At 67.2% G+C, this 41514-nt stretch carries 42 protein-coding genes (1 of these 42 cut by a window edge); 36 read left to right on the top strand and 6 right to left on the bottom strand.

Annotation, left to right across the window (positions count from 1 at the left end; translation table 11 throughout):
- Nucleotide 1 precedes the first annotated feature (1 nt).
- Nucleotides 2–571 (bottom strand): DUF2889 domain-containing protein, encoded by a 570-nt coding sequence (locus KHY18_RS05965; protein ID WP_502768357.1) that lies wholly within the window; start codon nt 569–571, stop codon nt 2–4.
- A 35-nt stretch (nt 572–606) separates the two neighbouring features.
- Nucleotides 607–1836, bottom strand: coding sequence for a CaiB/BaiF CoA transferase family protein (locus tag KHY18_RS05960; protein WP_213295541.1), 1230 nt, complete (start codon nt 1834–1836; stop codon nt 607–609).
- Between the two features lie 280 nt (nt 1837–2116).
- Between KHY18_RS05960 and KHY18_RS05955 the strand changes: the two genes are divergently transcribed.
- The 23 genes from KHY18_RS05955 to KHY18_RS05845 all read left to right on the top strand — a co-directional run bounded on the left by KHY18_RS05955 (nt 2117) and on the right by KHY18_RS05845 (nt 24785).
- Complete coding sequence (locus KHY18_RS05955; protein WP_213295539.1) at nt 2117–3328, top strand: ABC transporter substrate-binding protein; 1212 nt, start codon at nt 2117–2119, stop codon at nt 3326–3328.
- Between the two features lie 11 nt (nt 3329–3339).
- A complete protein-coding gene (locus KHY18_RS05950; RefSeq protein WP_213295533.1) occupies nt 3340–4179 on the top strand; it encodes an HTD2 family dehydratase in 840 nt (279 codons plus the stop codon).
- Nucleotides 4180–4226: 47 nt separating this feature from the next.
- Nucleotides 4227–4958, top strand: coding sequence for an SDR family NAD(P)-dependent oxidoreductase (locus KHY18_RS05945; protein WP_213295531.1), 732 nt, complete (start codon nt 4227–4229; stop codon nt 4956–4958).
- A gap of 11 nt (nt 4959–4969) precedes the next feature.
- Nucleotides 4970–5881, top strand: coding sequence for an NAD(P)-dependent oxidoreductase (locus KHY18_RS05940; RefSeq protein ID WP_213295527.1), 912 nt, complete (start codon nt 4970–4972; stop codon nt 5879–5881).
- Between the two features lie 3 nt (nt 5882–5884).
- On the top strand, nt 5885–6763 hold the full coding sequence (locus tag KHY18_RS05935; protein WP_213295524.1) for a branched-chain amino acid ABC transporter permease: 879 nt from the start codon (nt 5885–5887) through the stop codon (nt 6761–6763).
- On the top strand, nt 6756–7733 hold the full coding sequence (locus tag KHY18_RS05930) for a branched-chain amino acid ABC transporter permease (RefSeq protein ID WP_349630254.1): 978 nt from the start codon (nt 6756–6758) through the stop codon (nt 7731–7733). Before KHY18_RS05935 ends, KHY18_RS05930 begins: the two co-directional genes overlap by 8 nt.
- Nucleotides 7730–8563: an ABC transporter ATP-binding protein gene (locus KHY18_RS05925; RefSeq protein ID WP_249728944.1), complete on the top strand. Its 834-nt coding sequence runs from the start codon at nt 7730–7732 to the stop codon at nt 8561–8563. Before KHY18_RS05930 ends, KHY18_RS05925 begins: the two co-directional genes overlap by 4 nt.
- A complete protein-coding gene (locus KHY18_RS05920; RefSeq protein WP_213295522.1) occupies nt 8556–9335 on the top strand; it encodes an ABC transporter ATP-binding protein in 780 nt (259 codons plus the stop codon). The genes KHY18_RS05925 and KHY18_RS05920 overlap by 8 nt, the downstream gene beginning before the upstream one ends.
- 634 nt (nt 9336–9969) lie before the next feature.
- Entirely contained in the window at nt 9970–10896 is a 927-nt protein-coding gene (locus KHY18_RS05915; RefSeq protein WP_213295518.1) for an SMP-30/gluconolactonase/LRE family protein, read from the top strand.
- A gap of 29 nt (nt 10897–10925) precedes the next feature.
- Nucleotides 10926–11906, top strand: coding sequence for a Bug family tripartite tricarboxylate transporter substrate binding protein (locus KHY18_RS05910; RefSeq protein WP_213295509.1), 981 nt, complete (start codon nt 10926–10928; stop codon nt 11904–11906).
- A gap of 303 nt (nt 11907–12209) precedes the next feature.
- Nucleotides 12210–13460: an FAS1-like dehydratase domain-containing protein gene (locus KHY18_RS05905; protein WP_213295499.1), complete on the top strand. Its 1251-nt coding sequence runs from the start codon at nt 12210–12212 to the stop codon at nt 13458–13460.
- A 76-nt stretch (nt 13461–13536) separates the two neighbouring features.
- Entirely contained in the window at nt 13537–14688 is a 1152-nt protein-coding gene (locus tag KHY18_RS05900; protein ID WP_213295497.1) for a CaiB/BaiF CoA transferase family protein, read from the top strand.
- A complete protein-coding gene (locus tag KHY18_RS05895) occupies nt 14685–15884 on the top strand; it encodes a CaiB/BaiF CoA transferase family protein (protein ID WP_213295494.1) in 1200 nt (399 codons plus the stop codon). Before KHY18_RS05900 ends, KHY18_RS05895 begins: the two co-directional genes overlap by 4 nt.
- 47 nt (nt 15885–15931) lie before the next feature.
- On the top strand, nt 15932–16513 hold the full coding sequence (locus KHY18_RS05890; RefSeq protein ID WP_213295491.1) for a cysteine hydrolase family protein: 582 nt from the start codon (nt 15932–15934) through the stop codon (nt 16511–16513).
- Nucleotides 16514–16520: 7 nt separating this feature from the next.
- Nucleotides 16521–17333 (top strand): HpcH/HpaI aldolase/citrate lyase family protein, encoded by an 813-nt coding sequence (locus KHY18_RS05885; RefSeq protein ID WP_213295481.1) that lies wholly within the window; start codon nt 16521–16523, stop codon nt 17331–17333.
- Between the two features lie 77 nt (nt 17334–17410).
- Nucleotides 17411–18043: a GntR family transcriptional regulator gene (locus KHY18_RS05880; RefSeq protein WP_213295480.1), complete on the top strand. Its 633-nt coding sequence runs from the start codon at nt 17411–17413 to the stop codon at nt 18041–18043.
- Nucleotides 18044–18894: 851 nt separating this feature from the next.
- Nucleotides 18895–19872: a tripartite tricarboxylate transporter substrate binding protein gene (locus KHY18_RS05875; protein WP_213295475.1), complete on the top strand. Its 978-nt coding sequence runs from the start codon at nt 18895–18897 to the stop codon at nt 19870–19872.
- A 240-nt stretch (nt 19873–20112) separates the two neighbouring features.
- Nucleotides 20113–20868: an SDR family NAD(P)-dependent oxidoreductase gene (locus tag KHY18_RS05870; RefSeq protein WP_213295473.1), complete on the top strand. Its 756-nt coding sequence runs from the start codon at nt 20113–20115 to the stop codon at nt 20866–20868.
- Complete coding sequence (fahA, locus tag KHY18_RS05865) at nt 20865–22202, top strand: fumarylacetoacetase (protein ID WP_213295471.1); 1338 nt, start codon at nt 20865–20867, stop codon at nt 22200–22202. The genes KHY18_RS05870 and fahA overlap by 4 nt, the downstream gene beginning before the upstream one ends.
- Nucleotides 22203–22210: 8 nt before the next feature.
- A complete protein-coding gene (locus KHY18_RS05860; protein WP_213295468.1) occupies nt 22211–22576 on the top strand; it encodes an NIPSNAP family protein in 366 nt (121 codons plus the stop codon).
- Nucleotides 22566–23123, top strand: a complete 558-nt coding sequence (locus tag KHY18_RS05855; RefSeq protein WP_213295464.1) for a VOC family protein — start codon at nt 22566–22568, stop codon at nt 23121–23123. The genes KHY18_RS05860 and KHY18_RS05855 overlap by 11 nt, the downstream gene beginning before the upstream one ends.
- A 48-nt stretch (nt 23124–23171) precedes the next feature.
- The gene (locus KHY18_RS05850) at nt 23172–24146 is read left to right on the top strand and encodes a tripartite tricarboxylate transporter substrate binding protein (protein ID WP_213295461.1); all 975 of its coding nucleotides are present in this window, start codon (nt 23172–23174) and stop codon (nt 24144–24146) included.
- Nucleotides 24147–24224: 78 nt separating this feature from the next.
- Complete coding sequence (locus KHY18_RS05845; protein ID WP_213295451.1) at nt 24225–24785, top strand: NADPH-dependent FMN reductase; 561 nt, start codon at nt 24225–24227, stop codon at nt 24783–24785.
- Nucleotides 24786–24811: 26 nt separating this feature from the next.
- Here the strand turns inward: KHY18_RS05845 and KHY18_RS05840 are convergent, their stop codons facing one another.
- Nucleotides 24812–25735 (bottom strand): hypothetical protein, encoded by a 924-nt coding sequence (locus KHY18_RS05840; RefSeq protein WP_213295448.1) that lies wholly within the window; start codon nt 25733–25735, stop codon nt 24812–24814.
- A 115-nt stretch (nt 25736–25850) separates the two neighbouring features.
- The gene (locus KHY18_RS05835) at nt 25851–26555 is read right to left on the bottom strand and encodes an SDR family NAD(P)-dependent oxidoreductase (RefSeq protein WP_213295445.1); all 705 of its coding nucleotides are present in this window, start codon (nt 26553–26555) and stop codon (nt 25851–25853) included.
- A 121-nt stretch (nt 26556–26676) separates the two neighbouring features.
- Between KHY18_RS05835 and KHY18_RS05830 the strand changes: the two genes are divergently transcribed.
- From KHY18_RS05830 to otsB, 13 genes are all read left to right on the top strand, one after another.
- The gene (locus KHY18_RS05830) at nt 26677–27567 is read left to right on the top strand and encodes a LysR substrate-binding domain-containing protein (protein ID WP_502768347.1); all 891 of its coding nucleotides are present in this window, start codon (nt 26677–26679) and stop codon (nt 27565–27567) included.
- 79 nt (nt 27568–27646) lie between these two features.
- On the top strand, nt 27647–29647 hold the full coding sequence (locus KHY18_RS05825; RefSeq protein WP_213295438.1) for an aconitase family protein: 2001 nt from the start codon (nt 27647–27649) through the stop codon (nt 29645–29647).
- A 79-nt stretch (nt 29648–29726) separates the two neighbouring features.
- The gene (locus KHY18_RS05820; protein WP_213295435.1) at nt 29727–30716 is read left to right on the top strand and encodes a tripartite tricarboxylate transporter substrate binding protein; all 990 of its coding nucleotides are present in this window, start codon (nt 29727–29729) and stop codon (nt 30714–30716) included.
- 1 nt (nt 30717) lies between these two features.
- Nucleotides 30718–31215 carry a ribonuclease E activity regulator RraA gene (gene rraA, locus KHY18_RS05815; protein WP_213295561.1) on the top strand — a complete coding sequence of 166 codons (498 nt, stop codon included), beginning with the start codon at nt 30718–30720 and terminating at the stop codon, nt 31213–31215.
- Nucleotides 31216–31294: 79 nt separating this feature from the next.
- Nucleotides 31295–31804 carry a sigma-70 family RNA polymerase sigma factor gene (locus KHY18_RS05810; protein ID WP_213295433.1) on the top strand — a complete coding sequence of 170 codons (510 nt, stop codon included), beginning with the start codon at nt 31295–31297 and terminating at the stop codon, nt 31802–31804.
- Nucleotides 31805–31836: 32 nt separating this feature from the next.
- Nucleotides 31837–32811, top strand: a complete 975-nt coding sequence (locus KHY18_RS05805; protein ID WP_349630256.1) for a FecR domain-containing protein — start codon at nt 31837–31839, stop codon at nt 32809–32811.
- Nucleotides 32812–32945: 134 nt separating this feature from the next.
- Nucleotides 32946–35363 (top strand): TonB-dependent siderophore receptor, encoded by a 2418-nt coding sequence (locus tag KHY18_RS05800; protein ID WP_213295429.1) that lies wholly within the window; start codon nt 32946–32948, stop codon nt 35361–35363.
- A 206-nt stretch (nt 35364–35569) separates the two neighbouring features.
- A complete protein-coding gene (locus KHY18_RS05795) occupies nt 35570–36976 on the top strand; it encodes an alpha,alpha-trehalose-phosphate synthase (UDP-forming) (protein ID WP_213295428.1) in 1407 nt (468 codons plus the stop codon).
- The gene (locus KHY18_RS05790) at nt 36973–37926 is read left to right on the top strand and encodes an acyl-CoA dehydrogenase family protein (protein WP_213295426.1); all 954 of its coding nucleotides are present in this window, start codon (nt 36973–36975) and stop codon (nt 37924–37926) included. The genes KHY18_RS05795 and KHY18_RS05790 overlap by 4 nt, the downstream gene beginning before the upstream one ends.
- Before the next feature lie 2 nt (nt 37927–37928).
- A complete protein-coding gene (locus tag KHY18_RS05785) occupies nt 37929–38600 on the top strand; it encodes a PIG-L deacetylase family protein (RefSeq protein WP_213295424.1) in 672 nt (223 codons plus the stop codon).
- Nucleotides 38590–39177: a class I SAM-dependent methyltransferase gene (locus KHY18_RS05780; RefSeq protein WP_213295423.1), complete on the top strand. Its 588-nt coding sequence runs from the start codon at nt 38590–38592 to the stop codon at nt 39175–39177. Before KHY18_RS05785 ends, KHY18_RS05780 begins: the two co-directional genes overlap by 11 nt.
- Nucleotides 39174–39857 carry a glycosyltransferase family 2 protein gene (locus tag KHY18_RS05775; RefSeq protein WP_213295422.1) on the top strand — a complete coding sequence of 228 codons (684 nt, stop codon included), beginning with the start codon at nt 39174–39176 and terminating at the stop codon, nt 39855–39857. Before KHY18_RS05780 ends, KHY18_RS05775 begins: the two co-directional genes overlap by 4 nt.
- Entirely contained in the window at nt 39850–40551 is a 702-nt protein-coding gene (gene otsB / locus KHY18_RS05770) for a trehalose-phosphatase (RefSeq protein WP_213295421.1), read from the top strand. Before KHY18_RS05775 ends, otsB begins: the two co-directional genes overlap by 8 nt.
- A gap of 58 nt (nt 40552–40609) precedes the next feature.
- Here otsB and KHY18_RS05765 read toward each other — a convergent pair whose 3' ends face one another.
- Both KHY18_RS05765 and KHY18_RS05760 read right to left on the bottom strand, forming a co-directional pair.
- Entirely contained in the window at nt 40610–41155 is a 546-nt protein-coding gene (locus tag KHY18_RS05765) for a ferritin-like domain-containing protein (protein WP_213295420.1), read from the bottom strand.
- Nucleotides 41156–41346: 191 nt separating this feature from the next.
- On the bottom strand, nt 41347–41514 hold the 3' portion of the coding sequence (locus KHY18_RS05760) for a hypothetical protein (RefSeq protein WP_213295419.1). The gene runs 150 nt beyond the window's last position; 168 of the gene's 318 nt are visible here — the last part of the coding sequence; the start codon falls outside the window, past its right edge — the gene reads right to left on this strand; it ends in the stop codon at nt 41347–41349.

Genomic DNA, 41514 nt, shown 5'->3' with positions numbered 1-41514 from the left:
CTTATAGCGCGCTGCCGTTGTCGGTGACCGCTATCGGCGCGGGTCTGTGCAGTTCGGGCCACAGCCGTGCGACGACCGTGCGCTCGCCTGAATACGCATAGCAGCTGTCGACCTTGGCCAGGCGCTGGGCGGCGTTTTCGGGCTGGTTGATCGCCGCCAAGCGCATGGGCGCCAGGCCCTGGTAGGCGGTGGTCGCCAGCGGGCCCAGCAGCTCGACGATATGCGTGCAGGAGCGCTCGCCCTTGAGCAGCGCGCGCACGTTCTTGTTCCAGCCGCCGGCCATCTGCAGGCCGATCAGCGGCGTGAGCGAGGCTTGTGCGCCGGGGCAGATGTCGAAAGGCGTGGCCTGCATATGCGCGCTGGCGTCGCGCACCCACATGTCCTGATCGAACACCAGGATGACCGTGATGTCGTGCAGCGTGTCGCCAGGAGGCGAGTCGACGTCCGAGAGTTGGCGGCGAAACGCCACGGTCTTGCGATCGACGAGCCGGCCCTCGACTTCATACAAGCCGTCTTCACGGTGGTAGAAACGCAGATCGATCTGGCGGTGGTGGTGTTCTTGTCGCGGCACGCGCATGGTTTTCGCTGTTTTATGGTGGGGAGCTGTCAGCTGGCTTCGCGCACCGGGGCCCAGGCAAACGACCCGGGCTCGGCAGTTCGCACTGCGCCCGAAGCCAGCAGCGCGGCGCGCGCGGACTCCGACAGGCCGGCGGCGGCCAACACCTCGATAGTATGCTCGCCCAGCTCGGCCGGCGGAAGGGTTTCGACGCTGCCCGCAGCGCCGGCCATGCGCGGAAACTCGGGCGCTTCGAACGAGAGCCCGCGGTACCGGATGTCGCGCAGCTTGCCCGGCTGGTGCGCATGTTCGGCTTCGAGCACGCGCTCCAGCGGCAGCACTTCGGTGCAGCCCACGCCCGCGGCCTTGAGCTGGCCCAGCAGCGCATCGAACGGGCGCGCGGCGATCGCGCTGCTGACCATGGCCTCGACCTCTTCACGCGCTTTCTTGCGCATGCGCAGCGTGGCAAATGCCGGCTCGGCGCCCTGGGGCAGCTGCATGGCTTCGCAGAACTTGAGCCAGTGGCCGTCGGTGAGCATCAGCAGATAGATCCAGCGTTCGTCCGAAGTGAGGTAGGCGCCATAGCCGGGCATGCTGAACTCGCCATGCGGCTCGCGTTCGGCGCGGCCCAGCAGCTGGGTCTTGAGCTGCACGCCGACCAGATCGCGCGCGGCCACGTGCAATCCGGTTTCGTAGAGCCCTATGCCCACGGGCTCGGGCGGCGCGCCGTTCTTCGCCTGCAGCATAGAGGCAAGCACGCCGATGACCGCATAGGCGCCCGCGAACTGGTCGTGGTACGAGGGCCCCAGGCGGCTGGGCCGGCCGTTGATGCGATTGCCTTCCATCACGCCCGTCGCGGCTTCGGCCACGGGATTGGACGCGAGGTCATCGGCCTGCGGGCCGGCCGCGTAGCCGCTGATATGGCAGTAGACCAGTTGCGGATTGATGCGCGCGCAGTCTTCGCGCGTGACGCCCAGCTTGCGCGCGGCCTTGGGCGCGAGGTTGTGCACCAGCGCATCCGAATGCGCGAGCAGCGCGCGCAGCGCTTCGCGGCCTTCTGCCTGCGTCAGATCAAGGCATGCGCTTTTCTTGCCATGGCTATAGGCGATGAAAGTGCCGCTGGGGCCGCCGCGCACCAGCGCGCGCGTGGGGTCGCCGGCCGGCGGCTCGATCTTGATGACTTCGGCACCCAGCTGCGAAAGGATATGCGTGGCGAAAGGCGCGGCCAGCATGGTTCCTAACTCGATGACGCGCTTGCCTTGGAGGGGAGGGGTGGACATGGGGAGGGCGCTCCTGAACGGTAGATGGACATAACTTCGATTAGATAATGCATTGTATAAATTATTGAAAAGGATGAAAGGACTTTTTGGAGACAGCGCAAAGACGGCCCAGCGAGTCTGGCGACTCGGCAAGCTATTGATAACAATGGACGAGCTGCTCGCGAAAGGCAATGGGAGCAGCGTTTTCTTAGATGAAAACCCTAGCTAACATTTCAAACGCTCGTTTATACAATGCATTATCGTGCCGCCGACCCCTGTTCCTTTTTTGGAGGTTTCCACCATGCGCAGAAGAACTTTCCTCTCCACCAGTGCGCTGAGCGCTTGCGCCGCGACGCCGTTGCTGGCGCGTGCGCAGCAGGCCTCGCCGGGCATCGACATGGCGACCAAGACCGTCACGGTGGGAGCGTTCACGCCGGTCACGGGGCCGGTGCCGTTCTATGCGATCCTCACGCACGCCGCCGAGGCCTGCTTCAAGTGGGCCAACGAGACCAATGCGCTCAATGGCTGGAAGATCAAGTTCGTCACTTATGACGACGGCTACGAGCCGGCGCGCAGCGTCGCGGTCACGCGCCGCATGGTGGAGGAAGACAAGATCTTCGCGCTGGCCGCGCCCGTGGGCACGGCGCAGTCGGTGGCGGTGCTGCCCTATGCCAAGGAAATCGGCCTGCCGGTGATTGGGCCCATAGGCGGGGCGACGGCGCTGTTCTCCGAACGCCTGGTGTTTCCGCTGTTGCCCGACTACGGCTGGTCGGCGGCGTCCAATCTCGACTACGCGCTCACCGATCTCAAGGCCAGCCGTGTCGCGCTGCTGTGGGAGAACGACGAGCTGGGCCGCTCGGGCAAGCGTGGCTTCGATCTGCACCTGAGCGGGCTCAAGAAGGAGGCGTCGGAGTCGATTCCGTTCGAAGTGCGCAATACCGACTTCACGCCCCATGTGCGCCGCCTGGCCAAGGCCAAGGCCGACGTGGTCATCGTCTTCGGCTCGAACGCCAATCTGACGGCCGCGCTCAAGGCCGCCGACCGCATAGGCTACGAAGCGAAATGGATGGCGCCGTTCTTCACGGCCGATCCGACGACGCGCAAGCTCGCGGGCGACCTGCTCAACGGTGTCTATTTCTCGTCGTGGCTGATGCCCGTCACGGCCGACGACCCGGACATCAAGGCCTACCGCGACAACGTGGGTAAGCTCTATCCGGCCGACCCGGTGGGTGTGTTCGGTCTCAACGGCTGGAGCAATGCCGCGCTGTTCGTCAAGGGCTTCAAGGCATTGCTCGACAGCGGCAAGCCGCTGACCCGCGCGAGCCTGGTCGATGTGATGGAGACGCTCAAGGACCAGAACATAGGCGGCGCGCGCAAGGTCACGTTCATGGCCAACGACCACCGCGGCGCGCGCCAGGAGGGGATCATCCAGGCCGCGCCCGATGGCAGCTTCAAGCTGGTGCGTGATTTCCGCCCCTATCCCGCGGCGGTGTTCGACGCCAAGATTTCCTGAAAGCGCTGGCAATGACTGATTCGTACGAAAGCTGGGTGGGCCGCCACGAAGTTCGCGAGGAACTGATTGCGCCGGGGCCGGTGCAGGCCATGGCGGCTGCGCTCGATTGGGAGCAGGCGCCGCAGGAAGGCCAGGCGCTGCCGCCGGGCTGGCAGTGGATGTACTTCAACCCCAAGGTGCGGCGCAGCGGCCTGGGGCCCGACGGCCATCCCGCGCGCGGCGGTTTTCTGCCGCCGATCGCCTTGCCGCGCCGGATGTGGGCCGGCAGCCGTATCCGCTATCTCGCGGATCTGCAGGTGGGCGCCCGGGCCGCGCGCACCAGCCGCATTCTCAAAGTGGAGAACAAGGTCGGCAAGCGTGGTTCGCTGTGGTTCGTCACGGTGGAGCACAGCATCGACAGCGACGGCCAGCTGTGCAGCGTCGAAGAGCAGGACATCGTCTACCGCGATGCGCCGCCGCCGGGCGCGCCCGCGGCCAGGCCCGAACCCTACGATGCGCCCGCGGCCTGGGGCCAGGACGTGCAGCCCGACACCACGCTGCTGTTTCGCTACTCGGCGCTGACGTTCAACGGCCACCGCATCCATTACGACCAGGCCTATGCGCGCAATGAAGAAGGCTATCCCGATCTCGTGGTCCACGGGCCGCTCACGGCGACGCTGCTGCAGCAGCTCGCCATCGCCCAGGGCGATGGGCGCGCGCTCGCGGGCTTTGATTTTCGCGGCGTGAGCCCGCTGTTCGTGGGCCGCACATTCCGCATCGAAGGCCGGCAGGAAAGCGACGGCACGCTCGCGCTGTGGGCGCGCGGCCCCGACGGAGAACTCGCGATGTCGGCCACGGCCACATGGCGTTGAACGATCACCAGCAACAACCAGGATTGAGGCACTTTATGGCACAGCATATGAGCGGTCCCGCGGACCTGCGGGGACAGGTGGCGCTGATAACGGGCGGCGCGGGCGGCATGGGCCGCGCGATCTCGGCGGCCTTCCACAAGGCCGGCGCAACCGTGATCGCCACCGACCGCGCCGAGCACGAGGACCTGGGCGCGGGCATCGAATACCAGCGCTACGACGTGACTTCGCGCGCCGACACCGACCGCGTGATCGAGGGCGTGCTTGCCCGCCATGGCCGCATCGACATCCTCGTGCTGTGCGCGGGCATCATCGCGCGCACGCCGCTGGGCGACAGCACCGATGAGGAGTGGGACGCGATCATGCAGGTCAATGTGCGCGGCGTGGTGAACCCCACGCGCAAGCTGTTTCCGCTGATGTGCGAACAGGGCTACGGCAAGATCCTCGCCGCGGGCTCGATCGCCGCGAAGAACGGCGGCGTGGCCTCGGGCCCGGCCTATGTGGCTTCCAAAGCCGCGGTGCACGGCATGCTGCGCTGGATCGCCAAGGCCGGCGCGCCGCACGGCGTCTATGCGAACACGCTGGCCCCGGGCCCGGTCGAGACCGCGATGTGGGCCAATGTCACGGGCGCGGCCGCGCCTTCGGCCAACAGCACCGTGCCGCTGGGCCGCTACGGCAATGCCGAGGACATCGCCCAGGCCGCGCTGTTCCTGTGTTCGCCGGCTTCGAACTGGATCACCGGCACGTCGCTCGACATCAGCGGCGGCATGTGGATGAATTGAAGGAGCAGCACATGACTGATACAAGCTCTGTGGTCATTGGCTTCGTCGGCCTGGGCGTGATGGGCGGCCCCATGTGCCGCAACATGGCGCTCAAGCATGCGGGCGAGGTGCTGGCCTTCGACACCCAGGACGCGGCTTTCGATGCCGTTGCCGAAACCAAGGCGCGGCGCGTGGCTTCGCTCGCCGAGCTGGCCGCCCAGGCCGATGTGGTATTTCTTTCGCTGCCCGCAGGGCCGGCCGTCGAGGCCGTGTGCCTGGGCGCGCAGGGACTGACTTCGGGGGCGCGCAAGCCCGCAGTCATTGTCGATCTGAGCACCACCACGGTGGCCTCGGCGCGCAGTGTCGCTCAGCGGCTCGCGGCGCTCGACGTGCAGTTCGCCGATGCGCCCGTGGCGCGCACGCGTGAAGCCGCGCAGCGCGGCGAACTGAGCATCATGGTCGGCGCCTCGGCCGGACTGTTCGCGCGCATCGCGCCCTGGCTGGGCTATATCGCGTCCGACGTGACGCTGTGCGGCGAAGTCGGCTGCGGCCAGGTGGTCAAGCTGGTGAACAACGCGCTGGTGTTCGAACACACCATGGCGCTCGCGGAAATGATGGTGCTGGGCGAGCGCGCGGGCGTCGCGCCGGCGACGCTGCTCGACGCGGTGTCCAAGGGCTCGGGCGACAGCTTCGTGCTGCGCAATCACGGGCGCAAGGCCATGCTGGCGCGCCAGTTCCCCGACAAGTCGTTCTCGCCCGAGTACGTGCTCAAGGACATCGCCTGCGTGCTCGAACTGGCCGACGAAGTGGGCGTGGCCACGCGCGTCACCGAACTCGCGCAGCGCTATTACGCGGCGACGGCGCAGGCCGGCTACTCCGGCCGCTACTTTCCCGCGGTCATCGAAGTCATCGATCGCAACCTGGCCGTTGCGGCCAAGGAGTAAACCATGGCAGATATCCTGGGCCTGGTCTGGGCCGGCGTCATCAGCGGCTGCCTGTATGCGATGGGCGCGATCGGCATCGTGCTGATCTACAAGAGCTCCATGGTCGTGAACTTCGCCCACGGCAATCTCGCCGGCCTGGCCGCGTTCCTGGTGTTCGGCTTCACGGCCGGAACGCTGGGCAACATGGCCTGGGGCGCGGCCGTGGTGCTGTCGCTGGCCATCATGGTCGCGGCGATGGCGCTGACCTATCTGGTGATTTCGCCGCTGGTGTTCAAGTCGGATCTGACCAGCACCATCTCCACGCTGGGCGTGGGCCTGGTGGTGCAAGGCCTGACGCAGATGGTCTTCGGGCCCGACGTGGTCTCGCTCGACTTGCCGCTGCCCGCGTGGCGTGTGGACCTGGGCGGGCTGCGCATCTCGGCCTATGACCTCACGGTGCTGGGCGTGACGGCGCTGGTGATCGGCGCGCTGTATCTGCTGATCGAGCGCACGCGCGTGGGCATTGCGTTTCGCGCGGTGTCGGCGAATCCGTTCGCCAGCCGGGTCTGCGGGCTGAGCCTGCGCCGCGTGCATCTGTTCTCGTGGATCGTCGCCGGCGTGCTGGGCCTGATCGCTTCGCTGCTGATCGTGCCGACGACGTTTCTGTCGTCGACCAGCGTCTCGTCGTTCATGCTGCAGGCGTTTGCCGCGGCCGTGGTCGGCGGCTTCACCAGCCTGCCGGGCGCGGTGATAGGCGGCATCTTCGTGGGCGTGCTGATGAACCTGCTGTCGTTCTATGTGGCGGCCGAGTTCACCAACACCTACATGCTGGCCATCATTTTGCTGGTGCTCAATCTCTTTCCCAAAGGCGTGCTGGCCGTTCGAGGAGGTGCCCGTGTCTAAGTCTGCAACCCTTGCCGCTCCGTTGGAGCGCCCCGCGCTGCGTCTGCCGCGCAATCTGTCCTGGCCGGCGCTGCTCATTGCGCTGGCGCTGGCCGTGCTGCCGCTGGTCGCCGGCGGCTACTGGGTGTTCACGCTGGGCGTGTGCTTCGCGAACGCGATCGCCATTCTGGGCGTGAGTTTCCTGGTGCGCTACGGCGGCGAAGTGTCCATAGGCCATGGCGTGTTCGCGGCGTCGGGCGCCTATGTGGTGGCGCTGGCCGAGAAGTATCTGGGGCTGTCGGTGCTGCTGAGCCTGCCGCTTGCGGCGCTGACCGGCGCGCTGCTGGGCATGTTGTTCGCCTATCCGTCGCGCAACATCTCGGGCATCTACCTGGCGGTGGCCACCATGGCGCTGGCGCTGGCCCTGCCCGAAGTGCTGCTGTACTTCTCCAGCGTCACGGGCGGCTATGAAGGCCTCTATGTGAAGCGCGACGCGCTGCCCGGCGTCACGCGCGAACTGCAGCGCTACTACTTGCCGCTGGCCGGGCTGATCACCGTGGTGTTGCTGCTGCGACATTTTCGCGCCTCGCGCCAGGCGATGGCGCTGCTGCTGATACGCACTTCGGCGCCGGCCGCCGAATCGTTCGGCGTGCGCCGCAGCTGGGCGCGCCTGGCCTGCATGGCGCTGAGCGCGATGATCGCGGCGACGGGCGGGGCGCTGCTGTCGTTCAGCTCGACCACGGTCTCGCCCAACAGCTTCACGCTGTGGACGTCGATCTTCCTGCTGGTGGGCTCGGTGGTGAGCCTCTATTCGCTGTCGCTGATCGGCAGCCTGGTCGGCGGGCTGTTTCTCACGCTGGTGCCGCTGCTGCTCGCGGGCGCGGGCAACTGGGTGCCGATTCTCTACGGCGGCGCGCTGCTGGCGGTGGTGCTGGGCGCGAACGCGCTGCCCGCGGCCTGGCGCAAGCGCCTCGGGGGAGGCCAATCATGAGCGCCATTCACTTGCAGGCCGCGGCCATGCCGCTGGCCGCCGCGGCGTCGGCGCCGGCCGTGCGTCCCGACGCGCTGAGCGTCGAGTCGCTGTCGCTGTCGTTCGGCGGCAACCATGTGCTGCAGGACATCAGCCTGCGTTTCGAGCCCGGGCAGATCACGGGGCTCATAGGCCCGAACGGCGCGGGCAAGACCAGTTTCTTCAACTGTCTCACGGGCCTGTACTCGCCGCAGGTGGGCCGTATCGCGCTGGGCGCGCAGCGCCTCGAAGGCGTGCCGCCCACGGGGCGCGCGGCGCTGGGGTTTTCGCGCAGCTTCCAGCATGTGGCGCTGTGCCCCGAGCTCACGGTGGTCGAGAACGTGATGATAGGCCTGGACCGGCAGTCGCGCGCGGGCTGGCTCGATGCCTTCTTGCCGTTGGCGTCGGGCCGTGCCGAACGCGCCGCCCACCGCGCGCTGGCGCTGGCCGCGCTGCGCCGCCTGGGCATAGAGTCCGTGGCCGAATCCTTGCCGGGCGAACTGCCGCCCGGCGTGCTGCGGCTGGCCGAGATCGCGCGCGCCATCACGGGCAAGCCGCGCGTGCTGCTGCTCGACGAGCCGGCTGCGGGGCTGAACTCGGTTGAAACCCATGACTTGTCGAACGCGCTGAAAAAGCTGCGCGCGCCCGACCTCGTGCTGGTCGTGGTCGAGCATGACATGGATCTGATCATGGAAGTCTGCGACGCCATCCATGTGCTCAATGTCGGCCGGCTGCTGGCTTCGGGCACGCCCGAACAGGTGCGCGCCAATCCCGACGTGGTCAAGGTCTATCTGGGAGACGACGATGAATGATGCGGGTGCGGAACTTCTGCGGGTCGAGAACCTGTCGGTGCGCTACGGCGCCGGCCCGGTGGTGCAGGGCGTGTCGTTGGCCATGGCCGCGGGCACGGTCGCCGCGCTGCTGGGCGCGAACGGCGCGGGCAAGTCGAGCACGCTCAAGGCGATCGCCGGGCTCGAGCCCGCGCAGGGGCGCGTGGTCTTCGACGGCCAGGATGTGTCGGCGCTGAGCACGGCCCAGCGCTTTCGCGCGGGCATCGTCTATGTGCCCGAAGGCCGGGCCATCGTCACCGACCTGAGCGTGGAGGAGAACCTGACGCTGGGCGCCTACTTCGTCGATGCGAAGACGCGGGCGCAACGCCAGCGCATGGTGCTCGACTTCTTTCCCGAGATCGCCAACCGGCTGAAAGCGCCCGCGGGGCTGCTGAGCGGCGGCGAGCAGCAGATGCTGGCCATAGGCCGGGGCCTGATGTCGGCGCCGCGCCTGCTGCTGCTCGACGAGCCTTCGCTGGGCCTGGCGCCGTTGCTGGTGGCGCGTGTCTACGAGCGGCTCGCGGCGATACAGCAGGAGCAAAAGCTCACGGCCTTGCTGGTGGAGCAAAGCTTTCACGCCGCGGCCAAGCTCGCGCGCCATGCCTGGGTGATGCGCCATGGGCATGTGGTCGGCGAACTCGACGCCTCGGCGCTGCGCAGCCGCGAAGGGCGGCTGCGGGCGATCGATGCTTATTTGGGGGCGCGGCAGGACGATGCTTCCGCTGTGGCGGCACCGGTTGCTGTGGCGCATTAAGGGCGTGTGCATGGCGACCTTCAACAACGGCTTTGCCTGCAGGGGCCGGGTCTCGGCCCGGCGGCCGACTTCATTTTCTTGTACGCACAAGAAAACGAAGCAAAAGAAAGCGGCCCTGCTGTCTGCGACCCTGCGCTTCGCTGCGGGCAACCTGTCGTGCTCGGTCCCGGGCTGCGCCGCGGAACTCGCTACGCGCCTGCGGCGCTGCGCTCGAACAACCGCGGCGAGTCAGATGACGAAGCCTCCGTGTCCTTCGGCACTCCGGCCCAGCCCGGGCCCTGCGCGCGCCAGGGCTGGGCGCCTCCGCGCAGCCAGAAGGGCGGGACGGCCTGCGAGTGCGGTAATGAAACGCAAGCTTGGCGAGTTTTTGACAGTCCAGGGGCCTTCACTCCGTTGGTCCTGGAGCAGCAGCGGGCCTCACCTCCCCCGTTCGTCCTGAACCTGCCTCGCCGGCCGCGTCGAAGGATGAACGGCCAGCCCTCAGAGGGGATCGCACCCTTCGACAAGCTCAGGGTGAACGGACAACGGAGCATGGTTAACCGCTCATCCTGAGCCTGCCTCGCCGGCCGCGTCGAAGGATCGAAGGATTGAAGGATGAACGGCCGGCCCGCAACAACAATGGAGACCATCGAAGATGAAACAGCTGAAACTTCAAGGCAAGGTCATAGCCACCGGCCTGGCCTTCCCCGAGGGCCCGGTGGCCATGGCCGACGGCAGCGTGCTGGTCGTGGAAATCCAGGGCGGCTGGCTGCTGCGGGTGGGGCCGGACGGCAGCAAGCAGCGCGTCGCCCAGCTCGGCGGCGGGCCCAATGGCGCGGCGCTGGGGCCTGATGGGCATTGTTATGTGTGCAACAACGGCGGCTTCAGCTGGCGCAGCGATGACGGCTTCACGCGGCCCACGGGGCCGTCGGCCGACTATGACGGCGGGGCGATACAGCGCGTGAACCTGGCGACGGGCGCGGTCGAGAATCTCTATACGCAGTGCGAGGGCGTTCCCCTGCACGGCCCCAACGACCTGGTGTTCGATGGCGATGGCGGCTTGTGGTTCACGGACTTCGGCAAGACCTACGAAGACCGCATGCTGCGCGGCGCCATCTATTACGCGCGCACAGACCGGCATGAGATACGCCGGGTCGCGCATCCGGTGCTCACGCCCAACGGCATAGGCTTGTCGCCCGACGGCAACACGCTTTACATGAGCGAGACCGAGACCAGCCGGCTGTGGTCCTACCCGGTCACGGGCCGGGGTCAGCTGGGCATCGCGCCCTGGCCTTCGCCCAATGGCGGGCAGCTGGTGCATGGGCTCGCGGGCTACCAGCGCTTTGACTCGATGGCGCTGGAAGAGGGCGGCAACATCTGCGTCGCGACGCTGGTCAACGGCGGCATCAGCGTGTTTTCGCCAGCCGGCGAACTGCTGGAGTTCCACGCCGCGCCCGAAGGCTACTGCACCAACATCTGCTTTGGCGGGCCCGGGCGCCGCACCGCTTTCATCACCCTGTCTGGCTACGGCCAGCTGTTTGCCGCCGAATGGCCGCGCCCGGGCCTGGCCCTGGTCGGCTGATGTTTCCACCGCGTTTCAAGGAGTCGCCCATGATCACCCGTCGATTTGTGCTGCATGCCGTGGCGATGGCCGCCGGCCTGACGGCCGCCGCCGCGCCCGCCCTGGCCCAGCATGCCTGGCCTGAACGGCCGATCCGCATCATCGTGCCGTATGCGGCGGGCCAGGGCGCGGACGTGCTCACGCGCCTGGTCGCCCAGGAACTGCAAAAGACGCTGGGCCAGCCCATCGTCGTCGAGAACCGCGCGGGCGCGGGCGGCAACATCGGTACCGCAGCCGTCGCCAAGGCGCCGGCCGACGGCTATACCTTTTTGCTGGGCACCAACGCGACCAACGCCGCCAACGAATTTCTCTACACGGGCCTGGGCTTCAACCCGGCGCGCGACTTTGAATCGGTGGCGATGATAGGCCTGCTGCCCATGGTGATCAGCACCACGCAGGCCGATCTCAAGACCAATGGCATCGCCGACCTGGTGGCACGCGCCAGGGCCAGGCCCGACACGCTCAACGTGGGCCTGCCCAGCACCACGGCCCAGGTGGTGTTCGCGCAGTTCGTGCAGCAGGCGCAGGCGCCGCTGTTCGCCGTCAAGTACAAGGCTTCGGGCCAGTCGATGACCGATGTGCTTGGCGGGCAGATTCCGCTGGTGATAGACACGGTCACCGCGTCGCGCGCCCACATCGCCTCGGGCAAGCTGCGCGCGCTGGGCATCACCTCGCTCAAGGCCAGCGACATGCTGCCGGGCGTGCTGCCGGTCTCGGAGCAGGGCGTTGCCGGCTTCGACGTCGTCGCCTGGGACGCGTTCTTCGCGCCCAAGGGCACGCCCGCGGACATCGTGAAGAAGTTCAGCGACCACCTGCAACAGGCCCTGGCCCAGGCCGACACGCGCCGCCGCATGATGGACATAGGCGTGGAGCCCCTGTTCATGGGCCCGCGCGAACTCGACGCCTTCGTCAAGCAGGAGCGCACCAAATGGGGCGCAATCATCCAGTCCGCAGGCATACGCACGGAGTAAGCAAGGGGTTTCCCTATACCCGTGCCACAAACGACAATGCAGAATGCATTATCTGGTTGTCGAAAGTGGAGTCGGAAACGGCACAACCCCAAAGGCATGCGAAAGAAAATCGAATGCACCGAGCAAGTTGCAAGCACCCGCACACGGAAGAAAACAGACGCATGAGTTTCGAGACAGAGCAGCAGTGTGGAACGGACAGCCATTGATTGGGAATTTTTGACTTGAAGCAGTAAGCATTTTTCACTGCTATTTTTTAACCGCCAGAGAATGCATTCTGCATTTTATTGTACCTAGGAGCGCCAGATGAGCACAGTGATCGCCAACCCTTCCGCCACTTCCGCCGCACCCGCCGGCGCGGCGCAGCCATCCGATGTCGGCAACAAGCCCGCCGAAGGCGTGATCACCGACGCAGCGATTGCCGCGGCGCGCGACATGATCGGTCTGCATCTGCGCCCCGAAGGCCCTTATCTGCAGGACGCGACCACCGATACCCTGCGCAACTGGTGCAACGGCATAGGCGACCTCAACCCGCTGTACCGCGACATCGGCTACGGCCCGGGCACGCGCTACGGCACCATGGTCGCCCACCCCATGTTCCCGATGGCTTTCGGCTGGCTGGGCCGTACGCGCTGGGGTCTGCCGGGCGTGCATGGCTTCTACGCGGGCAACGACTGGGAGCTGTTTCGCCATGTGCGTCCCGGCGACCGCATCAGCGCCATCGAACGCGTGGTCGGCGTCGATGTGAAAGAAAGCCAGTTCTCGGGCCGCCTGGTGCTGCAGTATGTCGAAGCCTGCTACTACAACCAGCGCAGCGAGCTCGTGGCGCGCGCGCTGGGCACCTGCACGCGCCACGAGCGCAAGGCCGCGCGCGACACCGGCAAGTACAAGGAAATCGAGCAGTACCAGTACAGCAATGAAGAGCACGACCGCATAGACCAGATCGTGCTCGACGAGCCCAAGGCGATTCGCGGTGCGAATGTGCGCTACTGGGAAGAAGTGCAGGAAGGCGAGGAGCTGCCGACGATTGCGCGCGGCCCGCTGTCCCTCATGGACACCATGGGCTTTCTCGTCGGCTGCGGCCGTGGCCATACGCATGGCGTGGTGCTGCAGGCGGCGGTCAAGCACCCCGGCCATTTCTTCCGCAACCCCGAAGCCGGCGGCGGCGTCGAGTACACGGGCATAGGCCACCACCGCGAATCCGTGGCCAAGGAGGTGGGCGTGCCCGGCACCTACGACTACGGCCCGCAGCGTTCGTCGTGGATGTGCTCCATGGTCACCAACTGGATGGGCGACGCGGGCGTGCTCAAGCGCGTGCGCACCGAGATGCGGCGCTTCAACATCGTCGGCGACACCACGTTCTGCAAGGGCAAGGTGGTGCGCAAGTATGTGAAGGACAACATCGGCCTGGTCGACATCGAGATCGCGGCGGTGAACCAGCGCGGTGAAGTCACGACCCCGGGCATTGCCACGGTGGCCTTGCCGTCACGCGATGTGAAGCGCCCGGCATTCATCGACGGCGCGAGCGTGGACCTCGAGCTGCCGGTGGTGCGCTGAGCGGCGCGCCATTCTTCGGCAGGCGCGCTGCGCCTGCCGTCACCCTGTCAACCGGCTCTGGAGAAAAGGGGACCCCATGCCCTCAGTAGACAACCAACCTCTTGCGGGCTGCCGGGTGATCGAGCGCTCGCGCTCGGTGGCCGCGGCCTATGCGGGCAAGCTGCTGGCCGCGATGGGCGCGCGTGTGGTGATGCTCGAACCCGAAGAGGGTTCGGCGCTGCGGCGTGCGCCGCCCTGGCTCGAAGGCGCGCAGGAAAGCGCGCTGTTCGCCTATCTCAGCGTGGGCAAGCGCAGCAGCGTGTGCGATCTGCGTAGTCCTGAAGGCCAGGCCGACTTTCTGCAGGAGTTGGGCGAAGCCGATATCTTCATCGACGACACGCCGCTGGACGAGCGCGAAGCTTGCGGGCTTGACGCCGAGGCGCTGGCGCGGCGCTTTCCCGAACTGGTGCATGTGAGCGTGCTGCCGTTTGGCGCCAGCGGCCCCAAGGCGCACTGGAATGCCGAGGAAGTGAACCTGCTGCATGCGGGCGGCGAAGGCTATCTGCTGCCCAACGGGCTGTCGAACGAGCTGTTTCCCGATCGGCCGCCGCTGAAGATCTACGGCCATTTTTCTGAATACCAGGGCGGCAGCTCGGCCGCGATGTGCGCGCTGGCCGCGTGGTGGGCCGTGCCCATCGAAGGAGGGCAATACGTCGATGTGTCGGTGCAGGACGCGGTGCTGGCCGTGGGCGCGTTCGCGCTGCAGCGCCTGGGCGACGGCTCGCTGGAGCACCGCACTACGCGCAGCTTTCGCTATGGCGGCGTGTTCCGCACGCTGGACGGCTATCTCGAACTGCTGACGCTCGAGGACCGGCAGTGGCAGGGCCTGGTGGAGCTGCTGGGCCAGCCGGCCTGGGCATGCGATCCGGCGCTGGTCGATCCGCTGGAGCGCAGCCGGCGCGGCGACGCGATCAACCAGCATATCCGCGCATGGATGGCGCGCCACCCGACCGAGCAGATCGTCGCGCGCGCCCAGCAGCTGGGCGTGCCCGCGGCCAAGTACCGCACGCCCGAGGAAGTGGTGCAGGGCGAGCAGGAGCGCGCGCGCGGGCTGTTCGGCGCGGCGACGCTGGCCAGCGGGCGCGAAGTCGACGTGCTGGTCGCGCCGTTCCAGTTTCGCTGCACGCCCTTGCTGCGCGGCGGCGCCGTGCCTGCATTGAATGAAATGTCCCGGGAGGCCACTGCATGAAGCCCTTGCGTACTCCATTGGCCGGCTTGCGCGTGGCGGATTTCACCATCCACGCGGCCGGGCCGTTTTGCACCCACCTGCTGGCGCAGATGGGCGCCGAGTGCATCAAGATCGAAAGCCGCACGCGCCCCGACGCGTTTCGCAAGCCGCATGCGGTCTACGGCCGCATGCAGGCCGCGACCTTCGATCAGGTCTCGGCCAACAAGCTGTCGGTGCGCCTGAACCTCAAGCTGCCCGAAGCCGTGGCCCTGGCCAAGCGCCTGGTCGCGGTCTCGGATGTCACGGCCGAAAGCTTTCGCCCGGGGGTGATGAAGCGCCTGGGGCTGGATTTCGAGGCGCTGGCCCAGGTCAGGCCCGATCTGGTGATGCTGTCGCTGTCGTCCAGCGGCCAGAGCGGGCCCGACTCGCATTTCGCAGGCTATGCGCCGCTGTTCGGCGCCTGGGGCGGCCTGGGCTGGATGAGCGGCTACAGCGACGGCCCGCCCGTCGAGATGCGCCATGTGATGGACCATTCGGCGGGAATGCACGCCGCGCTCGCGACGCTGGCCGCGCTGCACCAGCGCCGGCGCACGGGCCAGGCCCAGCATGTGGATCTGGCGGCGCGCGAAGTTGCGTCGGCGATGATTGGCGACGCGCTGGTCCAGGCCAGCGCGGGCGAGCAGCCGCAGCGCCCGGGCAATGCCGACGCCGCCATGGTGCCGCACGGCATCTATGCGAGCAACCGGCCCGACCGCTGGCTCACGCTGGCCGTGCGCAGCCAGGGCGACTGGCTGGCGCTGCAGGTCGCGCTGGGCCGCTCCACCACCGATCCGCGTTTTGCGAGCGTGGGCGCGCGGCGCCAGCACCGCGAAGCCGTCGACGATCTGGTGGGCGGCTGGCTGCGCGACTGCGACGCCGACGACACCGCGCGCAGGCTGCAGGCCGTGGGCGTGTGCGCCCATGTGTCCTGGAACATGCAGGATATCGCCGACGACCCGCATCTGCGCGCGCGCGGCGCGCTGGCCGAAGTCTCGGCGCCCGGTATTGCGCCGCGCCTGGCCGTGGGCGCGCCCGCGCGCTTCAGCGCGACCAGCGATGTCGGCATACGGCGGCTGACGCCCGCGCTGGGCCAGGACGAAGACTATGTGTATGGTGAACTGCTGGGCCTGGGCCGCGCGCAGCGCGACGATCTCGAAGCCCGCGAAGTCATTTTCTGAGCCGGGCCCGTGCCTGCCTCGCCTTTTGCATTCCACAGGAAAGTGCCATGAGCTCCTCCATCTATCTCGTGCTCGACATGATGAACGACCTGATTCACGACGAAGGCCCGAACGGCCAGGCGGCGTACGGCCAGCAGGTCAGGGCGCGCCAGCTGATTCCCCGCACCCGGGCCGCGATCGACAAGGCGCGCGCCGCGGGCGTGTCGGTGGGCTTTGTGCGCGTGGGCTTTTCGTCCGACTACCGCGAATGCCCGCCGAATTCGCCGATCTTCGCGGGCGCGCGCAAGAACGGCATCTTCAAGCTGGGCACCTGGGGCACCGAAGTGCACCCGGGACTGGGCCAGCAGGCCGGCGACTTCGACATCATCAAGCACCGCGTGAGCCCGTTCTACAGCACCACGCTGGGCGCGGTGCTGCGCGCCCAGGGCGTGCGCCGCATCTACTGCTCGGGCGTGTCGACCAATGCCGTGGTGCAGGCCATGGTGCGCGAAGGCCATGACCGCGATTTCGAAGTCATCGTGCTCGAAGACTGCTGCTGCGCGCCCAGTGACGAGGAGCATGCGCAGGCCGTGGCCACGTTCAAGCGCTTTTGCCAGCTGACCACGTCGCAGGACGTGGTGTTTTCCTGAGGCACGCATGACACAGCGCAGCTTTCTGTTCGTTCCCGGCCACCGCCAAGACCGATTCGACAAGGCCGTCGCCAGCGGCACCGATGCCGTGATTCTCGACCTCGAGGACGCAGTCGCGCCCGAGTCCAAGCCGGCGGCGCGCGCAGCCGTGCGCGCCTGGCTGGCCGCGGGGGGCAGGGCGCTGGTGCGCATCAACGCCGCCGACACCCCCTGGTTCGCAGATGACCTGGCGATGCTGGCCGCGCTGCCCCAGGCGGGCGTGATGCTTTCCAAGGCCGATGCGCCGTCGCTTGCACACACGCTGGCGGCGCTGCCGGGGCGCGAAGTGATCGCGCTGCTCGAAACCGTCGCCGGCTTCATGGACCTGGCCGCGCTCAGCCGCGCGCCTGGCCTCACGCAGATCGCGTTCGGCAGCGTGGATTTCGGCATCGACAGCGGCATCGCCGACACCGGCGACGCAATGACCGCGGTGCGCACGCAGATCGTGCTGCATTCGCGCTTTGCGGGCCTGCGCGCACCGCTGGACGGCGTGAGCGTGCGCTTTGACAGTGCCGAGCAGATGTACGCCGACGCGCTGCGTTCCAGCCAGCTGGGCTTTGGCGGCAAGCTGTGCATTCACCCCGCGCAGGTGGGCGCGGTGAACCGGGCGTTCGCGCCCAGCGAAGAGGAGCAGGCCTGGGCGCGGCGCGTGCTGCAGGCCTTCGACGCCAGCGCGGGCGCGGCCACGGCCGTGGACGGCAAGATGGTGGACCGCCCGGTTGTCGAACGCGCGCGCCGGATTGTGGCCTCGGCCCGCGCCGCGCCAGGCGCCGTCGCATAGAATCGGCGAACAGCCCTAGGGGGTCACATTTAAGGAGAATGGCGTTCGACCTGGCGTTTGCAGTCGAGCGGCTTGCAATGGAATATCGAACCAAGGAAGAACAGGTTGCCGACTACCTCCGCGAGGGCATCATCTCCGGGGTGTATCCGCGCGGCTCGCGTCTGAAGCAGGCGGAGATCGCCGAGCAGCTGCAACTGAGCATCACGCCGGTGCGCGAAGCCTTGAAGCTGCTCGAGGCCGAAGGCTATGTCAGCGGCGACTCCTACCGCGGCGCGCGCGTCGTGCCGTTCGATCCTGCGTCCTCCAAGGAAATCCTGATGCTGCGGCTGGTGCTCGAGTCGCAGTTGGTGCGTGGCTCGAGCGAACGCGCCACGGCCAAGGACCTGGCCGACCTGCGCGTGCTGGCCGATGAATTCTCCGCGGCCTTCGCCAGCGGCGACCGCGCCACCGCGCGCGGCATCAACTACCGCTTTCACCGCCGCATGTACGACATCGCCGAAATGCCGCAGACGCTGCATTTCGTGCAAATCCTCTGGGCGCGCTACCCGTTCGACCTGATCAACGCCGCCAAGGACCGCGGCCAGGCCGCGGCCGACGAACACGACGAAATCCTCGACGCCCTGGCCAGCGGCGACGCCTCGGCCGCGGTGCTGGCGATGCGCAAGCATATCGAGTCGGGGTGGACCATTCTGGGGCAGGAACAGCACTGATTGCGGGGCCTGGCTTGCGCTGGTCGAGGGCAGAGACGCCCTTCGACGCGGCCGGCAAGGCAAGCTCGGGGCGAACGGCCATCCGTTATTTGTTTCAAGTAGATCGGGGCGAAAAGCGCGGTGTGCATGCTCGCGCAATTTTTTACCCGTTCGCCCTGAGCGGAGTTAAGCGAGCCTGGATCTCGCAAGGCCTTAAAAAGAAACAGCGGGCGTCGAAAATCCGTTCGTCCTGAGCGAGGTAAGCGAGGCTAAGCCTCGCAAGGCGTTAAAAAGAAACAGCGGGCGTCAAAAATCCGTTCGCCCTGAGCCTGTCGAAGGGTGAACGGCCTGTGCTCCAGGCATGAGGACGGGCCGTTCATGGTTCGACAAGCTCACCACGAACGGGTCACAGTTTTGCCGCCGTTTGCCAAAATCGACCACCTTCTAAGTCATTGATTTATTTGACAAAAAAAAGCTGTTTCTTGAGAGCCTGCCTTGCCGGCCGCGTCGAAGGATGAACGGCCTGTGCTCAAGTCATGACTACGGGGCGTTCATGGTGCGACGCGCCCGGCCAGGGAGGCTCACCACGAACGGGTCACTGTTTTGCCGCCGTTTGCCAACATCGACCACCTTCTAAGTTATTGATTTAGCTAGAAAAAAAGCTGTTTCTTGAGAGCCTGATGCAGGATGAACGGCCTGCGTTCCAGCCAGCCTGCTTTTCTCCAGCCACCACTTCAATGTGTCTATTCAACGGGTAATCACCAATCTCAAGCACGGCCGGATAATGCATTATGCATTATGCATTGAGCATTTTATAAACCATATTTTCAACCCGCCCGACGCCCCCGTGCGCCCGGCATCAGGAGACTCCCATGCGCGCTGCTCCCACGTTTGTTCGGGCTTTCGTCATGGCGGCTTGCGCCGTGACTGCATCGGCGGCAACCTGGGCCGACAGCTATCCCAGCCGGGCGGTGCGCATCATCGTGCCGGTGGCCGCGGGCGGGGGCACCGACTACAGTGCGCGGGCCATCGCCCACAAGCTGTCGGCGGCGCTGGGCCAGAGCGTGGTGGTCGAGAACCGGCCGGGGGCCTCGGGCAACATCGGTGCCGAGCAGATTGCGCGCGCCGCGCCCGACGGCTATACGCTGGGCATGCCCATCACCTCGTTTCCGGTCAACCCCAGCCTCTACAGCAAGCTGCCTTTCGATACCGCCAAGGATTTTGCGCCCGTGGTGCTGGTGGGCACCTTGCCGCTGGTGCTGGTGGTACACCCTTCGGTGCCCGCGCAGAACACCGCGGCGCTGATAGAGCAGGCGCGCAAGAAGCCCGGCAGCATCAATTTTGCCAATTCGGGCAGCGGAACGACAGCCCATCTGGCGGGTGAGCTGTTCAAGCGCATGGCGAAGATCGACCTGGTGAGCGTGAACTACAAGGGCGGGGGCCCGGCCGTGACCGATCTGCTGGGCGGCCAGGTGCAGATGTATTTCGCGACCCTGCCTTCGGTGCTCGCGCATATCCAGGCCGGCAAGCTGCGTGCGCTGGCCGTGACCGGCAAGGCCAGGCTGGCGGAGCTGCCCGATGTGCCCACGGTGGCCGAGTCGGGCCTGCCGGGCTTTGAAGTCACGGCCTGGTTCGGCCTGTTCGCGCCCGCGGGCACGCCCGAGCCCATCATCAAGCAGCTGAATGCCGAAGTGGTGAAGATCCTCAACACCGCCGAAATGCAAAAGAGCCTGCCGCAACACGGCATCGTGCCCGCGGGCGGCAGCCCGCAGGAGCTGGGCAGCCATCTGCGCGAGGAAATCCAGAAATGGAGCGTGGTCGTCAAGGATGCGGGAATCAAGGTCGAGTGACATCGAGCGTCTGGCGCAACGGGGTCGGCGCCCTGCGCCAATGACGAATTTTCGGGCAGTTCGCTTAACGGACAGTCGGGTCCGCCGAAGGCGGGCACCAAGCCACGCCGCGTTTGCGTGAGTCAGTAAGGCAGCTGATTTTTCGTGTTCATTTGATGGACAGGTCTGAGACGCGTTTTGATTGATTGGAAAACAATCGATCCAACGCAACAACCTGACATCCATCCCTTGGACACGCCCATGTCGGAACCTACCCAGCATTCTCCCTTGCGCGGCAAGATCGCGCTCGTCACCGGCGGCAGCAATGGCATAGGCGCGGCCACGGTGCGCGCTCTGGCCAACGAAGGCGCGACGGTCGTGATCGGCTACCACCAGAGCCTGGAGCGCGCCGCAAGCCTGGGAGCGCAATTGCCCGGCCCGCAGCACACGCTGCGCATCGCGCTCGAAGAACAGGCCAGCCACGCCGCGGCCGCGCAATGGCTCTCCCAGACCTTTGGCCGGCTCGATGTGCTGGTGAACTCCGCGGGTTTCACGCAGCGCATCGCACATGCCGACACCGACGCGCTGGAGCCCGACCTGTTCAACAGCATTCTTTGCGCCAATGTCGGCGGCACCTATGCGGTCACACGCGCGCTGCTGCCCCTGCTGCGCCAATCGGACAACGCGGTCGTGGTCAATGTGTCGTCGGTCTCGGCGTTCACGGGCCTGGGCAGCAACATGGCCTATTGCGCGGCCAAGGCCGGCCTGGACACGCTCACCATCTCGATGGCGCGGGCCTTCGGCCCGGTGCGCTTCCTGTGTGTTTCGCCGGCGTCGGTCGACACCGATTTCGTCGGCGGCCGCAGCCGCGCCGAACTCGAGAAGAAAGCCGCGCAGACGCCGCTGGGCCGCGTGGTCGCTCCCGAAGATGTGGCCCAGGCGGTGCTGGCCTGCGTCACGCATCTGCGCACTTCCACGGGCGCGCGCATCGTCATCGATGGAGGGCATTCGCTGTGAACCCGTCTTTGATCAACGCCACCCACGACCCCGCGCTGCGCAGCTGGGTAGCGAGCGCCAACCTTCCCGGCGCAGATTTCCCCATCCAGAACCTGCCGTTCGCGGTGTTCAGCGTGCGCGGCTGCGCTGCCGCCGCGCGTTGCGGCGTGGGCATTGGCGACCAGATTCTCGATGTCGCGGCCTGCGCGCCGCTGCTGTCGGGCCTGGCCGCCGAAGCCGCCCTGGCCTGCGCGGCGGCTACGCTCAATGCGCTGATGGCGCTGGGCAATGCGGCTGCATCCGCGCTGCGTGCCGAACTCTCGCGGCTGCTGAGCGCGGGCCAGACCGCGCAGCGCGAGCTGCTGGCGCAGGCGCTGCACCCGCTGGCCGGTGTCGATTTGCACCTGCCCGTCAAAGTCGGCGGCTATACCGACTTCTTTGCCTCGGTGCACCACGCGACCAATGCGGGCCGGCTGTTTCGCCCCGACGCGCCGCTGCTGCCCAACTACAAGTACGTTCCCGTGGCCTACAGCGGCCGGGCCAACAGCGTGCGCGTGGGCGGCGCGCCGCTGCAGCGCCCCTGGGGCCAGCTCAAGGCCGCGGACCAGGCCGCGCCGGAGTTCGCTCCGGCCCGGCGCCTGGACTATGAAGTCGAGCTGGGCATCTATATCGGCGCGGCTTCGCAGACCGGTCGCCCGCTGGCCGTGGCCGATGCCTGGGACCATGTGTTCGGCGTCTCGCTGCTCAACGACTGGTCGGCGCGCGACATCCAGGCCTGGGAATACCAGCCGCTGGGCCCGTTCCTGGCCAAGAGTTTCGCGACCAGCGTCGCGCCCTGGGTCATCACTGCCGAAGCGCTGGCGCCGTTTCGCCAGGCCATGGCGGCGCGCGACGCCGGCGACCCCGCGCCCTTGCCGCATCTGTTCGATGCCGCCGACCAGGCGCTGGGCGGGCTGAGCGTGGACATCGAGGCGCAGCTGCGCAGCGCGCGCATGCGTGCACAGGATCTGCCCGCGCAGCGGCTGTCGCGCTCCAACGCCGCGACGCTCTACTGGAGCTTCGCGCAGATGCTGGCCCACCACACCAGCAACGGCAGCGCGCTCGATACCGGCGACCTGCTGGGCTCGGGAACGATTTCGGGCGCCACGGCCGACGCGCTGGGCAGCCTGCTCGAACTCACGCGCGGCGGCGCCGAGCCGCTGACGCTGGCCGCGACGCAGGAGCAACGCACCTTCCTGCACGACGGCGACGAAGTGAGCCTGCGCGCGCGCAGCGAGCGTGCGGGCTTTGTCGGCATAGGCTGGGGCCATTGCACGGGCACGCTGGGCGCGGCCACGGCCACGCCGCTGGGTTAGGAGTTCCCATGCTCGTCGAACAACGCACCTATACCGCCCACCCGGGCAAGTGGCGCGACTATCTTGCGCTCTACGAAGCCGAAGGCCTGGAAATCCAGCAGCGCATCCTGGGCCGCATGGTCGGCTACTACACCACCGAGTCGGGGCCGCTCCACCAGATCGTGCATCTGTGGGCCTATACCGACTTCAACGAACGCGCGGCGCTGCGCGCGCGCCTGATGGCCGAGCCCCGGTGGCTGGCCTATGTGGCGCGCATGCTGCCGCTGCTGCAAAGCCAGGAATCGAAGTTCCTCACGCCCGCGCCGTTTTTCACGCCGCTGTGGCATTCCCCCGCAACTCCCGCCATTCAACAGGAGACCTCCGATGCTGTGTAAGAAACTCCACCATGCGGCCTTTCGCTGCAAGGACGCCGCCGAGACCGTCCAGTTCTATACCGAAGTGCTGGGCCTGAAGTTCGCCCATGCGATGGGCGAGGACCATGTGCCGTCGACCGGCAAGTACAGCCCGCACATCCATATCTTTTTCGAGATGGACGACGGCAGCAACATCGCGTTCTTCGAATGCCCGCAGGACGAAGGCGAAGCCTCGGGCCGCGACGCGCGCACGCCGGGCTGGATACAGCACTTCGCGTTCGAAGTCGACAGCCTGGAAACGCTGGAGCAGGCACGGCGCGACCTGCTGGCCAAGGGCCTGAAAGTCGTGGGCCCGACCAACCACGACGACTTCATCACGTCGATCTACTTCTTCGACCCTTCGGGCCACCGGCTCGAACTCACGGTGCGCACCTGTGAGCCGCAGCGCTATGCGCAGTTCGAAGCCGAGGCGCCCGAAGTGCTGGCGCTGTGGAACGAGACCCACGACTGGTCGCAACGCGCGAAAGTCTTTGGCGCCCAGACCGGCTACGTGCGCGCGCCGGGCTGACGCCGGGCTGGCGCTTTTTCCAAAAATCAATAAATTCAGGAGACAAACATGGCCCCCATTTCCCGTCGCAGCGCGCTGCTTGCCGGCGCCGCATCCCTGGCGCCGTTCGCGGCCTGGTCCCAGGGCGCGTATCCCAATCGGCCCATACAGCTGATCCATGGCTTTGGCGCGGGCGGCAATGCCGACGTCGTCGCCCGGCTCGTGGGCCAGAAGCTGCAGGAAAGCCTCAAGCAGCCGGTGGTCGTGGAAATCAAGAGCGGCGCGGGCGGCTCCATCGCCAGCAATGCCGTGGCCAAGGCCGCGCCCGACGGCTACAGCCTGGTGATGCTCACGGGCGCGCACACCGTCTCGGCGGCGCTGCGCAAGTCCATGCCTTATGACGCGCTCAAGGATTTCGCGTTTCTCTCCACGGTGTCGTCGTTTCCCTTCGTGGTCGCGGTGCGCGCCGAGCATCCGGCGAAGAGCCTGGCCGAGCTGCTGGCCATGGCGCGCAAGGACCCCGACAAGGTCAGCTTCACCTCGGTGGGCGTGGGCTCGACCCAGCACATGGTCGGCGAACTGCTGGGCGCGACCGCCCAGGTGAAGCTGCTGCACATACCCTACCGCGGCGGCGGCGCGCCCGTGCAGGCGGTGATTGCGGGCGATGTCGACGTGCTCACCGACACGCTCACGGTGGCCGCGCCGCACATCAAGTCGGGCCGGCTGCGCGCGCTGGCGATCACCAGTGCCGAGGCCTGGCCGTCGGCGCCGGGCGTGCCTACGGTCTCCACGGTGCTGCCGGGCTTTGAAGTGCGCTCCTGGCTGGGCCTGGCCGCGCCCGCGGGCACGCCCGCCGAGGTGGTGCAGAAACTCGCCGCCGAGATCCACAAGGCGCTCAAGGCGCCCGATCTGCAGCAGGCGCTGGCCAACGCCGGCAGCGCCGCGGCGCCGAGTTCGCCCGAGCAGATGCGCGCCATGGTCGGCAGCGAGATCGCGCGCTGGCGCGATGTGATCCAGCAAGTAGGCATTGCGCTGCAAGGCTGATTTCACGCGACAATCGCGGGGCCGGGCCGCAGGCTTGCGGTCGCGGCCCTTTTTTTTGTGACCTTCAAGGAAGTCTTCATGGACATCGTCGGAATCTGTGGCAGCCTGCGCGGCCAATCCATCAATCGCATGTTGCTCAATCTCGCGGGCGACTGCCTGCCCGAAGGCGCGACGCTGGACGTCGTGGCGTGGGACGAAGTGCCGCCCTTCAACTCCGACCTGATGGCCAGGGGCCTGCCGCCTTCGGTGTCGGCGCTGCGCGAGCGCATTCGCAAGGCGGACGCGGTGATCATCGCCACGCCCGAGTACAACTTCTCGATTCCGGGCATGCTCAAGAACGCGATCGACTGGGTGTCGCGCGGCGACGACCAGCCGCTGCTCAACAAGCCCGTGGCCATTCTGTCGGCCACGCCCGGCCCGCTGGGCGGCGCGCGCGTGCAATACGACCTGCGCAAGGTGCTGCTGTTCATGAACGCCGCGGTGCTGGTCAAGCCCGAGATCTTCGTCGGCTTTGCCAACCAGAAGTTCGACGCCGACGGTCAATGCACCGATTCCACGACGCGCGGCTTCGTGCAGTCGCAAATGGACGCGCTGGTGCGCCATACCAAGCTCCAGCAGCAATTGCAGAAGCTGGGCTGAAGCGCAGGGGGGCGGCGCTGCGGCGCTCAGCCCTTGTTGGCCAGAACGTCGAGCTTCCTGGTTTCGGCCCGGCCATCGGCTTGGATCGCGATATCAATCCTCATTTCCAGCGATTTATGCATATGGGGGGCCTCGCTTACGGCCTCCTTCTTTTCAGCGCGCATGTCCTCGTCTTGCACGTGGTCCACGTCCTGCGTGCACAGCGCCCGCAGGCGTATCACGCCGTCTTCGCGGCTGATGCGGTACTCGGTGACCTGCCCTTCGGAAGTAGGGCACAGCGGCGGCAGGCCGCCGGTGCGCTCCGTGTTCGCCATGATGAGGCCGAAAAGCGCCTGATTGGCGAGTGTCAGAACAGTCTCTTTTTCTGCCGCCGTGCAGTTCAGGGCATCCATCGCGCCGTCGAGTGCGGACAACTTGGCTTCCGTTCTTGCTGTGTCAGAGAGCGTGACGTCATCGGGCAAAGGCTTGCCGTCGATGTAGTAACTGCCGCGGGTGATGTCCTTTGTTGCCTGCACCGCAAGCTTGTTTACTTCGCCGTTGCTCGCGATGGTTGCGTTGATGGCCTTCAAGTCGCAGTCGAATACTTTGCGCGTCAGCAAAATACCTTCGCCTTTTTCATCGCCATCCAGCAGCAGCGCATAGGTTTCAACGCCGTTTTCTATCGTATGTTGGAAGCGGTCCTTGTAGCCGTCGCCCGCAAGGCTTTGCAAAGTCAGAAAGCTGTCGATCTTCTGGGCATCCGGCGTGTTGGGCATGTACATGTCGAACAGGCATTTCTTGGCCTGCTCGCGGTCGGTGCCAAAGAACATGTCCGACACCTTGTCCCAGATGCGGCTGCCGAGACCGCCAATGTGGTCGCGGTCGCTGGCGTTTTTGACGGTCGCGATATCGCTGGCGCTGATCGATGCGAGGTTCAGCACTTGGGGGCCTGCGGAACTGATTGTGGTCATTGAAGCTCCTGATGATGGGGTGTCTTGAATGGACTTGGTAACCCGTCATGCAGAAAGTTCCAGCCGCAGGCCGGCGCATGGCCGCCTGCGCCCGCCCGTTTTAGCCGCTAAAAATTCAGCCGGCAGTCCGGGGGCTCCGGGTCACGGGCAGCGCCGCGCCCGTGACGGCCGCGGAGTCCGGGCCCAGAAAGAACAGCACGACGCGCGCCAGATCTTGCGCGCGCACCCAGTTGCGCGTGTCGGCGTCGGGCATGTCGCGGCGGTTTTGCGGCGTGTCGATGATGCTGGGCAACACCGCATTGACGTTGATGCCTTCGTCGGCGAGTTCGGCCGCGAGCGCTTCGGTGAGCTTGATCACGCCGGCCTTGGACGCGGCATATGCGCCCATGCCGGCCGTGGCCGACAGCGCGGCCATCGCGCCCACATTGACGATGCGCGCGGCGGGCCGCTGGCGCAGCCAGGGCAGGGCGGCGCGGCTGGCGACCACGGCGGTCTTGAGGTTCATGGAGTACATGCGGTCCCAGGCGTCGAAAGCATCGCCGCTGGTGGTCTGCCACTGGAAGCCGCCCGCGACATTGACCAGCGCGTCGACACCGCCCAAGGCTTGGGCGGCCTGCTGCAGCGCGGCGTTTGCTGCCTGGGTGTCGGTCAGGTCGACTCCGCCTATGCACAGCACGTTCGCGGGCAGCGTGGCGGCGGCCGGCGCCGCGCCATGGCCGACAAGGCATACGCGCGCGCCGGCTTCGGCGGCGGCGATGCCGATGGCGCTGCCCAGCGCGCCGAAGCCGCCGGTGATGACGATGGAAGAAGAAAAAGCCATAAGTAGAGAGAAGTTCGTTGCGAAAGACAGGGCCTCAATGTGGAGCGCCTGGCGGCCGACGTCAAGCCCGGGGCGCGCCGCGCCCATGGGACAATGCGCGCTTGTTCCAGGAGCGCCCACTTTGCCGACCCGCCGCGTCGATCCCTACAGCCTGCGCCTTTTTGTGGCCGCCGCCCAGGCCGGCTCCATCGTGCGCGCGGCGGCGCAGGAGCATATCGCGGCTTCGGCGCTGAGCCGGCGCCTGGCCGATTTGGAGCATGCGTTCGGCCGGCCGCTGCTGGTGCGCTCGCCGCGCGGCGTGTCGCTGACCGACGCCGGGCGCGTGGTGCTGGCGCGCGGCCTGCAGATCGATGAAGACCTGCAGGCGCTGGTGCGCGAAGTGCAGTCGGAAGGCGACGCGGTGCGCGGCACGGTGCGGCTGTACGCCAACATGTCGTCGGTCATCGGCTTTCTGCCCGAGCGCATCAAGCGCTTCATGGCGGCGTACCCGCAGGTGCGCGTGGCGCTGCATGAAATGGACACTGGCGATGTGCTGCGCGCCTGTCTCGACGACCGCGCCGATGTCGGCGTGGGTGTGCAGATGGACGCGCCCGCGGGCATAGACGCCTGGCATTTCGCCCAGGACCCGCTGTATGTGGTGGTGCCCGCGGCGCATCCGCTCGCGGCCCAGGCCACGGTCGATTTCGGCCAGGCGCTGGACCATGCGCTGATAGGCATACACCAGGGCGGGGCGCTGGACCGCGTGCTGCACGCGCGCGCGCTGGCGCTGGGCCGCGAGTTCGCGCCCACGGTGTCGGTCAGCAGTTTCGATGCGGTATGTCGCATGGTCGAGGCCGGCATGGGCGTTGCCGTGGTGCCGCAGAGCGCGGCCGCGGCCTATGCGGGGGCCGCGCATTTCGCGCGCCGCCCGCTGGCCGCGAGCTGGGCCGCGCGCAGCCTGCATCTCTACGCCTTGCACCGTTCGCCGCAGCCGCGCGCCACCCAGGCCTTGATTGACAGCCTGAAAGGGTAAGTCCCGATCGCGCATTTCGCGCGACCCCCTGTGCCGTGTTGGCGCTTGGCCTGTGCGCGCCGGCAAGCCAGCATGGCGCATGGCTGATGATAAAAATTCCCCACGAACCTCTGACGACGCCGCATTGCACTTCAATGCGCGCATTCTTTTTCTGAGCCAGTTGCCCGCGCCGGTCGAAGCCGTGCTGCGCGGCGAAGCCGTGGCGCTGGCCCAGGCCCTGCCGCTGCGCGACGATGTCTCTACCGACGAAATCACGCCGCTGCCGATTCTCACGCACTATGACGAGAAGCTGGGCCGCTACCCCTATACCGGCTTCAAGGCGGGCGAGTGCCTGCCGATCGCCGCGGGCGCGGTCAGCACGGCGGGCATCGAAGTCGTGGTCGCGGGCAAGCGCTATGGCAAGGGCTCGTCGCGCGAACACAGCCCCACGGCCGAAAAGCTCGCGGGCGTGCGGCTGGTGATCGCCGAAAGCTTCGAGCGCATCTACCGGCAGAACGCCGACAACATCGGCCTGTTCACGTCCACCGATCTGGGCCTGGTCGCGCGCATTGCCGCGGGCCAGGCCATCCCGCTGGAGGAACTGCTCGCAGGGCGCGATGCGCTGGCTGCGGCCATCGTGCGCAGCGGCGGGTTGCTGCGCTTCGGCCAGACGCATATGCGCGCCATCGAGGAGAGCGCCAGCGACGCGGCGCCAGGGCCGCGCACGCTGTTCGAGAAGATCGTCGCGCGCCACGCGCTGGCCACGGCGCTGACACCGGCATCGCCGCGCGTGGGCGAAGGCATTTTCGTGCGCGCCGACTGGCGCTTCATTCACGAGTACTACACGGGCATGGCCGCGCACATGCTGCACGCCAACCTGGGCCGGCCGCTGGCGCTGCAGGCGCCCGCGTCGGTGATCGTCTTCGAAGACCATACCTCCTATGTCGAGGAAAGCCCGGCCCATGTGCGCGCGGGCCTGGTGCCCAACGTGCAGCGCATGGTCGAGGCCCAGCGCGCCTTTGTCGCCGAATACGGCCTGCGCTCGCACCGCACGCTGACCGAGGCCGAGGCCTTGCACGACAAGGGCGGCGACGCGGCCGGCATCTCGCACGCCATGGTCGCCGAGCACTACGCGCTGCCGGGGCAGCTGGTCGTGGGCACCGATTCGCATACGCCGCACAGCGGCGCGCTGGGCTGCGTGGCGTTCGGCGTCGGTACGACCGACATGGCCAATGCCCTGGTCACGGGCGCGGTGCGGCTCACGGTGCCGGCGTCGCTGCTGGTGCGCTGCAACGGCCGCCTGGCCGCGGGCGTCACGGCCAAGGATCTGGTGCTGCACCTGCTGGCCCAGGACTTCATTCGCACGGGCGGTGGCGTGGGCAAGGTGTTCGAGTTCGTCGGCGAGGCGGTGCAGGCCCTGGCCATAGACGAGCGCGCGACGCTGACCAATATGACGGCTGAACTGGGCGGGCTGACGGGCATCGTCGCGCCCGATCAGGAGACGCTGCGCTTTCTGCGCGAGCGCCGCGGCGTCGACTTCGCGCTCGAGGACTGGATGCAAAGCGACGCCGGCGCCGCGTATGCGCAAGTGCTGGAGATCGACTGCGCCGCCGTGCCGCCCATGGTCGCGGCGCCTGGCGACCCGGGCAATGGCCGGCCGCTGGCCGCGGTGCCGACACCGGTGCGCATAGACATCGCCTACGGCGGCTCGTGCACCGCGGGCAAGCGCGAAGACTTCGTGCATTACCACGCCGTGCTGCGCTGGGCCGCCGACCGCGGGCTGCGCGTCGCGCCCGGCGTGTCGCTGTACCTGCAGTTCGGCACCACGGCCGTGCGCGACCACTGCATCGCCGCGGGCTACATGGACGCATTCGAGCGCGTGGGCGCGCGCATTCTGCAGCCGTCGTGCGGCGCCTGCGGCAACTGCGGGCCGGGCGGCTCGGTGCGCGCGGACCAGGTCACGGTGAGCGCAATCAATCGCAACTTCCCCGGCCGTGGCGGGCCCGGCAATGTGTGGCTCGCGAGTCCGCCCACGGTGGCGGCCAGCGCGATCGCCGGAGAACTGCTGTCGTTCGAGCAACTGCAGGCGCGCCACCGCTGAGCGGCGCGGCGCGCGGGATAGGTCGTGAGGGCTGGCACAGACCGGCCCCTGGGCAACAAAAACCAAGGAGACAAGAGCGATGAAAGACAAGACATTTGCGGCGCGGCGCGCGCTGATCGGCGCGGCGGTGTGCGCCGCCTGCGCGGCGCCGTTCGGCGCGTTCGCACAGACCCTCAACACGGCCAAGCCGATACGGCTGATCGTGCCGCTGGCCGCGGGCTCGACCGTGGACGCGATCGCGCGCGCGGTCGCGCCCGGCCTGGGGCGCGCGAGCGGCCATGCGGTGGTCGTCGAAAACCTCGCGGGCGCGGGCGGCATCACGGGAACGGCCCAGGTCGTCAAGGCGCCCAAGGACGGGATGACGCTGGGCATGATCTCGTCCAACCATGTGATCAATCCCGGCATCTACAAGTCGATTCCTTTCGACAGCCTCAAGGACATCACGCCGATCGCGGTGCTGGCCACGGTGCCGCTGGTGCTGGCGGTGAACGCGGCCTTGCCGGTCAAGTCCGTGACGGAGTTGCTGGCCTATGCCAAGGCCCATCCGGGCAGTCTCAACTTCGGCTCGGCCGGCAATGGCAGCACCTTGCATCTCGCGGGCGAACTGCTGGTCAGCGAGACCGGCATCCACATCAAGCATGTGCCTTACCGCGGCACGGGTCCGCTGATCACCGATCTGATCGGCGGCCAGGTGCAGCTGGGCTTTGTGTCGATTTCCCAGGTCGCGGCCCAGGTCAAGGCCGGCACGCTGCGCGCGCTGGCGGTGAGCACCAGCCAGCGCTCGGCGGCCCTGCCCGACGTGCCCACGCTGGCCGAAGCCGGCGTGCCCAAGTACGCGTTCGACGCCTGGGTCGCGCTGATCGCGCCTGCGGGCCTGCCCAAGCCGCTGGTCGACGAGTACGCGGCGGCGATCGCCAAGGCCATGGCCTCGCCCGAAGCGCATGCGGCCGTGGTCGGCCAGGGCTTGTCGCTGCTCTCGATAGGCCCGGACGCCGCGCCTGCGTTCTTCCAGGCCGAGCTGGTCAAGCACCAGAAGCTGGTGAAGCAGTCGGGAGCCACGCTTGACTGACATGGCGGCGGCGCCCATTCTGCCCGGCGAGGCGACGGCCGATCTGTGCGATCGGCTGGGCGCGCAGGCCCGGGTCTGTCATCTGCCTTGGCGTTCCTATGGCAGGCTGCAGGCGACAAGCGCGTCCATCGCCTGCGTGCAGGCGTTCGAAGACGCAGGCCCGGTGCGCGCGCTGCTCGATACGCCGGGGCGCGGACGCATTCTGCTGGTCGATGCCGGCGGCCTGCTGCGCGTGGCCGTGCTCGGCGAGCGCATGGCGCAGCTGGGCCTGGCCAACGGCTGGCGCGGCGTGATCGTGCATGGCGCGGTGCGCGACGTGGCGGCGCTGGCCGCGCTGGATTTCGCCGTGCTGGCGCTGGGCGCGGTGCCGCAGCGTGCCAACCCGCAGGCACCCGCCGAAACGCGGCATTGCGCGCTGGCGCTGGGCGGCGTGGAGATCAGCGACGGCGACTGGGTGGCGCTGGACGCGGACGGCCTGGTGTTTGTGCGGGCGTCCTGAGCGCAAGGCGGTGCGGGTGGAACTGCAATAGAATGAGAATGGTTCTCGTTCATTTGCACTTCTTTCACCCCCGCCGCCCATGCCGTCCGCCCCGAGCTCGCTCCACAGTGAAGTCACCTCCCTGTACACCGACCACCACGGCTGGCTGCAGGGCTGGCTGCGCAAGAAGCTGGGCAATGCGCACCAGGCCGCCGATCTGGCCCAGGACACGTTTGTGCGCCTGCTGTCGCGCGAGGCGCCCATGCAGGCGCGCGAACCGCGGGCGTTTCTGACGACCGTGGCGCAGCGCGTGCTCGCCAACCACTATAGACGCCAGCAGCTCGAACGCGCCTATCTCGAAGCGCTGGCCCTGCTGCCGCCCGTGCTCGCGCCATCGCCCGAAGAGCGGGCCTTGCTGCTGGAGGCGCTCGATGCGATAGACCGCATGCTCGACGGCTTGAAGCCCGCGGTGCGGCGCGCGTTTCTGATGGCCCAGCTCGAAGGCCTCAAGCAGGCCGAGATCGCAAGGGAATTGGGCCTGTCGCTGAACACCGTGCAGCGCTATCTCGCGCAGGCCGGCATGCACTGCTATTTCGCGGTGAACGCGTGACGCGCGCGCCGCAATCCGCAAGCGCCTTGTCGGTGCCGCCCGCCGTCGCGCAGCAGGCCGTCGATTGGTGGCTGCTGCTCATGGGCGCCGATGCCAGCGCGGCGCAGCGCGCCGCGTGCCAGGCCTGGTGCGCGGCCGATCCGCTGCATGCCCAGGCCTGGGAGCGCATACAGCAGGTCAATGAGCAGTTGTCGGGCTGGGTCGCGCCGCAGCAGGCCGGTCTGGCGCGCGCCACGCTCGCCCCTGCGCGGCGCGCAGCCCGCCGGCGCACGGTGCAAGCCCTGGCGCTGCTGGTGTTTGGCGGCGGCGCGGCCTGGCAATTGCAGCAGTCGGCGCCGTGGCAGCGCCTGCGCGCCGATGCGCGCACGCCGCGCGGTGAGCGCCGGCGCATGGTGCTCGAAGACGGCACGCAGCTGGTGCTCAACGGCGGCAGCGCGCTGAACATCGACTACAGCCCGCAGCAGCGCCGCCTGCATCTGCTCGAAGGCGAAATGCTGATCACCACGGCCGCCGACGCGCGCGCCTTTGTCGTCGAGACCGCGGCCGGCCAAGCCCAGGCACTGGGCACGCGCTTCGTGGTGCGCGCGGGCGATGACGGCAGCACGCGGGTCAGCGTCTTCGAGGGTGCGGTGCGCCTGCGCCCGCGCCAGTCGCCGGGCGACACCCAGGTTCTGCAGGCCGGTCAGCAGGCGCAGTTCGGCGCCCGACATATCTCTGAGTTGGCGCCAGTGCACGAGGAGAGCACGGCCTGGACCGACGGCATTCTGATTGCCCGCGGCATGCCGCTGGCCGACATGCTGCAGGCGCTGCAGCCCTACAGCGCGGCCGCGCTGGTGTGCGCGCCCGAAGTGGCCGGACTGCGCATGTCGGGCTCGTATCCGCTGGACGATATGGCGCGCGTGCTGGCCACGCTGGACAGCCTGCCCGAGCTCCATGTGCGCCGGCTCACGCGCTGGTGGGGGCGCGAGGAAGTGGTGCTGGAGCCGGCAGCAAACACCGCGCGCTGACATTTTTTTCGGAAATGTTGGGGTGTTTTCGCATCTCGCGTGACATGCAGCAAGAGTACGGCGCAGTGCCGTGTTTGCGCGGTAGCCTGCCGTCGTTGTCTTCCTCCAATTCCGGCCCCAGGCCCTTGAGCACCATGGCATATTCTTCCTCGCCTGCTTTTTCACGCGCGTGCGACCCGCGCGCCGTCCACCGCCAGACCGCCGCCGCATGGGCCTGCCGCAGCCTGCTGGCGCTGGCCTGCACCGGTCTCGCGGCCGCGGCCGCAGCGCAAACGCCGGCCACGGCGCTGAGCGCCGAAGGCGCGCGCAGCTACCAGATTCCCGCCGGAACGCTGGAAGATGCGCTCAATCGCTTCGGCCGCGCTTCGGGCGCGCTGCTGTCGTTCACCCAGGACCAGGTGCAGGGACTGCGCAGCCCGGGCCTCGACGGCCGCTTCGAAGCGCGCGAAGCGCTGCAGCGCCTGCTCGTCGGTACCGGCCTGGCGCCCCACCAGACACCGCAGGGCGGCTTCACGCTGCGCAAGGCGCCGCCCGCACCCGCGGTGGCGGCCGGCGATGCGGCGCTGCCCGCGGTGACCGTGACCTCGCAGATGGACAGCCCCGTTCAACACTATGTGGGCAATGAACGCAGCGCCAGCAGCAAGCTGGGCAGCACGCTGCGCGAGACGCCGCGCGCGATTTCCATCGTGACGCAGGAGCAGCTGCGCAACCAGGCGCCCAAAAGCATAGAGCAGGCGCTGTCGTACACCGCGGGCGTGAGCACCGAAGTGACGGGCGCCGATGTGCGCATGACGGGGGCGATGATCCGCGGTTTCAGCGACGGCAGCTCGTACTACAAGGACGGCCTGCGCCTGTTCGCGGCCGGCACTTATGGCTCGTGGAACGACGAGATCGACGAACTCGAAAGCATAGAAGTGGTCAAGGGCCCGGCCTCGGTGCTGTTCGGCCAGGGCCGTCCCGGCGGCGTGATCAATGTGCTGTCGAAGCGCCCCAGCGCCGAGCATGTGAACAGCGTGGGGCTGTCGGTCGGCCGCTATGACCGCGTGCAGGCCACGGCCGATCTGGGCGGCGCGCTGGACGACGACGGCCGGCTGCTGTACCGCCTCAACCTCAAGGCGCGCGACAGCGACGCCCGCACCGTGGGCTCGCGCGACGACCGTATCGCGATTGCGCCGTCGCTGCGCTGGAACATCAGCGACAGCACCCAGCTGACGCTGCTGGCCAATTACTCGAACGAGCGCGGCACGCCCAAATCCTGGTGGCCCAGCCTGTTCAGCTACCCGCAGATCAAGGACCTGCCCGCGCATCTGACGGCCGGCGACCCGGGCTTCGACCGCTTCGACCGCGACACGCGCTCGCTGGGCTATGAGTTCTCGCACCAGACCGACAGCGGCTGGCTGCTGACGCAGAACCTGCGCTATTCGACCATCGATATCGATTACCGCCACATCTATGCCATGGACGTGCTGGCCGACGGCCGCAGCGTCACGCGCGCCAATCTGGCGCAGCAGACCCAGGGGCGCACCTTGACCGTCGACAGCCGCGTGCAGAAGGACCTCGCATGGGGCGCGCTGCAGCACAGGCTGGTATTCGGGCTGGACCACGTCAAGTACCGCGAACGCGGCGGCCTGGGCTTCGGCTGGGATGTGCCCCATCTCGATCTGCAGGCACCCGTCTACGGCCAGGCGATCGCCGCGCCCGAACTCGAGGACAGCTCCAGCGATCTGCGCCAGACCGGCATCTACACGCTCAACCAGCTGAAGTGGGAGCGCTGGATCGCCAACCTGAGCCTGCGCCACGACAAGGTGCACACCACGCAGCTGAACACCACCCAGCCGCACATGGATGACCGCGCGACCACGGGCAGCGCCGGGCTGCTCTATCAGTTCGACAACGGCTTCGCCCCCTATGCGAGCTACGCGACGTCGTTCGATCCGGTCACGGGCCTGCAGTTCGATGGCAGCACGTTCAAGCCGCGCCGCGGCAAGCAATACGAAGTCGGCGTGAAGTTCCAGCCCGCGGGCAGCACGACGCTGCTGACCGCATCGCTGTTCGATCTGACGCAGACCAACGTCAGCACGCAGGACCCGGACCACCCGCGCTTCAGCATACAGACCGGCGAAGTGCGCTCCACCGGCATCGAACTCGAAGGCCGCTTTGCCGTGACGCGCGAAGTCGGCGCGCTGGCGAGCTACACCTATACCGATCCGCGTACCACGCAAAGCACTAGGCCCGCCGAGATCGGCCGCCAGACGCTGCAGACGTCCAAGCACATGGCGAGCCTGTGGCTCGACTACCGTCCGCGCCAGGTGCAAGGCCTGATGCTGGCCGCGGGTGTGCGCTACAAGGGGGCCTCGCCGTACAGCGTGGCGTCGAACGGGCAGCTCAACACCAATACGGGCGTGACGCTGGCCGATCTCGCCGTGGCCTACCAGACGCCGCGCTACCGCGTGGCGCTCAACGTGAACAATCTGTTCGACAGGAAGTACTTTGCGGGCATCTTCCGCGGCGTGGATCGCGAAGCCACGCTGAGCTTCAACTACTACTTCTGATCGCCGCCAGCCCGCGCGACCGGATTTGACGGCCGGGCCGCGCGGGCCATTTCATTGCCTGAAATTATCGGTTTTTAATTTTATAAATAAAGAAGCTATTTATTGAGCTCCCACAATCACAGGGCGAGCTCTCCTACATTTTTAAATTCATCCACGGCAATAATGGAAATTCGGTTTGAACATGTCAAACACTATCCGTTATAAAAATGAAATTAATTATTGTCTCGAACCGGGTCTGCCACGATGAAGCCCCCCATTCCGGCGGGCTCGCGACTGCGGTTAAAGACACGTTCGAGACGGTGCAAGGCATATGGATCGGCTGGGGCGGCGCAGTATCACCAAGTTTCGAGAGAAAATGCGGGGCGCAAGAAAATCTTGAATATCGTGTTTTTTCGCTGACCGAAGAAGAATATAGCGAATATTATCTGGGTTTTTCCAACGAGGTGTTATGGCCGGTTTGCCATTCGAGGCCGGATCATCTGCGGTATTCGCAAAATGGATTTGCGATTTACCGACAGGTCAACCGCAAGTTCGCCGACGAAGTGCTGGCCTGCGCCCAGGAAGATGATTTCGTCTGGGTGCATGACTACCACCTGCTGCTGACCGCGCAGGCCTTGCGTGACAGCGGCTTCGACGGCGCGGTCGGCTACTTCCACCATATTCCCGTACCTTCGCCCGACCTGATACGCACGATTCCCGTGCATGCGCAACTCCTGGCGGCGCTGCTGGCCTTCGACATCGTGGGCCTGCAGACGCGCAACGACTTGAAGAATCTCTTGGATTATTTCCAGGCAGAGCGCAGTCGGCAGCCCGAAATGCAGATCATCCAGGCCGGCGAAGAGTGCTTTCATCTGCATTGCCGCGGGCGCAGCACCCAGTTCGGCGTCTACCCGATTTCCGTCGACACCCAGCGCATCGAAGACCAGGCGCCCGCGGTCTGGGCCGGGCCCGCGGTGCAGGAGCTGCGGCAGTCGCTGGGCATGCGCCCGCTGGTGCTGGGTGTGGACCGGCTCGACTACAGCAAGGGGCTGGAGCACAAGTTCCAGGCATTTGCTGAATATCTGGGCGGCGGCATCGACGCCCAATCCCCGGTGCTGCTGCAGATTGCCAGCCGCACGCGCAGCGCGCTCGCCAGCTACCAGCAGCTGTGCACGGCGCTCGAAGCCCAGGCCTCGTGCATCAACGGCCGCCACGGCACGCCCAGCTACACACCGGTGCGTTACGTCAACACGGTCTATGCGCAGGACCAGCTCATGGGCTTTTACCGGCTGGCGCGCGTAGGCCTTGTCACGCCTGTACGCGACGGCATGAACCTGGTCGCCAAGGAATACGTCGCCGCGCAGGACCCCGATGATCCTGGCGTGCTGGTGCTGTCGGAGTTCGCGGGCGCGGCGCAGGAGCTGACCGAAGCGCTGCTGGTCAATCCTTTCGATACGCGCAGCGTCGCACAGGCGATGGAGCGCGCGCTGCAGATGCCGCTGCTCGAGCGCGTACAGCGCCACCGCGCGATGCTCAAGCGCCTGCGCAGCCACAATATCCAGTGGTGGCATCAACGCTTTCTGTTCGACCTGTTCGCCTGCCAGAACCATGTCTTCGAAAGAACCGGTTCATGAGCGGCGCCAGCACCGACCTGTTCCTGCGCACGCTGCAGACCACGGCATGCTTGCCCGCGCCCGGCGCCGCTGCGGGCGCGACACTGCAGCGCTGGCGCGCTCTGGCCGCGCTGGCGGCACAGGACCTCGCCGCCTGCAAGCTGGCCGAAGCCCATTGGGATGCGCTGACCATCTTGCAGGACCTCGGTGTGCAGCCGCCGCCGCAGGCGCGCATCTGGAGCGTGTGGGCCGCGGAGAACCCCTGGGCGCGGCTGCAGTTGCAGTCCGCTGCGCAAGGCCTGGAGCTGGTCGGCAGCAAGTCCTGGTGCTCGGGCGCGCAGATCACCACGCATGCACTGCTGACCTGCGAGGACGCCGAGCATGGGCCACGTTTTGCCATGGTCGACATGGGCGCGCCGGGCATAGCGATCGACAGCCAGGGCTGGCAGGCGCTGGGCATGCGCCATGTGCAGACGCCGCAAGTGCATTTCGCGCATACGCCGGCCATTTCACTGGGCGCGCGTTCGGTCTATCTGCAGCGCCCGGGTTTCTGGCATGGCGGCGCGGGCATTGCGGCCTGCTGGTATGGCGCGGCCTGCGAGATTGCGCAGCTGCTGCGCACGCGGCTGCACGCCGACCAGCCGCATGCGGCCGCGCACCTGGGCGCGATGTTCACGCAGCTGCGCGCGGCCCGGGCGATGTTCCATCAATTGGCGCAGCGCATCGACGCTGCGCCCGGCCAGCCCTGGGTCGAGGAAGTCCAGGCGCTGCGTGCTTTCGTGCGCGGCCTGGCCAGCGACATCATCGAGCGCAGCGCGCGCGCCATGGGACCCGGGCCGCTGTGCACCGACGCCCAACACGCGCAGCGCTGCGCCGATCTCGCGGTCTGGTGCACGCAGCAGCATGCGGAAAAAGACGACGCGGACTTGGGCCGGCTGTCGCAGGCGCCGGCCGTGGCGTGGGAGCTGTAGCCATGCCGCCCGTGCCCGTTGAAATGCTGTTGCGCGGTTTTGATGCGCTCACGGTGCTCGCGCCCCATCCCGACGACGAGATTTTCGGCTGCTTTGGCCTGATACGCTGCGCCCAGCGGCTGGGCCTGCGCGTCGACGTGCATATCGTCACCGATGGCGAACGCTGCTTTGGCGCCTTGCCCGCCGAGGAGGACATGGTCTTGCGCGCCGCGCGCCAGCAGGAGTCGCTGCAGGCGGCGGCTTTGCTCGGCTATCCGCCGCCCACGTTCTGGGGTCTGGGCGATTCGCAGCTGATGGAGCAGGAATCGCTGATCGAGCGCGCGCTGCAAAACCATTGCCGCGCCGACGCGCTGTGCGTTGCGCCCTGGTGGCACGACGGCCATCCCGACCACGAGATGGTGGCCCACGGCCTGCGCAAGGTCGCCGGCGCCGGGCAAAGCATTTTCTACCCGGTCTGGAGCTTGACCGACAGCGCGCGCCGCGCGCAGTTCTTCGCCCAGGAGGGGGTGGCGGTCATCACGCTCGCGCCCGAAGAGCGCGCCTTGAAGCAGCAGGCGGCCGCGCTGTTCCAGACGCAATTCAGCCGCGATGACTCGGCCGCCGGCGCCATCATCCGCGATGAATTCCTCGCCGAATTCACCACCGACCACGAGTACTACCTGCATGGCCATTGATTTTGACGCCCCCCATGAGGAGCCCGACCCCTGGGGCTACGCGACGCACTGGTATGAAAAACGCCGGCGGGCGCTGATCGCCGCGCTGCTGCCGCATGAAAAGCTCGGCCGGGTGCTGGAAATCGGCTGCTCCACCGGCATGATCACGCAGCTGCTCGCGGCGCGCGCCACCCACGTGCTGGCCGTCGATGTGTCGGCCAAGGCGATAGAACTCGCGCGCCATCGGCTGCAGGGCCGGGAAAATGTCGAGATCGTGCACGCCGACATCACCCAGCACTGGCCCGCGCAAAGCTTCGATCACATCCTGCTGTGCGATGTCGCCTACTACCTGAACGAGGCACAGATCAGCCAGCTCGCGCGCAACATCCGTATCCAGGCGTCGGCCGAATGCGTGCTGCTGCTCGCGCACTGGCGCCATGCGTTCGCGCAGGTGATCACGCCCGCCGAAACCGCGCATGTGCTGATCAGCGAAGTGACCGGCTTTCACGGCCAGGCCGGCTACCAGGATGACGATCTGTTGATCGACGTGTTGAGCGCCAGCCGCACCAGCGTGGCGCGCAAGGAGGGACTGCTGTGATCGCCATCGTCATTCCCGCGCACAACGAAGAGCAGCGCCTGCTGGCCTGTCTGCAGTCGGTGCGCGCCAGCATGCGGCATCTTGCGACGCATGCTGTTAGCGCCACGCTGGTGGTGGTGCTCGATGCCTGTGACGATGGCTCCGCGCGCATCGCGCACGCACATGCGGACCACGTCATCGAAATCGACGCGCGCAACGTCGGTCAGGCACGCAGCGCAGGTGCGCAGCGCGGGCTGGAGCTGGGCGCCGATTGGCTGGCCTGCACCGATGCCGACACCCAGGTGCCCGAAGATTGGCTGCATGGGCAATGGCATTGCGGCGCCGATGTGTTCTGCGGCATTGTGCGCGTCGACGACTGGGGCGACTACGCGCCCGAGGTGGTGCGCGCCTTCCACGCCACGGTGCCGCGCGACGGCCATCCGCATGTGCACGGTGCGAACCTGGGCTTGTCACGCCAGGCGTATCTGCAGGCCGGCGGGTTTCTGCCGGCCACGGCGCATGAAGATGTGGGCCTGGTGCGCCGCTGCGAGCAGGCGGGCCTGCGCATTGCGCGGCGCATCGCGCCCTGCGTGGTGACCAGCGCGCGCCGCGATCCGCGCGCGCGCGAAGGCTTCGGCGACTTCCTGCTGACGCTGGAGCGCAGCGTGGCCCAGCCGGGCGCGGGTGCGGGCCTTGGCTGAAGCCATCGCGCTGTTTGTCGATCTCGACGGCACGCTGATCGATATCGCGCCCACGCCCGCGGCGGTGCAGGTCAGCCCTTTGCTGCTCGACACACTGGCCGCGCTGTCACCGCGACTGCAGGGCGCATTGGCCTGCATCAGCGGGCGCGCGTATGGCGATCTGTCGCAGTTGTTGGGCGGGGCCGGCGTCCTGCTGGTCGGCAGCCATGGCGCCGAGCTGATGGAGTGTGCGCCCACCGATGCGCGCCTGGTCCAGCTCGCGCAGCGTTGCCGCGATGCATTGCAGCCTTGGCCTGGTGCACTGGTCGAGGAAAAGCCTTGTGGTCTGGCGCTGCATTGGCGCCAGGCACCTGCGGCCGAGGCCATGGTGCGCACGCTGGCCGCGCAGATGGCGGCGGCGCTGGTCACGCACCGTCTTTGCGAAGGCAAGAAAGTACTGGAACTGGTGCCCGCCGATGCGCACAAAGGCGCGGCCTTGCGGCATTTGATGCTGCAGGCGCCGTTCATGGGCAGGATGCCGGTGTTCATCGGCGATGACTTGAGCGATATCAGCGCGATGCAGGCCGCGCGCGCGCTGGGCGGGCTGGCATTCGCGGTCGGCTCCAGGGTGCAGGCCCATGCCGACGGGATGTTCGAGCAGCCGGCGAATGTGCTCGAATGGCTGCGCCAACAGGTGCGTATCCGCAAGCTTTGAGGGTCTGCGGGAGCCGCCGCGCAGGGCCGATGGCCAACCCTGCGCGGCAAGCCGCGCGTCAGGCGCGCTTCATCCAATCCGACAGTTCGTCGGCATGTTCCTGTTCCTGCTCCAGGATCTGCTCGATCAGCCGGCGCGTGGTGTGGTCCTTGTCGCCGATCAGCTCGATCATCTGCGTATAGGCCTCGATCGCCACGCGCTCGGCAATCAGATTCGCGCGAATCATGGCGTGCAGGTCTTCCTGCTCGTCGTAGTCGGCGTGACTGCGGCTGGTCAGCGTGTCGGGGTTCAGATCGGGCTTGCCGCCCAACTGCACGATGCGCTTGGCGATCTTGTCGGCATGCGCCTGTTCCTCGTTGGCGTGTACCAGGAACTCGTCGGCGATCGCCGGCGACTCGAGCCCCGTGGCCGTGAAATGGTGGCGCTTGTAGCGCAGCACGCAGACGATTTCGGTGGCCAGCGAATCATTGAGCAGCGCGATGATGGCTTCGCGCCATTGCTCGGCTTCGGGCGTCACCGCCCCCTGGTCCAGGCTCTGCTTTGCCGCTTCGAGTCGTTCATTGTCGAGTGTCAGCTGACGTGGTTGTTGCTCGTTATTGTTCATTGCACACCTCGTGGGATTGGAATGGGATATCTGGCGTGTGGGCACACCAGCACCTCCTACCGTAAAGGATGAATTTGCCGGGTGCTGTGGGAGTAAGGCTTGTGTTGACATGGGCGCTTGCCGGGACTGCCGGCGCCGCGGCACGCAATTCCTAGGACATACCCTTGATCGCATGCCCTGCGTGCCCGGCTTCACGCCGGCTTTTGCGCGATTTTGCGCGTGCGCCGAACGCCTGCATCCATGCGATCGCTGCGATTTTCAGCGTGCTGAAACGCTGGAAGAAATGTGAGCGCAGCCTGAAGCTGGCGTGCCGATTTCACTGCATTTCGCGGGCGAAAAATCTGCCGTAAAAGCTGTTC

The sequence above is a fragment of the Acidovorax sp. CCYZU-2555 genome, from assembly GCF_018413525.1.
Taxonomy (GTDB): Bacteria; Pseudomonadota; Gammaproteobacteria; order Burkholderiales; family Burkholderiaceae_C; genus Comamonas.
Note: the sequence above shows the minus strand (reverse complement) of the source record. Positions and strands in the feature narration are given on the sequence as shown.

What these genes read in the sequence shown, in the direction of transcription:
- KHY18_RS05810 (WP_213295433.1), top strand. Translation starts at nt 31,295, where the DNA reads ATGCCGTCCGCCCCGAGCTCGCTCCACAGTGAAGTCACCTCCCTGTAC.
- KHY18_RS05845 (WP_213295451.1), top strand. Translation starts at nt 24,225, where the DNA reads ATGGACATCGTCGGAATCTGTGGCAGCCTGCGCGGCCAATCCATCAAT.
- KHY18_RS05895 (WP_213295494.1), top strand. Translation starts at nt 14,685, where the DNA reads ATGAAGCCCTTGCGTACTCCATTGGCCGGCTTGCGCGTGGCGGATTTC.
- KHY18_RS05870 (WP_213295473.1), top strand. Translation starts at nt 20,113, where the DNA reads ATGTCGGAACCTACCCAGCATTCTCCCTTGCGCGGCAAGATCGCGCTC.
- KHY18_RS05875 (WP_213295475.1), top strand. Translation starts at nt 18,895, where the DNA reads ATGCGCGCTGCTCCCACGTTTGTTCGGGCTTTCGTCATGGCGGCTTGC.
- KHY18_RS05905 (WP_213295499.1), top strand. Translation starts at nt 12,210, where the DNA reads ATGAGCACAGTGATCGCCAACCCTTCCGCCACTTCCGCCGCACCCGCC.
- KHY18_RS05800 (WP_213295429.1), top strand. Translation starts at nt 32,946, where the DNA reads ATGGCATATTCTTCCTCGCCTGCTTTTTCACGCGCGTGCGACCCGCGC.
- KHY18_RS05785 (WP_213295424.1), top strand. Translation starts at nt 37,929, where the DNA reads ATGCCGCCCGTGCCCGTTGAAATGCTGTTGCGCGGTTTTGATGCGCTC.
- KHY18_RS05940 (WP_213295527.1), top strand. Translation starts at nt 4,970, where the DNA reads ATGACTGATACAAGCTCTGTGGTCATTGGCTTCGTCGGCCTGGGCGTG.
- KHY18_RS05825 (WP_213295438.1), top strand. Translation starts at nt 27,647, where the DNA reads ATGGCTGATGATAAAAATTCCCCACGAACCTCTGACGACGCCGCATTG.
- KHY18_RS05790 (WP_213295426.1), top strand. Translation starts at nt 36,973, where the DNA reads ATGAGCGGCGCCAGCACCGACCTGTTCCTGCGCACGCTGCAGACCACG.
- KHY18_RS05795 (WP_213295428.1), top strand. Translation starts at nt 35,570, where the DNA reads ATGAAATTAATTATTGTCTCGAACCGGGTCTGCCACGATGAAGCCCCC.
- KHY18_RS05935 (WP_213295524.1), top strand. Translation starts at nt 5,885, where the DNA reads ATGGCAGATATCCTGGGCCTGGTCTGGGCCGGCGTCATCAGCGGCTGC.
- KHY18_RS05835 (WP_213295445.1), bottom strand. Translation starts at nt 26,555, where the DNA reads ATGGCTTTTTCTTCTTCCATCGTCATCACCGGCGGCTTCGGCGCGCTG.
- KHY18_RS05945 (WP_213295531.1), top strand. Translation starts at nt 4,227, where the DNA reads ATGAGCGGTCCCGCGGACCTGCGGGGACAGGTGGCGCTGATAACGGGC.
- KHY18_RS05880 (WP_213295480.1), top strand. Translation starts at nt 17,411, where the DNA reads ATGGAATATCGAACCAAGGAAGAACAGGTTGCCGACTACCTCCGCGAG.
- KHY18_RS05960 (WP_213295541.1), bottom strand. Translation starts at nt 1,836, where the DNA reads ATGTCCACCCCTCCCCTCCAAGGCAAGCGCGTCATCGAGTTAGGAACC.
- KHY18_RS05820 (WP_213295435.1), top strand. Translation starts at nt 29,727, where the DNA reads ATGAAAGACAAGACATTTGCGGCGCGGCGCGCGCTGATCGGCGCGGCG.
- KHY18_RS05890 (WP_213295491.1), top strand. Translation starts at nt 15,932, where the DNA reads ATGAGCTCCTCCATCTATCTCGTGCTCGACATGATGAACGACCTGATT.
- KHY18_RS05950 (WP_213295533.1), top strand. Translation starts at nt 3,340, where the DNA reads ATGACTGATTCGTACGAAAGCTGGGTGGGCCGCCACGAAGTTCGCGAG.
- KHY18_RS05780 (WP_213295423.1), top strand. Translation starts at nt 38,590, where the DNA reads ATGGCCATTGATTTTGACGCCCCCCATGAGGAGCCCGACCCCTGGGGC.
- KHY18_RS05855 (WP_213295464.1), top strand. Translation starts at nt 22,566, where the DNA reads ATGCTGTGTAAGAAACTCCACCATGCGGCCTTTCGCTGCAAGGACGCC.
- KHY18_RS05765 (WP_213295420.1), bottom strand. Translation starts at nt 41,155, where the DNA reads ATGAACAATAACGAGCAACAACCACGTCAGCTGACACTCGACAATGAA.
- KHY18_RS05860 (WP_213295468.1), top strand. Translation starts at nt 22,211, where the DNA reads ATGCTCGTCGAACAACGCACCTATACCGCCCACCCGGGCAAGTGGCGC.
- KHY18_RS05920 (WP_213295522.1), top strand. Translation starts at nt 8,556, where the DNA reads ATGAATGATGCGGGTGCGGAACTTCTGCGGGTCGAGAACCTGTCGGTG.
- KHY18_RS05840 (WP_213295448.1), bottom strand. Translation starts at nt 25,735, where the DNA reads ATGACCACAATCAGTTCCGCAGGCCCCCAAGTGCTGAACCTCGCATCG.
- KHY18_RS05955 (WP_213295539.1), top strand. Translation starts at nt 2,117, where the DNA reads ATGCGCAGAAGAACTTTCCTCTCCACCAGTGCGCTGAGCGCTTGCGCC.
- KHY18_RS05910 (WP_213295509.1), top strand. Translation starts at nt 10,926, where the DNA reads ATGATCACCCGTCGATTTGTGCTGCATGCCGTGGCGATGGCCGCCGGC.
- KHY18_RS05915 (WP_213295518.1), top strand. Translation starts at nt 9,970, where the DNA reads ATGAAACAGCTGAAACTTCAAGGCAAGGTCATAGCCACCGGCCTGGCC.
- KHY18_RS05885 (WP_213295481.1), top strand. Translation starts at nt 16,521, where the DNA reads ATGACACAGCGCAGCTTTCTGTTCGTTCCCGGCCACCGCCAAGACCGA.
- KHY18_RS05925 (WP_249728944.1), top strand. Translation starts at nt 7,730, where the DNA reads ATGAGCGCCATTCACTTGCAGGCCGCGGCCATGCCGCTGGCCGCCGCG.
- rraA (WP_213295561.1), top strand. Translation starts at nt 30,718, where the DNA reads ATGGCGGCGGCGCCCATTCTGCCCGGCGAGGCGACGGCCGATCTGTGC.
- KHY18_RS05850 (WP_213295461.1), top strand. Translation starts at nt 23,172, where the DNA reads ATGGCCCCCATTTCCCGTCGCAGCGCGCTGCTTGCCGGCGCCGCATCC.
- KHY18_RS05900 (WP_213295497.1), top strand. Translation starts at nt 13,537, where the DNA reads ATGCCCTCAGTAGACAACCAACCTCTTGCGGGCTGCCGGGTGATCGAG.